Annotated in this window: 50 protein-coding genes, 1 tRNA gene, 1 pseudogene and 1 riboswitch; of the genes and pseudogenes, 19 read left to right on the forward strand and 33 right to left on the reverse strand. The window is 58.7% G+C overall.

Going from position 1 to position 41,122, the window contains the following annotated elements:
- Positions 1–84: 84 nt before the first annotated feature.
- The 3 genes and pseudogenes from ACVWVQ_RS10890 to glmU form a co-directional block, all read right to left on the reverse strand.
- Positions 85–546, reverse strand: a complete 462-nt coding sequence (locus ACVWVQ_RS10890) for an RNA-guided endonuclease InsQ/TnpB family protein (protein ID WP_457443865.1) — start codon at positions 544–546, stop codon at positions 85–87.
- 81 nt (positions 547–627) lie between these two features.
- The gene (locus tag ACVWVQ_RS10895) at positions 628–1,134 is read right to left on the reverse strand and encodes a PPC domain-containing DNA-binding protein (protein WP_414355965.1); all 507 of its coding nucleotides are present in this window, start codon (positions 1,132–1,134) and stop codon (positions 628–630) included.
- A 36-nt stretch (positions 1,135–1,170) separates the two neighbouring features.
- A pseudogene (glmU, locus tag ACVWVQ_RS10900) lies at positions 1,171–2,526 on the reverse strand (bifunctional UDP-N-acetylglucosamine diphosphorylase/glucosamine-1-phosphate N-acetyltransferase GlmU); the annotation flags it as partial.
- 162 nt (positions 2,527–2,688) lie between these two features.
- On the opposite strand from glmU, the gene ACVWVQ_RS10905 reads away from it, so the two are divergent.
- The 5 genes from ACVWVQ_RS10905 to ACVWVQ_RS10925 all read left to right on the forward strand — a co-directional run bounded on the left by ACVWVQ_RS10905 (position 2,689) and on the right by ACVWVQ_RS10925 (position 5,305).
- On the forward strand, positions 2,689–3,093 hold the full coding sequence (locus ACVWVQ_RS10905; protein WP_457508436.1) for an SHOCT domain-containing protein: 405 nt from the start codon (positions 2,689–2,691) through the stop codon (positions 3,091–3,093).
- 145 nt (positions 3,094–3,238) lie between these two features.
- Positions 3,239–3,697: an MAPEG family protein gene (locus tag ACVWVQ_RS10910; protein WP_457508438.1), complete on the forward strand. Its 459-nt coding sequence runs from the start codon at positions 3,239–3,241 to the stop codon at positions 3,695–3,697.
- Between the two features lie 151 nt (positions 3,698–3,848).
- Complete coding sequence (locus ACVWVQ_RS10915) at positions 3,849–4,118, forward strand: hypothetical protein (RefSeq protein ID WP_414332008.1); 270 nt, start codon at positions 3,849–3,851, stop codon at positions 4,116–4,118.
- 36 nt (positions 4,119–4,154) lie between these two features.
- Positions 4,155–4,835 (forward strand): energy-coupling factor ABC transporter ATP-binding protein, encoded by a 681-nt coding sequence (locus ACVWVQ_RS10920; RefSeq protein ID WP_457508440.1) that lies wholly within the window; start codon positions 4,155–4,157, stop codon positions 4,833–4,835.
- Between the two features lie 257 nt (positions 4,836–5,092).
- Positions 5,093–5,305 (forward strand): CP12 domain-containing protein, encoded by a 213-nt coding sequence (locus ACVWVQ_RS10925; protein ID WP_011434185.1) that lies wholly within the window; start codon positions 5,093–5,095, stop codon positions 5,303–5,305.
- Positions 5,306–5,709: 404 nt separating this feature from the next.
- Here the strand turns inward: ACVWVQ_RS10925 and ACVWVQ_RS10930 are convergent, their stop codons facing one another.
- Entirely contained in the window at positions 5,710–6,513 is an 804-nt protein-coding gene (locus ACVWVQ_RS10930) for an FTR1 family iron permease (RefSeq protein WP_457508442.1), read from the reverse strand.
- Between the two features lie 49 nt (positions 6,514–6,562).
- The gene (gene msrB / locus ACVWVQ_RS10935; RefSeq protein ID WP_457508444.1) at positions 6,563–7,054 is read right to left on the reverse strand and encodes a peptide-methionine (R)-S-oxide reductase MsrB; all 492 of its coding nucleotides are present in this window, start codon (positions 7,052–7,054) and stop codon (positions 6,563–6,565) included.
- A 291-nt stretch (positions 7,055–7,345) separates the two neighbouring features.
- Here msrB and ndhN point away from each other — a divergent pair, with 291 nt between their 5' ends.
- The 7 genes from ndhN to ACVWVQ_RS10970 all read left to right on the forward strand — a co-directional run bounded on the left by ndhN (position 7,346) and on the right by ACVWVQ_RS10970 (position 14,532).
- Positions 7,346–7,789, forward strand: a complete 444-nt coding sequence (gene ndhN / locus ACVWVQ_RS10940; RefSeq protein ID WP_414355931.1) for an NAD(P)H-quinone oxidoreductase subunit N — start codon at positions 7,346–7,348, stop codon at positions 7,787–7,789.
- Positions 7,790–7,877: 88 nt separating this feature from the next.
- A complete protein-coding gene (locus ACVWVQ_RS10945) occupies positions 7,878–8,918 on the forward strand; it encodes a Light dependent period protein LdpA domain-containing protein (RefSeq protein ID WP_414413168.1) in 1,041 nt (346 codons plus the stop codon).
- 54 nt (positions 8,919–8,972) lie between these two features.
- Positions 8,973–10,847: a R3H domain-containing nucleic acid-binding protein gene (locus ACVWVQ_RS10950; protein WP_457508446.1), complete on the forward strand. Its 1,875-nt coding sequence runs from the start codon at positions 8,973–8,975 to the stop codon at positions 10,845–10,847.
- Between the two features lie 237 nt (positions 10,848–11,084).
- Entirely contained in the window at positions 11,085–11,654 is a 570-nt protein-coding gene (locus ACVWVQ_RS10955) for a Uma2 family endonuclease (protein WP_457508448.1), read from the forward strand.
- A gap of 229 nt (positions 11,655–11,883) precedes the next feature.
- Positions 11,884–12,342: a QcrA and Rieske domain-containing protein gene (locus ACVWVQ_RS10960; RefSeq protein ID WP_457508450.1), complete on the forward strand. Its 459-nt coding sequence runs from the start codon at positions 11,884–11,886 to the stop codon at positions 12,340–12,342.
- 93 nt (positions 12,343–12,435) lie between these two features.
- The gene (locus tag ACVWVQ_RS10965) at positions 12,436–13,584 is read left to right on the forward strand and encodes a glycosyltransferase (protein ID WP_414384084.1); all 1,149 of its coding nucleotides are present in this window, start codon (positions 12,436–12,438) and stop codon (positions 13,582–13,584) included.
- A gap of 108 nt (positions 13,585–13,692) precedes the next feature.
- Entirely contained in the window at positions 13,693–14,532 is an 840-nt protein-coding gene (locus tag ACVWVQ_RS10970; protein WP_457396814.1) for a PRC-barrel domain-containing protein, read from the forward strand.
- 156 nt (positions 14,533–14,688) lie between these two features.
- Here ACVWVQ_RS10970 and ACVWVQ_RS10975 read toward each other — a convergent pair whose 3' ends face one another.
- The 24 genes from ACVWVQ_RS10975 to rplC all read right to left on the reverse strand — a co-directional run bounded on the left by ACVWVQ_RS10975 (position 14,689) and on the right by rplC (position 28,489).
- Positions 14,689–15,000: an alpha/beta fold hydrolase gene (locus ACVWVQ_RS10975; protein WP_457508452.1), complete on the reverse strand. Its 312-nt coding sequence runs from the start codon at positions 14,998–15,000 to the stop codon at positions 14,689–14,691.
- Between the two features lie 306 nt (positions 15,001–15,306).
- Positions 15,307–15,951 carry an alpha/beta fold hydrolase gene (locus ACVWVQ_RS10980; RefSeq protein WP_457508454.1) on the reverse strand — a complete coding sequence of 215 codons (645 nt, stop codon included), beginning with the start codon at positions 15,949–15,951 and terminating at the stop codon, positions 15,307–15,309.
- Between the two features lie 23 nt (positions 15,952–15,974).
- Positions 15,975–16,199: a translation initiation factor IF-1 gene (infA, locus tag ACVWVQ_RS10985; RefSeq protein WP_011434173.1), complete on the reverse strand. Its 225-nt coding sequence runs from the start codon at positions 16,197–16,199 to the stop codon at positions 15,975–15,977.
- Between the two features lie 130 nt (positions 16,200–16,329).
- Positions 16,330–17,103, reverse strand: a complete 774-nt coding sequence (gene map, locus ACVWVQ_RS10990) for a type I methionyl aminopeptidase (RefSeq protein WP_414344308.1) — start codon at positions 17,101–17,103, stop codon at positions 16,330–16,332.
- A 38-nt stretch (positions 17,104–17,141) separates the two neighbouring features.
- Positions 17,142–17,723, reverse strand: coding sequence for an adenylate kinase (locus tag ACVWVQ_RS10995; protein ID WP_011434171.1), 582 nt, complete (start codon positions 17,721–17,723; stop codon positions 17,142–17,144).
- Positions 17,723–19,021, reverse strand: a complete 1,299-nt coding sequence (secY, locus tag ACVWVQ_RS11000; RefSeq protein WP_414417376.1) for a preprotein translocase subunit SecY — start codon at positions 19,019–19,021, stop codon at positions 17,723–17,725. Before secY ends, ACVWVQ_RS10995 begins: the two co-directional genes overlap by 1 nt.
- 152 nt (positions 19,022–19,173) lie before the next feature.
- Positions 19,174–19,626 carry a 50S ribosomal protein L15 gene (rplO, locus tag ACVWVQ_RS11005; RefSeq protein WP_457508456.1) on the reverse strand — a complete coding sequence of 151 codons (453 nt, stop codon included), beginning with the start codon at positions 19,624–19,626 and terminating at the stop codon, positions 19,174–19,176.
- Positions 19,627–19,663: 37 nt separating this feature from the next.
- A complete protein-coding gene (rpsE, locus tag ACVWVQ_RS11010) occupies positions 19,664–20,200 on the reverse strand; it encodes a 30S ribosomal protein S5 (protein WP_011434168.1) in 537 nt (178 codons plus the stop codon).
- 18 nt (positions 20,201–20,218) lie between these two features.
- Complete coding sequence (gene rplR / locus ACVWVQ_RS11015) at positions 20,219–20,587, reverse strand: 50S ribosomal protein L18 (RefSeq protein WP_414349593.1); 369 nt, start codon at positions 20,585–20,587, stop codon at positions 20,219–20,221.
- Between the two features lie 31 nt (positions 20,588–20,618).
- Positions 20,619–21,164, reverse strand: coding sequence for a 50S ribosomal protein L6 (gene rplF / locus ACVWVQ_RS11020; RefSeq protein ID WP_011434166.1), 546 nt, complete (start codon positions 21,162–21,164; stop codon positions 20,619–20,621).
- 33 nt (positions 21,165–21,197) lie between these two features.
- Complete coding sequence (rpsH, locus tag ACVWVQ_RS11025) at positions 21,198–21,608, reverse strand: 30S ribosomal protein S8 (RefSeq protein ID WP_011434165.1); 411 nt, start codon at positions 21,606–21,608, stop codon at positions 21,198–21,200.
- A 46-nt stretch (positions 21,609–21,654) separates the two neighbouring features.
- Positions 21,655–22,197 carry a 50S ribosomal protein L5 gene (rplE, locus tag ACVWVQ_RS11030; RefSeq protein ID WP_414355946.1) on the reverse strand — a complete coding sequence of 181 codons (543 nt, stop codon included), beginning with the start codon at positions 22,195–22,197 and terminating at the stop codon, positions 21,655–21,657.
- 68 nt (positions 22,198–22,265) lie between these two features.
- A complete protein-coding gene (rplX, locus tag ACVWVQ_RS11035) occupies positions 22,266–22,664 on the reverse strand; it encodes a 50S ribosomal protein L24 (RefSeq protein ID WP_414389715.1) in 399 nt (132 codons plus the stop codon).
- Positions 22,664–23,032, reverse strand: a complete 369-nt coding sequence (rplN, locus tag ACVWVQ_RS11040) for a 50S ribosomal protein L14 (protein ID WP_011434162.1) — start codon at positions 23,030–23,032, stop codon at positions 22,664–22,666. Before rplN ends, rplX begins: the two co-directional genes overlap by 1 nt.
- On the reverse strand, positions 23,029–23,280 hold the full coding sequence (gene rpsQ / locus ACVWVQ_RS11045; protein WP_011434161.1) for a 30S ribosomal protein S17: 252 nt from the start codon (positions 23,278–23,280) through the stop codon (positions 23,029–23,031). Before rpsQ ends, rplN begins: the two co-directional genes overlap by 4 nt.
- On the reverse strand, positions 23,280–23,501 hold the full coding sequence (gene rpmC / locus ACVWVQ_RS11050; RefSeq protein WP_414389718.1) for a 50S ribosomal protein L29: 222 nt from the start codon (positions 23,499–23,501) through the stop codon (positions 23,280–23,282). The genes rpsQ and rpmC overlap by 1 nt, the downstream gene beginning before the upstream one ends.
- Before the next feature lie 13 nt (positions 23,502–23,514).
- The gene (gene rplP / locus ACVWVQ_RS11055) at positions 23,515–23,982 is read right to left on the reverse strand and encodes a 50S ribosomal protein L16 (RefSeq protein WP_011434159.1); all 468 of its coding nucleotides are present in this window, start codon (positions 23,980–23,982) and stop codon (positions 23,515–23,517) included.
- Positions 23,983–24,037: 55 nt separating this feature from the next.
- Positions 24,038–24,808, reverse strand: a complete 771-nt coding sequence (rpsC, locus tag ACVWVQ_RS11060) for a 30S ribosomal protein S3 (protein WP_457393083.1) — start codon at positions 24,806–24,808, stop codon at positions 24,038–24,040.
- A 42-nt stretch (positions 24,809–24,850) separates the two neighbouring features.
- Positions 24,851–25,225 carry a 50S ribosomal protein L22 gene (rplV, locus tag ACVWVQ_RS11065; protein ID WP_011434157.1) on the reverse strand — a complete coding sequence of 125 codons (375 nt, stop codon included), beginning with the start codon at positions 25,223–25,225 and terminating at the stop codon, positions 24,851–24,853.
- Between the two features lie 44 nt (positions 25,226–25,269).
- Positions 25,270–25,551 (reverse strand): 30S ribosomal protein S19, encoded by a 282-nt coding sequence (gene rpsS, locus ACVWVQ_RS11070; protein WP_414331934.1) that lies wholly within the window; start codon positions 25,549–25,551, stop codon positions 25,270–25,272.
- A gap of 66 nt (positions 25,552–25,617) precedes the next feature.
- Positions 25,618–26,502, reverse strand: coding sequence for a 50S ribosomal protein L2 (gene rplB, locus ACVWVQ_RS11075; protein ID WP_414374544.1), 885 nt, complete (start codon positions 26,500–26,502; stop codon positions 25,618–25,620).
- Between the two features lie 49 nt (positions 26,503–26,551).
- Entirely contained in the window at positions 26,552–26,851 is a 300-nt protein-coding gene (locus ACVWVQ_RS11080) for a 50S ribosomal protein L23 (protein WP_414330452.1), read from the reverse strand.
- Positions 26,844–27,794, reverse strand: a complete 951-nt coding sequence (gene rplD / locus ACVWVQ_RS11085) for a 50S ribosomal protein L4 (RefSeq protein WP_457387573.1) — start codon at positions 27,792–27,794, stop codon at positions 26,844–26,846. Before rplD ends, ACVWVQ_RS11080 begins: the two co-directional genes overlap by 8 nt.
- Positions 27,795–27,844: 50 nt before the next feature.
- Positions 27,845–28,489, reverse strand: coding sequence for a 50S ribosomal protein L3 (gene rplC, locus ACVWVQ_RS11090; RefSeq protein WP_414349597.1), 645 nt, complete (start codon positions 28,487–28,489; stop codon positions 27,845–27,847).
- A 466-nt stretch (positions 28,490–28,955) separates the two neighbouring features.
- Between rplC and ACVWVQ_RS11095 the strand changes: the two genes are divergently transcribed.
- The 4 genes from ACVWVQ_RS11095 (at position 28,956) to ACVWVQ_RS11110 (ending at position 33,660) form a co-directional block, all read left to right on the forward strand.
- Positions 28,956–30,986: a hypothetical protein gene (locus ACVWVQ_RS11095; protein WP_457508459.1), complete on the forward strand. Its 2,031-nt coding sequence runs from the start codon at positions 28,956–28,958 to the stop codon at positions 30,984–30,986.
- A gap of 68 nt (positions 30,987–31,054) precedes the next feature.
- Entirely contained in the window at positions 31,055–32,404 is a 1,350-nt protein-coding gene (locus ACVWVQ_RS11100; protein ID WP_414355954.1) for a methyltransferase domain-containing protein, read from the forward strand.
- A 169-nt stretch (positions 32,405–32,573) separates the two neighbouring features.
- Complete coding sequence (locus ACVWVQ_RS11105; RefSeq protein ID WP_414355955.1) at positions 32,574–33,110, forward strand: hypothetical protein; 537 nt, start codon at positions 32,574–32,576, stop codon at positions 33,108–33,110.
- 34 nt (positions 33,111–33,144) lie between these two features.
- Positions 33,145–33,660 (forward strand): MogA/MoaB family molybdenum cofactor biosynthesis protein, encoded by a 516-nt coding sequence (locus ACVWVQ_RS11110; protein ID WP_414374546.1) that lies wholly within the window; start codon positions 33,145–33,147, stop codon positions 33,658–33,660.
- A 28-nt stretch (positions 33,661–33,688) separates the two neighbouring features.
- Here ACVWVQ_RS11110 and metK read toward each other — a convergent pair whose 3' ends face one another.
- Together metK and ACVWVQ_RS11120 are read right to left on the reverse strand one after the other, a co-directional pair.
- Entirely contained in the window at positions 33,689–34,948 is a 1,260-nt protein-coding gene (gene metK / locus ACVWVQ_RS11115; RefSeq protein WP_414349600.1) for a methionine adenosyltransferase, read from the reverse strand.
- Positions 34,949–35,246: 298 nt separating this feature from the next.
- Positions 35,247–35,358, reverse strand: a riboswitch (SAM riboswitch).
- Between the two features lie 67 nt (positions 35,359–35,425).
- On the reverse strand, positions 35,426–35,755 hold the full coding sequence (locus tag ACVWVQ_RS11120) for a hypothetical protein (RefSeq protein ID WP_414380886.1): 330 nt from the start codon (positions 35,753–35,755) through the stop codon (positions 35,426–35,428).
- A 612-nt stretch (positions 35,756–36,367) separates the two neighbouring features.
- Here ACVWVQ_RS11120 and cobO point away from each other — a divergent pair.
- The gene (gene cobO / locus ACVWVQ_RS11125; RefSeq protein ID WP_049749600.1) at positions 36,368–36,961 is read left to right on the forward strand and encodes a cob(I)yrinic acid a,c-diamide adenosyltransferase; all 594 of its coding nucleotides are present in this window, start codon (positions 36,368–36,370) and stop codon (positions 36,959–36,961) included.
- A 16-nt stretch (positions 36,962–36,977) separates the two neighbouring features.
- Complete coding sequence (locus ACVWVQ_RS11130) at positions 36,978–38,390, forward strand: cobyrinate a,c-diamide synthase (RefSeq protein ID WP_457508462.1); 1,413 nt, start codon at positions 36,978–36,980, stop codon at positions 38,388–38,390.
- Here ACVWVQ_RS11130 and ACVWVQ_RS11135 read toward each other — a convergent pair.
- Positions 38,387–39,634 (reverse strand): URC4/urg3 family protein, encoded by a 1,248-nt coding sequence (locus ACVWVQ_RS11135; RefSeq protein WP_457508464.1) that lies wholly within the window; start codon positions 39,632–39,634, stop codon positions 38,387–38,389. The genes ACVWVQ_RS11130 and ACVWVQ_RS11135 overlap by 4 nt on opposite strands.
- A gap of 485 nt (positions 39,635–40,119) precedes the next feature.
- Between ACVWVQ_RS11135 and ACVWVQ_RS11140 the strand changes: the two genes are divergently transcribed.
- Positions 40,120–40,467: a DUF1815 family protein gene (locus tag ACVWVQ_RS11140; RefSeq protein ID WP_011434143.1), complete on the forward strand. Its 348-nt coding sequence runs from the start codon at positions 40,120–40,122 to the stop codon at positions 40,465–40,467.
- A 313-nt stretch (positions 40,468–40,780) separates the two neighbouring features.
- Here ACVWVQ_RS11140 and ACVWVQ_RS11145 read toward each other — a convergent pair.
- Positions 40,781–40,853 (reverse strand) — tRNA-Glu (locus tag ACVWVQ_RS11145).
- Positions 40,854–41,122: the final 269 nt, after the last annotated feature.

Here is a 41,122-nt window from a genome sequence, read left to right on the forward strand (position 1 = left end):
AAACAGAAAGATCAACTGGTAGTAATCCGTACTGAACATATTATACATTATTTTCAGTATAGTTGAGCTTATTATTGACTAGAGTCATGCTCTCAAGCTAACAACCACGTTCTTGGGTGTGGTCACCGGGAGCAGCTCTGCGCAGCGCAGCCAACCGAAGATAGGTACCTTGATGCGGTTGCCAGAAGTGCGAATACTCCCTTCCAGGTAAAAGCTGTCTCGCACTCCCTTGCGTTTGAAGCGGGGAAACTTCCCCAACCCACCCCGCCAGCGCTTAAGGGCTTGCTCCAAGTTGCGTAATGCCTGCTGAGGGGCGCATTTGGAGACCTGGTAGTACCAGCGATGTTCTTTCTTCACCTCGGCCACTAGGCGCTTGTGCAGGTCAATGGCGGTGGGAAGTTTTTGCTGGTTCTCCAGGGCTTGCCGACAGACTTCTAAGCCCCAGTTATAGGCGTGGCGGGCTACCCCAGCGTGTTGGGCGGCTAGAGTTGTTTGCTTGCGGTTAAGAATGAGTTGCGTCCGAAAACCCAGTAATATGCCCGCCACACCGCAAAGCGTCCATGAGTTCCGTGAAGCTTTCGGCTTGGCGCTCACAAGCCCCCTTTAGCTTTAGGTAACTCATGTTGACTACTGTAAGCTTTTCGGCCTGCTGTTGTCAGCCTCTGGTTTTGTCTGCTGGTTTTGCTGGGGTTGGGGGGGTGGGGACGGCCAGCAGGGATCCCCTGCCACGGGTTGGATGTGCAACTCCAGGTAGCCGGTGGCCGGATCCGGTTGACGGGAGAAGCGATACTCCGGGCTGTCGGCGAGGACAATTTCGGCGGTGGTGTAGATGAGGCAGCCGGGGCGCAGGTGTCCCCCCCAGGTTTGGCCTCGGGCATCGGCAACGGTGAGATGGAGATGGACTCCGTCAGGGCACAGGGATCCACTCAGGGCCAGGATCTCCAGGCGTTCCGACAGCAGGTGATCCCCCATTTGGTCGGCCAGGCGCAGGATGGCTTGGCTGAGGCTGCCGACAGCGCTGAGGACAAACCCCGCTTGCAAGGGCTGCTGCCGGGCCAATCGCTCCAGTTCCTGCTTGAGATCTTGGCCGGGGAAGAGGCGCAAGGGATAAATCTTGAGGGATCCCGGTGGCATGGGCTGGAGCTCTTGGCGGCGGGAGGAGCGGATCCCGGGTCGCCAGCCGGGCTTAACCACCGGGCGGGAGCGAGCGATCACCAAGCAGTCATCCGGCAGAGGGTAGCGGGCAGGGATGGTGGAGCCGGCAGCAATGGTGACATCGGATCCCACCTGCAAAGGAGCCACCAACACCGAGTTGGCGCCTGTTTTGCTGCGATCCCCAATTTCGGTGAAGTGCTTTTGCTGGCCGTCGTAGTTGGCGATGATGGTGCCCGCGCCGATGTTGACCTGGGATCCCAGCTTGGCATCTCCCAGGTAGGCCAAGTGGGCGGCATTGCTGTGGGATCCAATCTGGGTATTTTTGGTTTCCACAAAGTTGCCGATGCGGCAATGATCCCCAATCTGGCTGTGGGGGCGCACGTGGGCGTAGGGGCCTATCCAGACGTGGTTGCCGATGCGGCTGTGGCTGACCACCGAGTAGAGAATGTGACAGCCGGATCCAATCTCGCTGGACTCGATCCAACTGCCCGGCCCCAGGCGGGTTCCCGAGCCAATGCGGCACACCCCTCGCAGATGGGTTTGGGGCTCGATCACCACATCGGGGGCCAATTCCACCGTTTCCTCGAGGCTGCTGCTGTCGGGATCCACAAAGGTGACCCCGGCTTCCATCCAGGCTTCTTTGAGGCGATCCTGCAAAATCTGGTACGCCTGGGCCAGTTGGCGGCGGTCGTTGATGCCCACAATTTCTTGCGGATCGGCAACATCCAGAGCGATGGCTTTGCCCACCCGCTTGACGGCATCTGTTAGGTAGTACTCCTGCTGTGCGTTGTTGCGATTGAGATGGGGCAAAACCTGGGCCAGAGCCGGCCAGTGGAAACAATACACCCCACTGTTGATGCGGCGATTTTGCCGTTGGGCCGGGGTGCAGTCTCGCTCTTCCACCAGTTCCAGCACCCGCTGTTGGGCATCGCAAAATACCCGCCCATAGCCATAGGGATCCGCCACCTGAGCCGAGAGCAAGGTTACCTCTGGGTTCATCTGGCGGTGGCGCTCCACCAGAGCTTGCAGGGTTTCTGCCCGCAGCAGGGGCACATCCCCGTTGATCACCAGCAGATCCCCCTGAAAACCGCCCAGGACGGGCAACAGCTGTTGAACGGCGTGTCCGGTGCCCAATTGCTGGGCCTGCTCCACAAATTCAACCGGGTACTCCCGCAGGGCTTGGCGCACCTGCTCTTGTTCATAACCCACAATCACCAGACAGCGGTGGGGTTTCAAGGTTAGCACCGTGCGCAGCAGCCGCTCGATCAAAGACAGGGATCCCAGTTTGTGCAGCACCTTGGGCAGCCGTGATCGCATCCGGGTACCTTTGCCCGCTGCCAAGATCGCTACCGATAGCTCCCGCTCTGCCATGTTCCTTCCCCGAACTGCCCCCATCAAGTATAGGCGGCAGGATTCTGCTCAAAAATCTTCTGAGGTTGGATCCAAGTTCCTGAGCCCTGTGCGGCCAAAACTGAGCTAGCTTAATGGCACATCTAGCTAGTGCAGTCTATGGCCGAGAGCAGGGGCCCTGATATGCCCCCACAGGAACGTCGGCGGTTGGTCCGCGAGGTGGCCGGCTGGCTGGCGATGCTGGGGGTGCTGATCCCAGGGTTGCAGCGCTTCTATATGGGGCACCAACGCTGGGGCTGGGGCTACTTGGTGGCGGGGCTGATGGTGTTCGTTCCTTCCATCCCGCTGCAGATACTCAGCTACGGGGTACGCGCCCTTTGTTTGCTGGAAGGGCTGTGGATCCTGACCATGAGCAATGCCGATTTCGATTTTCGATTCAATCGAGGGTTGATCGAGCTGGAATGGACCAGTGTGGAAGGCCGAGAAGCTCGGGATCCCGAACAGCAGTTGGAAAGCCAGTTGAAACAGGGCTTGATCACCCGCGCTGAATATGAGGAGCGCCGCCGGCAAATCCGCAAGATCTCCTGACCCAAGCATCAATCACCAAATCAGGCTTCTGCCCGGCTGGCCAGCCCGGTAGATAATGGTTCTGGTGTTGGTTTTCCCGGCAATAGCTCCTGCCCGAGCTGGGCTCCTTCCTCTCCCCTGTTATCTTGCACCGTCCTTTTGCCTTATGTTGCCAAGCCTTCCTCTCGCAGCTATCCCCCTGTTCTCTATTGCGGCAGCCATGCTCTTGGTCTATCTGCCCATGGGGGTGGTGGGCTATGCCCGTGCCCGCGTTGGCTACGACCTGCATGCTCCTCGGGCTATGTTTGATAGGCTACCTCCCTACGGGCAACGGGCCACCTGGGCCCATGCCAACGGGTTTGAGACCTTTGGGATGTTTGCGGCAGCAGCGTTGATCGCCTACATCACCGGCCCTCACTCGGATCCCTGGTATTTTGGCCTCAGCGGAGATGAAGGGGTAGCTGTGCTGTGTGGGGTGTTTCTGCTGGCGCGGCTGCTCTACAACTTTTTCTACATTGCCGATATTCCCATTGGGCGATCCCTCTCCTTCTTGGCGGGATCCCTGGCCACGTTCGGCCTGTTGCTGATTAGCCTGCTGCCTTTTCTCGGCACCGGCCTGGCCTAATCTGGCGAGAGAAACTCCCCCGTCATTTGTTGAGCCTGCCGGTACCCTGGCCCAACCTGCGATACTGGAAAAGGACTTCGTCCTGCTGTCGCCAACGGCGTCCTCTGGGTGCCTCTCTTTTGTCCCACGGCCCACTACGCAACGGTCAGCCATGTACACTCTGGAACTGCTCCTGAAAGGGAACCCTGCCCCCATCGTTGTCCATCAAAAAGAGGAAGAAGCGGCCAACCGGGCCTACCAAAGCATCGTCAATGCTCTGCAGAGTGGATCCCCTCAGAGTTTGGAGCTGACCTGTGACCGCACCGGCAAAAAGGTGTTTCTGCTCACCGGTGAGCTATGTGGCGTGCAAATGACTTCCAAGTCGGGCGGCGCCAGCCCCATGGGAGCCCGTCCCGGTTTTTTGGCCCAGTTGCAAAGCTGAGGACAGCCCTTTTCTCTCTGCCGCTAAGGGATCCCCATGTCTGAGGTGGCCATTCGGGTGGAGAGTCTGACCTTTGCTTGGCCGGAGCGTCCGCCGGTTTTGCAGGCGTGCAGTTTTGTCATTCCCAAGGGCCAGTTGTGGATGCTGTTGGGGCCCAATGGCAGCGGTAAGTCCACCCTGTTGCAGTTGTTGTCGGGATCCCTGACCCATCCCCAGCCCCTTTCGGGCCACCTGGAGATTCGCGGTCGGCTGGGCTATGTGTTTCAAAACCCGGATCACCAACTGTTCATGCCCACGGTGGGAGCCGATGTGGCCTTTGGCTTGGGAGCAGAGGCTCTGACCTTGGCGGAAATTCACCAGCGGGTGGAAACGGCCTTGGAGCAGGTGGGATTGAAGCACCTGATCCGTCGGCCCATCCACGGCCTCAGCGGCGGACAGAAGCAACGGGTGGCGGTGGCAGGGGCTTTGGCCCGGTGCAGTGAGGTGCTGCTTTTGGACGAGCCGACAGCTCTGTTGGATCCCGACAGCCAGGCGGATTTGCTGCGGTGCATCCGGCAACTGGTGGATCAAGAAGGCATCACCGCCCTTTGGGTAACCCATCGGCTGGCAGAACTGGAGTGGGCAGACGGGGCGATTTTGCTCTCGGAAGGCCAAGTGCGTCAACAGGGATCCCCAGAGCAGGTGCGGCAACGGATTGAACAACTGTTTGGGGCCTGAGGGATCCCTGCGCATCCTGATCCCAAAGAGATCGCGAAAGCGTAGCTGCACCCCCCGGGTGTCCCTGTTTAGAATAGGTAATGTATCCGGTTGATCAATTCGGTTGGCACAAGGTCATTATCCTGAACTTATTCCCCGTCTGGATCGGCTGGTTTCTACTTGTTGATCCTCGGTTACACCGAATCCCTACAGGTTCTGCGTCAACCGGTTATATCAGCGGGCCACCGGCCCCATCTAGTCTAAAGGAGCTTGAGAACATGGGACTGTCTGAAGTGATCGCCAAAGAGCTGGAAAATGCTCGCAACGTCTGCTCTGAGTACGGCGAAGGGGATCCCCACTGCCGTGCGGCCTGGGATGCGGTTGAAGAAGTGCTGGCAGCTCGCAGCCACCAGCCGAGGACTCCCAGCAGCCTAGAGCAGCACTGCGCTGAAAACCCAGATGCTGTTGAATGCCGGGTCTACGATACCTGATTCTCGGGAACCCCACAGAGTGGATGTTCTCTGTCGATTCCGTAGCGATCGACAGGGTTCCCTACTGGGGATCTCCGACAAAATCCAGCGGCCTGCCGGATCCCTGCCGGTAGGCTTTGCTTTCTTGGACTGGAAGGCTTGACTGGGTGCGGTTTCAGGCGCGACGTACAGAGCGCTTTCTTTTTAAAGAAAGGGTCATTTTGATTCAAACCAGGACACTGCACCCGCACTTAAAACGTTAGATGCACAGGGCCAGAAGGCTTTTCCCAGTACCTCGGTCGCCTTGTCCCAACCTGAAACGACTATGAAATTGTGACCTGCATCATTGCCATCCATCAAAACCAGGACAGGGATTCATCAAACTTATGGCTTATGGGATCCCCAGTGCCGGTGGAGAGCGTTTTTCACGAAGAAAGCCTCTGAGCAGAATCAGCCCGCAGCCATTGCCTCACCCACAAGGCGAAAGCTATTCCCAGCAGCACCAGTTGGGGGAGCAGCGTCTGCCAAGTGGGATATATGCCCAGCCAGCGCAGCTTTGGGATCCCGACCAGGGGGGTGATGGGCAGCCAGTCCGCCACCTGCAGAGCGTGCAGGCCACTGCCCAAAAACTTAAAGCCCAAATAGAAAACCAGCAGACTCAGGCCCCGGAAAAAAACTCCCAGCGGCAATTTCAGCCCCACCTGCAGCAGCAAGATCGCCACCGCCACCAACACCAGGGATCCCAGGCCGATCCCCAGCCAAAAATCTTTTGCCGAGAGGGAAGGGGCCAACCCCACATAAAACAGCACCGTTTCCGCCCCCTCGCGAAACACCGCCACAAAGGCCAGAAAAGCCAAGGAAAAAACCTGACCCGTGGCCAGTGCCGCCTGCGCCTGTTCCCGCACAAAGGTTTGCCAAGAAGCCACTGCAGCCCGGCGGTGCAACCAAAGGCTGACCGAGAACAACAAACCTGCTGCCACCAGCCCGGTGATCCCTTCCAGCACCTCTTGTCGCGTGTGGGTGAGCATCTGCTGGAAAAACAGCTTCACCAGCAGGCCGAGCATCACCGCTGCCAGCAAGCCCGCGGATCCCCCTATCCACACCCAGCGCTTCTGAGCCGATTGCCTGCTCTTGCTCATAAGGGCCAGCAGTGCCACCAGCACCAAGAGAGCTTCCAGGCCCTCCCGCAGCAGAATCGAAGCAGCATCCAGGAACGTGTAGTCCGACATAGGCTCACCCAGACAGGCGGCTCAGTTTTAGCTGGAGCCAAGAGGATTTCTAGGCGGTGGCTGGGATGAACTTGAGGGCAGCAGAATTGATGCAGTAGCGCAAGCCCGTGGGCGGGGGGCCATCCCGAAACACGTGCCCCAAATGCCCGCCGCAGTTGGAGCAGTGGACTTCTGTGCGGGGCACAAACAATTTCCAGTCCGTCTTGGTACCGATCACATGGGGAGCAATCGGCTCCCAAAAGCTGGGCCAACCGGTGCCACTGTCGTACTTGGCCGCTGAGGAAAACAGCTCCTGCCCACAGCCGGCACAGACGTAGATGCCCGCAGCTTTGTTGTCGTAGTAAGCGTTGCGGAAGGGGGGCTCAGTGCCCTCTTGGCGCAGCACATAGTATTGCTCTTCGGTGAGCAGTTGCCGCCACTCGGCGTCGGTTTTGGTGAAGGGATAAGTCTGTTGGGCCATTGCTCTTTGCTCTCCTGCCAAGCTGAGGGGTGCTGTAATTAACCCGGCCACTGCCGAGGTCAATAGCTCGCGTCGTCGCATCGTGAGGTTCATCTGTCGTCGCTGTGTGATTGACAGGGAGGCGATCCCTGCTCAGAGGGATCCATCCGTCTTCGTCCGCCACCGCTGGGTTGAGACTTGCGAGTAGGTCATCTATATCTTAACTCTTCTTTACGTTCCCTCCTGCAAAACAGGGAAGTAGGCAAGTATTCTTCTATGGGTTTTCTATGGGTTCTATCGACAGCTTCTATCCCCGGCTTCGGGCCCGCTCCCGCTACAATGAGCTCACGTGGGCTGCTTGTCCAACCCTAGACGAGTCATGGAGTTTTTCCTATGCTGCTGGTCGGCTCAGGTGCAAAGTTTGTACAGCAACTGGAGCAAGCTGGAGCTTTGGCCATCTATGTAACCCCAGAAGGGGGGTCCGAAGGACATTACCTGCGGCGGCTGCGCGGAGCCGGGTATGAGGTGGTCACGCTCTCCAGCAAGGGAATCGGGGATCTGGCCAGCTATTTGACGTGCATTCATGGGGTACGGCCTGCCACATTGGGCAAGTCGGAGCGGCGCACCTATTTTTTCCCGGCGTTGATCGAGCAGTATCGGGCCACCTTGCCCCCAAAAGCTAAGGGGTTGGTGTTCTGGTTTTACGAAGGGCATGTGTTCAGCCAACAGGAACTCTCCTACCTGGTGAAGCTGAGTCGGGAAGACAAGGGAGTGAAGTTTGTGGTGGAACTGGGCCGAGAACGGTCAATTCGTTGGCAACCTCTGCAGAGCGCCTGAACCTCTCTTCAGGATCCTCGAAATTTCTTTGCTACCATCTCAAATAGATGGCCTGCGGCTCAGATTCCCATCCTGCTAGCGGCTTCTTGTGCCTGTGACCTTGCCAACCGCCTCGCTGCAACAGGGTACCTGGTTTAAGTTGATCTGCGGTGCAAGTTTCCACCACTTGCCCTCGGTTCGGGAGCTGGCTTTCCTTTACACGCTGGCCGGGGCAGATTGCATTGATGTCGCTGCCGATCCGGCCATAGTGCGGGCCGCTCAACAAGGGATCCAACGGGCACAAGCCGAAGATCCCCAGGCGGGATCCCCTTGGTTGATGGTCAGCGTCAATGACGGTGAAGACGTGCATTTCCGCAAGGCGGTGCTGACGGCTCCTGTTTGTCCTGCCGACTGTCCTCAGCCTTGTCTGGCAGTTTGTCCCCCTCATGCTTTGACCCAGGCAGCCCTTCCTGCTCAAGTCCACATCCAGACAGAGCTGTGCTACGGCTGTGGGCGCTGTGAGCCGGTTTGCCCCCACCGGCGCATTGCCACCTTCGGCTACCAGGTCGCTTTGTCAGAAGTTTTGCCGCCTTTGGTCGAGCTGGGCATTCAAGCGGTGGAGATTCACACCTGCATCGGTCGCCAGAGGCCATTCGAGGAATTGTGGGGATCCCTGAAGCCCTGGCTACCTCAGCTCCAGGCCATCTCGATTAGCTTTAACGATGGTCCGGGCCTAGAGGCTTATTTGAGGGATCTGCTGGCCCTCATGGATCCCTTGCCGGAGGTGTTGATCTGGCAGGTGGATGGCCGGCCTATGAGTGGGGATATTGGAGCTGGCACCGGCAAAGCTGCCCTAAAGTTGGCCGAGAAGGTACTGAATATGGGTCTGCCAGGCTATGTGCAATTGGCAGGAGGAACCAACGCCCAAACGGTGCCGCTGTTGGATCCCCGGTGGCCGGTGGCGGGGGTAGCCTTCGGCAGCTACGCGCGACAGTTGGTGTCAGCCTATCTGGAAGGGCCAGCCCACAGCTCATCGGAGTCAGGATGGAATCCCGGATTGGCGGCAGGGATCCCGTTGGCCAAGCAGTTGGTGCAGCAAGTAAAGCGGCGATCCGTTGCTTTTAGGCAAACCTGTTTTTCCTGCGTTTAACGACGTTGCTCAGCCATGAGTTTCCCCGTACAGCCCTCAGCCCCAAGTCCGTCGATGGATCCGGAACGCTTACGTGAACGTACCGGCTTTCCCGGCCAGGTTCAATACAGCGACGACCTGAGTAAGCTTTTGGATATCCTGCCTGCTCCGATTCGTGAGCGCCTAGAACAGCATCCCCACTTGGATCGGTTGGTGGAGGTGGTGCTGGATTTGGGTCGCCGCCCCGAAGCCCGCTTCCCCGGCTTTGCCGATTACCTTTCAGAAGACGTGATCACCCGGGCCGACTTGGATCAGGTGATCAGCCGGGTTGGAGAGTTCAGCAGTGACAACCGCGCAGGCATTGCCTCTACCCTGCACCGGATCAGTGCCATTCGCAACCGCCAAGGCACGATCATCGGCCTTACCTGTCGGGTGGGTCGCTGCGTTATCGGCGTGATCAGCATGATCCGCGACTTGGTGGAACAGGGGCGCTCCATGCTGTTGCTAGGCCGACCAGGGGTGGGCAAAACCACGGCCCTGCGGGAAATTGCCCGTGTGCTGGCGGATGAGCTGGGCAAACGAGTGGTTATTATCGACACTTCCAACGAGATTGCCGGCGATGGCGATGTGCCCCACCCGGGCATTGGCCGGGCCAGACGGATGCAGGTGGCCAGCCCAGAGCTGCAGCACAAGGTGATGATTGAGGCGGTGGAGAACCACATGCCCGAAGTGGTGGTCATCGACGAGATCGGCACCGAACTGGAAGCCTTGGCCTCTCGTACCATTGCCGAACGGGGGGTACAACTGGTGGCCACTGCCCATGGCAACCGCATCGACAACCTGATCAAAAATCCCACCCTCTCCGACTTGGTAGGCGGGATCCAATCGGTCACCCTGGGAGATGAAGAGGCGCGGCGACGGGGCTCTCAAAAGAGTGTGTTGGAGCGCAAAGCTCCCCCTACGTTTGAGATTGCCATAGAGATGCTGGAGCGATCCCGCTGGGTCATCCACGAAGATGTGGCCGCCACTGTGGATCGTCTCTTGCGCAACCGCGAGCCGCTGACCCAAACCCGCAGTTTAGACGAACACGGCCAGGTGGTGATAGTGCGGAGCACCGCTGGCGCAAACGGGCGCCCGGCTCTATCTGGCCCCCAATGGCCCCCCGCCGGCAGCACAATCTCCGCAGCACGGGAGCGGGGAGGATGGCAACGCTCTGGACGGATGGAAGCTCTGCCTTCAGAGCCGCTTGAAAGTCGCTCGCAGCAGCAAGGAGAATCGGGTTTGCTCCTGGAGAGGCGAGAGGACTCCGTCCCGTCAACGCCGGCGGGATCCCGTCCTGCCCCTCAGGTGGTGGCCGAATCCAGAGTAGAATCCGGCTCTGACGAAGAAGAAGATTTGGACTGGGAGGGATCCGCCCTAGCCCCGACAGGACGGCAGCAGAATCCGGATGGGCCGCTGATGATCTACCCCTACGGAGTGAGCCGCTTCTACCTGGAGCAGGTGATCCAAACCCTGAAACTGTCGGCGGATGTCACCAAAGATCTAGACGAGGCAGACATTGTCTTGGCCTTGCGATCCCAGGTGCGCAGCCGTTCCAAGATCCAGCAGATGGCCCACTCCCGCCAGATCCCGATTCACACCGTCAAGGCCAATACTCTGATTGCCCTGGCTCGCGCCCTGCGCCATATTCTCAACATTGAAAGCGAAGAGGGATCCGATTCCGACCTGGAGCTGTTCATTCGCGCCAGCTCAGGCGATGAAACCGAAGCTCTGGAAGAAGCCCGCCTGGCGGTGGAGCAAATTGTCATTCCCAAGTCTCAGCCGGTGGAACTTTTGCCCCGTTCGCCTCTGATCCGCAAGCTCCAACACCAGTTGGTGGAACATTACCACCTGCGGGCCCAAAGCTTTGGCGAAGAGCCCAACCGCCGCTTGCGCATCTATCCCAACTAGCCCCACACGATAGCTCAACCGATAGTTCAGCTCCGTAGAAGCTCTACCCATTGAGCCGTCGTGGCCAGAGAGGGAGGACTCCGTCCCGCTTCTGTGAACGGGATCCTGGGCTAAGATTTGGCTACGCCAAGTGTGGTTTCCGCCGTTGCGACAGCGTTGCAGTTGTCGGCGCAGTGCCGTAGGTATAGCCGCAGGGTGCCCTAGGCATAGCATCATCCATCGCTACAGGGACAGCTAATGACTGCCACAGAGGTACGCTGGACTACTCGAGACATCGAGGCTCTGCCAGAGAATGAATGGATCCGCTACGAGATCATCGACGGAGAACTGCTGGTAACTCGCTCTCCTCACCACAAGCATCAGCACCTGGCCGGGCGGATTTTCTCCCTGCTGGATCAATGGTCGCTCGAGACCGGGCTGGGTGAGCCTTCCATTATGCCAGGTCTCATTTTTTCTGACTCGGACAGTGTATCTCCCGATGTTGTTTGGGTTAGTTATGAGCGGCTATCACAGATTCAAGATGAAGCAGGACATTTTCGGGGTGCCCCTGAGCTGGTGGTTGAAGTCCTATCACCTGGAAAAGTTCATGAGGATCGAGACCGCTTGGCAAAACGGAAACTCTACTCTGTGTATGGGGTGCAAGAGTACTGGATCGTCGATCGGCTGGCTCAGAGAGTAGAGGTGTATCGCAGACAACAGGCCCAGTTGGTCTTGGTAGAAACGCTGTTGGCTCAGGATGCGTTGTCTTCTCCCCTGTTGCCCGGCTTTGTCTGCACGGTTGCTGAGCTGTTTACCTCCCGACCCTAGGCTCCAGGCGTACAACAGCCGAAAGGGATCCCATCCCATCGGCCAAATCAATGAAGCAACCAAGATGCCTGCTGCTGCGTACTCTAGCCGGAAAAAGTGCGGCTTGGCCCTGGCCGAAACTGTTCCGGTGTAACAAAATGTTAAGGGCAGCATTTGTACGGGGATCCCTTCTGAAGGGGCCGGGCTTTCGCTGGCCCATGACGCACATTTTGCACACCTCCAAGGACACATGGCCATGTACAACAATCGTCGTGGTTTTCTTCGCTGGCTGGCTCTCGGGTTTGGCTCATTGGTGGGTTGGTTACCTGGGTTTACCCAGCGCCGTTTTGCCCTGGCCCAGGGAACTGCTTCTGGCTCTAAGGCTTCTGAGCCGGAGTTTGTGAAAGTTGCCACCCTGGCCGATCTCAAAGATGGCCCCTTCAAGGTGGAAAACGCCTTTGGGAAAAACACCGTCACCCTCTGGTTGGTCGGGGATCCGCAAAAAGAAGATTCTCTGCTGGCCCTGGATGCCGCCTGTCCCCATGCCGGGTGTGATGTGAACTGGCGGGGCGAGAATTTTGTCTGCCCCTGTCATGGCTCGGCTTTTGCTGCCGATGGCAGCCGTACCCGTGGCCCGGCCAATGCAGACCTGGCCATCTACAAGGTCAAGGTGGAGAAGGGAGAAATTTTTGTAGCCAAAGCCTCATAAAGTTCTGGGCAGGCTGTGGGCTTTGAGGCCAGGCAAAAGGAGTCGGGTATCCGGATTGAGAAGACAATGGGCTGAGCTACCGAGGCTCTCCCTATGGCTCGTCCCTACCGCTATCTGTTCCTCTCCACCCCTGTTGGACCTCTGGGATCCGGGGCCGGTGGTGGTGTGGAGCTCAATCTTGCCAACCTGACGCGTGTCTTACTCCAGATGGGATCCCAAGTGCGGGTGTTGGCCCCTGTGGGATCCCGAATGGCGGAGTTGCCGGAGGAGGTGATCGAGCCGGTGGCGGGCCTTCCCCCGGCCTATGCGCAAACCCAGCGCCGCGATCAGCCGGTTCTGATCCACACCCCCTCTCTGCTGGCCAACCTGTGGCAGCGGGCTGCCCACCTGCAAGATCAGTTCGATCTAATCGTGAACTGGAGCTACGATTGGCTCTCGTTTTATTTGACGGATTTTTTCCGCACCCCGGTGGCCCACATTGTTAGCATGGGATCCCTCAGCGATGCCGTCGATCAGGCTCTAGAGCACATTGCCCATCGCTACCCTGGTCGGCTGGCGGTGCATTCGCGGGCGCAAGCCCAGACCTTTGCTTTTGCCCGAGCCGAGATGGCGGCAGGTCGGGATCCCTTTGTCTATCTGCCCTGCGGGGTGGATCTGCGCCTCTACGACTTTGTGCCCCAAGGGAATGGATCCCTGTGTTGGATTGGGCGCATTGCCTCCGAAAAGGGCCTGGAAGACTGTGCTGCCCTAGCCGAGAAGACGGGAAGGCCGGTGGTGATCCTAGGCCACCTGCAAGAGCCAGGCTACTGGCAGCAGATCCAAGAGCAGTACCCGCATGCCCAATTGGATTACCGAGGGTTTTTGCCCACCCCGCAAATGCAGCGGATCTTGGGGCAATGCTCAGCCTTGATCATGACCCCCAAGTGGGTGGAGGCCTTTGGCTTGGTGGCGGTGGAAGCTTTGGCCTGTGGCGTGCCGGTGATTACCTACCGCCGGGGTGGGCCCGCGGAAATTGTCAGCGATGGAGAAACCGGCTGGATCGTCGAGCCGGACAACGTGGCAGCTTTGGCAGAGGCTGTAGAGCGCCTAGATCACATCGACAGGAGCCGCTGTCGGCAACGGGCAGAAGAGCACTATTCCCTGGGCGCGATGGCAGAGCAGTTTCTGGCCTGGAGCAGGCAGATTGGCCGGGATCCCACCTGGGCAGCCCGCGAGGGAGGAGACAGGCAGTGGTACTATTAACTTACTTAATTCTGGCGAACTGTGTCAGACACGCAGCCCAACAACGGGAACGTTTTGACTTACGACGGGGAAACCATCATGACGACTGGGAAAGGATCTGTTGCGCTGGTGCGATCAGAGGTTCGTCGGCGGTCACAGGTTCTGGGAACGCAGGTGATCAGCCAGGGCAACGCAGCCCGGCTTGGGGTAGTCAGCGAAGTTTGGGCGGATCTGGAAGCCAAGCAGGTTCTGGTGCTGGGGGTGCTGGAAAAAGCCCTTGCCGGATCCCCCCGTTTGATGGAGCTGCGGCAAGTAACAGCGTTGGGTCAGGATGCAGTTCTTGTCCCCAGCGAAGAAGTTTTCGATAACTTGGATTTGGAGGGCCTGAGTCGCGTGGTTGGCAGCGAGGTGGTAACCGAAGAAGGGATCCGCCTCGGCAAAGTTAAGGATTTTGAGTTCAACTCCGTCTCCGGCATCATCACGGGCTTGGTGCTCTCCAACCTTGGCCTCACCTTTTTACCTGGCTTTATCCTCAGCACCTATCTGCTCTCCACTGACGAGATTGTCTCTGTGGGCGGGGATCGCCTCATTGTTGCCGATGGCGCTGAGACCCGCCTAACCCAACTGGCCAAGGGGATTTTGGAAACCCTGGGAATCGGCAAGCCCCCTTGGGAAGCCGGAGTTAGCCCTGCTCCTGCCCTGCCCAGTGCTGTCGAGAGTTCCGCCGTCGAGGAAGATTACGAAGAAGAATACGACGAGGAATACGAAGCCGAAGAAGAAGACGTTTACGCAGAAGAAGAGCCTGAACCTGAGCCGCAGCCTGTGCGTCCTCGTCCACCTGAGCCCGCACCCGCCCCCGAACAACCGGCTTGGGAACAGGAGTATGCCAAAGAAGAGACCCCTCCCCCTTCCAGCTCCACTCCTGTGGATAGTGATCCCTGGGAGGATAAGGCCGGGGAGCCCACTTAAGTTGCCGGGCTTGTATCAACTCCCCTTTCCCCTCAGGGAAGTGGCTGGGGGTGGTCGCGTCAGCCGAGAGTACGGTCGTTCCCCCTGATGTCAGGGCTGCTTCTTGCGTCAATCCCCAGCTGTTTTCTTCCAAGGGGTGAAGGGATCCCCTGTCCGTCATCCCGGTAGAGCAGGATCGGCTTCGGCCAAGAAGCGCAAAGCCACCGACAAAAAGGTCTGCGGCGCTTCAATGTGCGGAAAAGCAGCCCCCGGCAATCGGTAAATCGGCACCTCCGGGCGCAAGGTGCGATATCGCTCTGCCTGTTCTGGGCCGGTGAGGCGGTTCTGTTCTCCCCAGACCAGAACCATGGGCTTGGTCACCACGCGAAAGTCGTCTTCGATGGGCAAATTGAGCTTGCCGGTGAGAAAAGAACGGGGGGCAAATTGAGCCCCCGCCTGGTGGGCTGCCTGGTAATAGTAGTCCACCACCGCCTCATCCAGGGCGTAGCTGGGGGAGCATGACTCTAGTCAATAATAAGCTCAACTATACTGAAAATAATGTATTATAATATGTTCAGTACGGATTACTACCAGTTGATCTTTCTGTTTACTTTCGAGTCTGCCAACATGGTAGCCAAAGCAAAGCAGAAAATTGGTAGTAAGACGACACGGAAACTGCGCTTTGGGTATTCTACTCAAAGCTTTGCGGGATACCGCCATTCTGTTTGGAAACAAACAGAATGCTATCGCTGCATAGTTGAACAATGATGTTCAGCAGTGTTCAGCGTAAATGTATCAGAACAAGCTCTGCTCTGTAAACAAGCGTACACTCCAGGGGGCGGTGATGCCGTTGTAGAAGGCCAACCCCAGAACGGGCAGGCTGAGGAATCCATAGGCAATCTGGGCCAAAGGGATCCCGAGCGCATCGGGGATAAGGCTGTTGTCTCCCAGAGGGGCGATGAGCAACAGCTTCTGCCAATGGTGGGGTTGTAGACGGGCCGAGCGCAGCGCAAACCCTGCCGAGAGGGAATTGGCAATGACGTGACACGGTCGCCCGATCACCTGCTGGACAAAATCCCCGATCATCTCGGCATAGAGGCTGCCGGTGTACTTCAAATCTGGACGTTCTGAGTTGCCCCACCCCAACAAATCCAGAGCATAGACTTGATGGTGCTGCCCCAGCTCCGCCATAATTGCACGAAACTCATAGCTGGAGGAGCCTGCCCCAATGCCGTGCAACAACAACAACGGCTGGCCGGATCCCATGACCTTGTAAAACAGGCGATGACCCCGCCAGAAGTGGTGCCTTTCCTCTCCCGGCAGCAGGCTCTGCAGAGGCTGAGTTTGGGAGGAGATCCAAGCGTTGAGAACGGCTAGAGCACCCAAGCCGCCGACTGTAGCCCAGAGGCTGGTCTTGAGAACTTGGCTCAGCTCTTTCATCCTCAGCAGCCCAGCTAGGGAACCTACTTTTTCTTAAGGCGGTAGGTGATGCGCCCTTTGTTGAGGTCATAGGGGCTCAGCTCCACCTTAACCCGGTCGCCGGGCAAGATCTTGATGTAGTTGCGGCGAATTTTGCCGGAGATATGAGCGAGCACGTTGAAGCCGTTGTCCAGATCCACTCGGAACATGGCGTTGGGCAGGGATTCCGTAACAACCCCCTCCATTTCAATGGCATCTTCCTTAGACAATGAGCCCTCCCAAAAACGACATAACAAACAACAGAACAATCCACAGCCGCGACGACACGCGCTGTTAAGAAATGAAAATATGCTCCACCTCTTCTATCCTAACTGTTGCAGTCCTTCATCAGGGGATCCCTTAGGACTGAAAAGGCGTGCGATCGGTCAAAATTTCTGCTCCAGACTCGGTGACCAAGACCGTGTGCTCAAACTGAGCCGACCAAGAGCCATCTACTGTGACCACCGTCCATTGGTCTGGCAACACTCGGGTTGCCTCTCCCCCCGCATTCACCATCGGCTCAATGGCCACCGTCATGCCGGAGCGCAGCTTGGGATTGGGCAGATCGCGGGTGCGATAGTTGGGAAACTGCGGCTCCTCGTGCAGGTTGCGCCCCACCCCGTGACCGACATACTGCTTCACCACAGAATAGCCCCGCCCCTCGATGTAATCTTCAATGGCACCCGAGACATCCTGAAGCCAAACGCCGTGGCGCACACAGTCGATGCCCGTCTGCAGGGCTTTGGCCGCAGTATCGATCAGATCCCGAGCTGCGTCGCTCAGAGGTTCCAGGCCGATGGTGATACAGGAATCCGCATGCCAGCCCTCGACGATGGCACCAAAATCCACTTTGACCACATCTCCCGGCTGCACCACTTTACGGGGACTGGGGATCCCGTGCACCACCTCATGGTTGACACTGACACAAACGCAGGCGGGAAAGCCGTAGTAGCCCTTGAAACTGGGCAAAGCATTGAGTTGGGCCACCCGTCTCTCAGCATAGGTATCGATATCTGCCGTAGTCCAGCCCGGCTCTAGGCGCTCCGCGATCTCCTGCAATACTTGGGCCACCACCCGACCGGCCCGCCGCATTTTCTCCACTTCGCGGCGAGATTTGATCTCAATAAGCTGCATGCCCCGCCGCTGGGAGGGATTTCCAGCTCCTGCTCTGATCACGCCGTCCTCCTGAAGCCTTCCAAAAGAGCCTGCAGATGTTCCTGTACGGATTCCATCGGCTGGTTGCCGTTGACCCGCTGCAAGCGCCCCTTGGCCTCATAAAAATCAATTAGGGGAGCCGTCTGCTGCCGATAGACCTCCAGACGCTTGAGAATCACCGACCGATCCGCATCATCGCTGCGCCCCTGTTCCTTGCCCCGGGCCAGCAGCCGGGCCACCACCACCTCATCCGGCACCTCCAAGTTGAGGACGTAGTCGTAATCTTGGCCCAGCTCTTGCAGCAGCTCTTCCAAGGCCTCTGCCTGGGCTAAGGTGCGAGGAAATCCATCCAGGATCCAACCCTGCTCCGGAGACTGCTGCAACTGCCCCTTCACCATTCCGATCAGCACCTCGTCGGGCACCAGCTCTCCCGCATCCATGTAAACCTTGGCCTGGCACCCCAGGGGCGTTTGGGCTTTCACCTCGGCCCGCAACAGATCGCCTGTGGAAATTTTGGGCGTGTGGTAAATGGCCGCCAGCCGCTCCGCCTGTGTACCTTTGCCCGCCCCCGGCGGCCCCAGAAAGATCAACCTCGGCACTACTGTTTGACCATCCCTTCGTAGCGTTGTGAGATGACATAAGTCTGGATCTGCTTGGAGGTCTCGATCGCCACCCCCACCAAAATCAGTAGCGAGGTCGCCCCCAAACCTTGGAAAGTGGTGATGCCGGTTGCCCGTTCCACCGTCGTCGGGATGATGGCCACCGCGCACAGGAACAAAGCCCCCAGCAGCGTCAGGCGGTTGAGGATCCCTTCGACATACTCGGCAGTGGCCTTGCCCGGGCGTACCCCTGGAATGCTGGCCCCCATCTTCTTCAAGTTTTGAGCCAGATCCACCGGGTTGATGAGCAAAGAGGCGTAGAAGTAGCTGAAGAAGAGGATCAGCACGAAATAGAAGGGAATGTAGAACCAGGAGGTGGGGGATAGGAAGTTGGCCACCTGCACCAAGGTCAGGTTTTGGGTGTACTGGGCCAAGGCCAAAGGCAGAGACATCACCGAGTAGGCGAAGATGATCGGCATCACCCCCCCTTGGTTTAGCCTCAGGGGCAGATAGCTTTTCTGCTCGCGGAACAGCTTGTTGCCCACCTGGCGCTTGGCGTAGACGATAGGGATCTTGCGGCTGCCTTCTTGGACAAAGACAATGCCGACAATGGTGACCAAAAAGATTGCCAGCAACAGCAAGATGCCACCGATGGTGCTGCTATCGGCACGGGCCAGGCTAATAGTCTGTCCGAGGGCACGGGGCAGAGTGGCAACAATGTTGACGAAGATCAAGAGCGAAGGGCCACTTCCCACCCCTTTCTCCGTGATCATCTCTCCCAGCCACATCACAAACATGGATCCTGCCGCCAGAGCCAAGGTGGTGGATGCCATGAAGGCCAACTCATTGGTGGTACTGGCAAACTCCCGCACCCAAAAGGAAATGCCAATGCCCTGGATAATGGCCCAGCCCAAGGTGACATAGCGGGTGTATTGAGAAATCTGCCGCCGCCCCTGTTCTCCCTCGTTTTTCTGCAGGTTCTCCAAGGCTGGAATGGCCGAGACCAGCAACTGCATGATAATTGAGGCATTGATGAAGGGCAGGATCCCAAGGGCGAAAATTCCCAAAGCAGAAATCCCCCCGCCGGAGAAGACATCCAGCAAGCCAAACACAGGGCTGTTGGCAGCTTCGGCAGCAAAGCGGGCCCGATCGATACTGGGAATGGGGATGTAAATGCCCAGTCTGACCAACAGCAGCAAGCCCAAGGTGAGAAACAGACGGCTGCGCAGGCCAGAGGCCATAGCCATCTGCATAAAGGTCTCTTGGGCAGAGGGGGCGGAACCTCGTGTGTCAACCATAGGGAAGAGAATCTCGCGGGAGCAAAGGGCAAGGTTAGCTATCTACCACTCTACGCTGCTGGTGGAGCAGTCGGCAAAATCAAAGCAAAATCAAAAAAGTGCAACTCAGCGCCACCCGGCAGAAGCCGGCCAGAGCAACGGGAAGAAGGGGTTTAGGATCCCAAAATCTCCACCCGACCTCCGGCTGCCTCGACCTTGGCTTTGGCTGAAGCAGTAATGGCCGCCGCCCTGATCGTCAGGGGCACGCTGACTTCCCCATCCCCCAAGATCTTCAGCGGGCCATCGTTGGTGGTGACGAGCCCTCGTTCCATCAGGCTTTCCAGGCTGACCTCGCTGCCGGCAGGCAGATCCGCCAAGGCGCGCAGGTTGACCAGGGTGTATTCCAGACGCCGCGTGTAGCGGGGGAAATGCTTAAGCTTGGGCAAACGCCGGTAGAGGGGAGTCTGCCCCCCTTCAAAGCCGGGCCGTGTACTGCCCCCCTTGCGGGCCTTTTGCCCCCGCATCCCCTTGCCACAGGAGGCTCCCTGTCCAGCAGAGACGCCACGACCTAGGCGCCGCCGCCGCCGCGTCGAACCTGCTTGAGGCCGAATGTCTTCCAGTCGCATGGCTACCTCTGGCTCACTTGCTCGATATACCTGTCCATCACTTGCCAAGTAGGCGGCGCACATCGATGTCTCGGTCTTGGGCCACCTGCTTGAAGGTACGCATCCGCCGCAGCGCATCGATGGTAGCACGGGCATTGTTGAGGGGGTTGCTGGATCCCAGTTGCTTGGCCAAGCTGTTGCGTACACCCGCCAGCTCCAGAACGGTGCGGACTGCCCCCCCTGCAATGACTCCTGTGCCAGGAGCTGCTGGCATGACCAAGACAGTGGCACCGCCGCCTGCCCCCTGCATGGGATGGGGTACGGACAAACCTTTGGTGAGGGGCACCTCAATCAGGTGTTTTTTACCGTCCACAACTCCCTTGCGCACTGCTCCGATCACATCGTTGGCTTTGCCTACGCCAACCCCGACTTGGCCGCGCTCGTTGCCGACCACCACCACAGCGCGGAAGCTCAACTTCTTGCCGCCCTTGACCACCTTGGTGACGCGCCGAATCTGGATGACCCGCTCTTGCCACTCGGTGGGTTGCTCTTCGCGGTTTTTTTTGCTTCTGCGACGTTCCCTCTGCTCAGCCATGTGCTATGTCCTCAGTAGCTAGAACTGTAACCCTGCTTCTCGGGCAGCTTCTGCCAAAGCCTGAACGCGCCCGTGATAGAGCTTGCCCCCCCGATCGAAAACCACGCGGGAAATGCCCATCTGTAAGGCTCGTTCAGCAACTGAGCGGCCCACCAAGGCAGCCGCTTCTTGAGTGGCTGTCCCGGTTTCTTTGAATTTTTCGCGCAGCTCCGTGTCCAAGGTGGAGGCGGAGGTTAAGGTATGCTGGGCTACATCGTCGATCACCTGGGCGTAGATGTGTCGATGGGAGCGAAACACGGCCAGGCGAGGCCGCTCGGCAGTGCCAAAGACCTTGCGGCGAATGCGTCGATGACGACGTTGGGTGGTGATTTTGCGGCTGGTTTTCATAGGACTCCGTCCCGCTTTCGCAATGGGCTATTTACTTCTTCGCTTTCCCGGATTTACCCGCCTTGCGGCGAACTTGTTCCCCTAGATAACGGATCCCTTTCCCCTTGTAGGGCTCCGGAGGCCGGACCGCTCGGATGCGGGCGGCAGTATTGCCCACCAGTTCTTTATCTGTGCCTGAGACAACAATGATGTTGTTTCCCTCAACGGCAATTTGGATGCCGGGGGGAAAGGGGATCTCCACAGGGTGACTGTAGCCGACGTTCAAAACCAACTTGCTGCCTTGGATGGCAGCCCGGTAGCCCACGCCCACCAATTCCAGCCGCCGCTCAAATCCCTTGGACACTCCGTCTACCATGTTGGCGACCAAGGTGCGGCAGAGGCCGTGCAGTTGGCGGGCAGGCCGAGAATCGTTGAGACGGCTGACCGTGAGCATCTGAGCGTTTTGCTGGACTGTGATCAAGGGCGGCAAACTGCGGGACAGTTGACCTTTCGGGCCTTTCACTGCAATGTGTTGGCCGTCGATCTGGATCTCCACCTTGGCAGGAAGGGCGATGGGGCGTCTACCGATACGGGACATGGGAAAAACTCCTGACCAGAGAAAACTTAAGGTCTAGTAGACAAGACAGAGGACTTCACCACCAATGCCCTGCTTACGAGCCTCCCGGTCGGTCATGATGCCGTTGGAGGTGGAGATGATGGCGATCCCAATTCCTCCCAGCACTCGGGGCAGCTCTTTGTGGTTGCGGTAAACCCGCAGGCCGGGTCGGCTCACCCGCTTTAAGCCATTGATGATGGGCCTGCAGTTGCGGCCTTTGCCCTTGTACTTCAATCGCAACACCACCCGGGCTTGGATCCCTTCTCCCTCCTCCTTCCATTCGCTGACGAACCCTTCCTCATGAAGAACGCGAGCGATGCTGCGGGTCATGCGGGTGGCCGGAACTGCCACCGACTCGTGCCGAGCCATGGTGGCATTGCGAATGCGGGTGAGCATATCGGCGATCGTGTCGTTGGTGTGGGCCATCAGTGCTCCTCGGAAGATCAATCAAGGAAACTCAGGGTGGGCAAAGCTAAGAGGCAAAGGGCATGCCAAAGGCTTTGAGCAGGGCACGGCCCTCTTCATCGGTTTTAGCAGTGGTCACAATTGAAATATCCATACCTCGCAACTGATCTACAGAGTCATAGTTGATTTCGGGAAAAATCAGTTGTTCGCGGATGCCCAGGGTGTAGTTGCCTCGTCCATCAAAGGCTTTGGGGCTGACGCCGCGGAAGTCACGGATACGGGGCAGAGCAATGTTGATCAGGCGATCCAAAAACGCATACATGCGCTCCCGCCGTAGGGTTACCATCAGGCCAACCGGCATGCCCTTGCGAATCTTGAAGCTGGCAATTGCCTTTTTGGCGCGGGTGATCACCGGACGCTGACCGGTGATGGCGCTGATCTCGGCAATGGAAGATTCCAGAGCCTTGGCATTTTGGGAAGCTTCCCCCAAGCCGCGGTTGATCACGATCTTCTCCAGGCGGGGCACCTGGTGGATGTTGGTGTAGCCCAACTCCTTTTGCAGCTTGGGGACGATGACGGTGTTGTAGAGGATTTGCAGACGTTGGGGCATGGTGGCTTCTCCTTGCGGCTCTGGGCTGGGTCAGAGCCAAACCAATGATGGAAAAAAGAATGTAATGCCTAGTCGAGAATCTCACCCGTTTTCTTAAGGACGCGAACCTTGCGACCATCGGCGGTGATTTGATAGCCGATACGGCTGGCCACCTCCTGCTTCTTGGAATAGGCCATCACTTTGCAGACGGGAATGGGAGCTTCCTTGGTCTCAATTCGGCCACTTTCCCCTTCTCGCTGAGGTTTGCGGTGGTAGGTAACAATGTTAACCCCTTCCACCAAAACCATGTTGCGTTCGGGAAAAACGCGCAGCACCTCGCCGATTTTGCCTTTGTCATCGCCGGAGATCACCTGCACGGTATCCCCTTGCTTGATACGCATTTTGTAGCGCAGGCTGTTGCGGTGCTTGCGAATGCCGGGGCGCCGAACTAGGCGCTGAATTTGGCTGGGTTTGAGGGGGCGAACCATCAGAGTACCTCCGGGGCCAGGGAGATGATCTTGGTGAAGTTTTTCTCCCGCAGCTCGCGGGCTACAGGGCCGAAAACACGAGTTCCACGGGGATTGCCATCATTGTTGATGATCACGGCGGCGTTGTCGTCGAAGCGGATGCACATGCCGTCAGGGCGACGTACCGTATCGACGGTGCGGATAACAACGGCCTTGACAACATCGGATTTTTTGACGGGCATGTTGGGCAGGGCATCCTTGACGACGCCGATGATCACATCGCCCAAGCTGGCGTAGCGACGGCCACTGCTGCCCAGCACGCGAATACACATCATCTTGCGAGCACCGGTGTTGTCGGCCACCGTCAGCATAGTTTGCTGCTGAATCATAGTTTCTTCACCTCCCTCAGGATTTCGGCAACTTGCCAACGCTTGGTGCGGCTGAGGGGACGGGTTTCCGTGATGCGCACCAGATCCCCTTCTTGACAGCGGTTTTCCTCGTCGTGGGCCTTAAACTTCTTGGTCTTGACGACGATCTTGCCGTACTTCGGGTGAGCAACCCGATTTTCTACGGCGACAACCACCGTTTTTTGCATCTTGTTGCTGACAACAATGCCAATCTTCTCCCGAACAGCCATTACTCCTCCTGGGTTGGGCGTTTGCCCCGCTTACGCTCTCCCTCCACAGTTAGTAGTTGCGCCAGCTTGTGTTTGCGCAGCCGGATGAGATGGGGCTGGTTCAACTGCCGCGTGGCCTGCTGCAAACGCAGCTCAAACAGCTCTTTCTTGACGGCGTAGATTTCGTTGCTCAGCTCTTCGTCCGATAGGGCACGGGCATCGGCGATTTTGGGCATGGGCATGGCTGGACTCTCCTCATACGCTGCTGGTGGCCACCTCTGAAGCCGTTGCCTGGGCGGGCTCTGGCTTTTCAAAGTCGGCTTTGGTTACAAACTTGACCTTAATGGGCAGCTTCTGAGCGGCAAGGCGCATGGCCTCGCGGGCGATGGGCTCTGCCACTCCCCCCATTTCGAAGAGGATACGGCCTGGCTTGACGACGCAAACCCAGTACTCAGGGTTGCCTTTACCGGATCCCATGCGGGTTTCAGCAGCTCGCTGAGTAACGGGCTTGTCGGGAAAGATGCGGATCCAGATTTGGCCGCCCCGCCGGACGTAGCGGGTCATGGCCCGACGGCTGGCTTCGATCTGTCGAGCTGTAATCCAGGCGGGTTCTAGGGCCACAAGGCCGTATTCCCCAAAGTTGATGCGGTTGCCACGGGTCGCTTTGCCTTTCATGCGCCCGCGCTGCTGCTTGCGGTATTTGGTGCGTTTGGGGCTTAACATGGCCGTTCCTTAAGTCAACTGCGATAGGGATCCCTGGACGTTCCGGTGTTGGCCCTCAGGCCTCCTGAGCCGAGCGATCTTCAAAGGTGGGCCGCCGCCGCTGCTGCCGACGTTTGGGCTGTTGCAGGGGAAACTTCTGTTCGTGGCGTTCCTGCCCGGGCAGAACTTCCCCTTTGAAGACCCAGACCTTGACCCCGATGATGCCGAAAGTGGTGTGGGCGAGGTGCTCGGCGTAGTCGATGTCGGCCCGCAAAGTATGCAAAGGGATCCGCCCCTCCCGCGTCCATTCGGTGCGGGCAATCTCGGCCCCGTTCAGACGCCCGGCAATTTGGATTTTGATCCCTTGTACGCCTGCCCGCTGGGCCCGTTGGATCACCTGGCGCACGATGCGGCGAAAAGCAATCCGCCGTTCCAACTGTTGGGCGATATTTTCCGCCAGCAAGGTCGCTTCGGCGTCGGCACGGGTGACCTCTACTACATTGATGCGAATGGTTCGCTCGCCACCACCTCGTGAACCAGGGCTTTGTCCCGCTAGCGCGGACAGCTCTTTCTGTAGACCTTGGCGCAAAGTCTCTAGGCCGGATCCGCCCCGACCCACGACCACCCCAGGGCGAGCAGCGCGGATCTCTAGGTCAATTTGATCTGCTTTGCGTTCAATTTGGATATCGGCCAAGCCAGCACTGCTCAATTGCTGGGTCAGGTAGGTGCGAATCTGATCATCCTCCTGTAACAGGGCTGGATAGCGGGCCGGATCGGCAAACCAGCGGCTGCGATGCTCCTTAATCACGCCGAGGCGGAAACCGGTGGGGTGGATCTTCTGTCCCATGGTGGTGTCGGTTGAAGGGTAAAGGGCTAGAAATACGGGAGGTTAAGAGGCCGTCGCCGCTTCAGCTTCCTCTATGGGCCGGACGGCGATGGTGATGTGACAGGTGCGCTTGCGAATGGGGTAGGCCCGCCCTTGGGCGCGGGGGCGAAACCGTTTCAGGACGGGCCCCTGATCAGCATAGGCCTGGCTGATCACCAGATCCCGGGGATCCAGGCCGTTGTTGTGCTCTGCGTTGGCCACCGCTGAGCGCAGCACCTTACGAACCGGCTCACAGGCAGCGTAGGGCATGAACTCCAGCAGGATGAGGGCATCGGCATAGGTGCGCCCGCGGATCTGATCCAGCACCCGCCGCACTTTGAAGGGGGACATGCGGATGTAGCGGGCTACCGCTTTAACCTCAGGGGATGAATCAGCCATGGCGCTCTCCCTCCTGCTCAATACTGTCCTACTCGTTGTTTATCTCAACGGCGGGCGGCTTTTTTGTCGCTACCCGCGTGGCCACGGAAGGTACGGGTGGGGACAAATTCCCCCAGCTTGTGACCCACCATCTGGTCAGTGATGTAGATGGGCACATGTTGCTTGCCGTTGTGAACGGCGATGGTGTGACCGATCATGACCGGCAAGATGGTGCTGGCCCGCGACCAGGTCTTGATCATGTGCTTCTCGTTGCGCTCGTTCATCTTCTCCACCTTGAGAAGCAGCTTGGCATCCACAAAGGGGCCTTTTTTCAGCGAACGTCCCATAAGAACCTCAACCGTTTGATAAGCAATTCACTGTCGAAAAAGCTTCGGGGAGCGAATGGCCAGCGGCTACTGAGCAGCCCTTCCGCCCTTGTCCCGGCGGCCTCCGCGACGGCGACCGCGCACGATGAATTTGTTGCTGGGCTTGTTGCGTTTGCGGGTCTTGTACCCCAGGGTGGGCTTGCCCCAAGGGGTGACAGGGGTACTGCGGCCTATGGGGGCTCGCCCTTCCCCGCCGCCATGGGGATGATCCACAGGGTTCATCACCGAGCCACGCACCTTGGGACGGCGCCCCAACCAACGGCTACGACCCGCCTTGCCCAGGCTGATGTTGTTGTGGTCAACGTTGCCCAGTTGGCCGATGGTGGCGTAGCACTCGCCGCGGATCATGCGGACTTCGCCGGAGGGCAGCTTGAGGGAGACATATTTGCCTTCTCTGGCCACCACTTGAGCGCCAGCCCCGGCGGCGCGAACGATCTGCCCGCCGCGACCGGGATACAGCTCCACATTGTGAACCACCGTTCCCAAGGGGATCCGCTCCAGGGGCATGGCATTGCCGATCTCAAAGGGGGCCTCTGGCCCGGCCATGATGGTGGCTCCCACCTGTAGGTTGCGGGGAGCGAGGATGTAGCGTTTCTCGCCGTCTTCGTATTCCACCAGGCAGATGTGGGCGCTACGGTTGGGATCGTACTCCACAGTTTTGACGGTCGCCGGGATCCCCCGCTTGTCGCGACGGAAGTCGATGATGCGGTAAAGCCGCTTGTGGCCACCACCGCGGTGCCGGCAGGTGATGACGCCACGGTTGTTGCGCCCTTTCTTGCGGTGAATAAATTGCAGCAGCGACTTTTCCGGTCTGGGCCGCTTGCCGTTCTCGTCACGGGACAGCTCCTCGAAGTCAGAGACCGTCATGTGACGGGTGCTGGGGGTGTAGGGTCGGAGAGTACGAATGCCCATGGCTCAGGTAGGGGTGGGGGACGGGACAACAACAGCTCAAAAGGGGCGTTCAGGTGTCCGGGAAGAGGGTGATGGAATCTCCCTCCGCCAAGGTCACGATGGCTCGCTTGGGACGGGTGCGGTAGCCCACAAAGCGGCCCACCCGCCGTTGCTTGCGCGGGAGCTTCAGGGTGTTGACGGAAGTAACTCGCACGCGGAACATTTCTTCGACGGCAGCTCGGATGAGCGGCTTGGTGGCGGTGGGCAGCACTTCAAAGACATATTTGCGCTGCTCCATCAAGGCGGTTGCCTTTTCGGTGATGACGGGGCGCAACAGGACGTCGGCCAGGATCCGCTTGCTCTCAGTCATCGCTTTCCTCCTCTGCTGGGGCTGCTTCGGCCTCTTCTACCGTTGACGGCTCTGCTCCTTGAGCCAGTTCTTCTGCTGGATCTTGGGGCTCTTCGGTTTGCTCTTCTGGCCCCTGCGGATCTGCTGGACGTCCTTGGAGGGCAGCTTGGTTTTCCTGGGCCTCAGGTTGGGCTGGGGTTTGCTCTGCTTCCTCGTGTTCGCTTTCTGGAACGGCCTGATCTTCCGGCCCATCTCCGGGCAGGGCCTGATCTTCGGCTATGTCGGCCTGAGGTGCATCCTCAGAGGGAGTCTCCAGAACTGCCGGCGCAGCATCGGATCCCCAACGGGCCTTGAGCTGCTCTAGGGCAGAAACGGTGATCAGCACCCAATCGACGTTGAGCAGATCGAAAACGTTGATCTGATCCAGGCCGATCAGCTTAACGCGGGCGATGTTGCGCACGGCCCGCTCTACGGCTTCCGAGCGTTCGGCAACGATGAGCAGAGCCGATTGATCTTCCATCACCCCCCAGCGCAGCAAAGCCTGGGCCACAGCACGGGTTTTGGGCGGGTTGAGCTGCTCCTGGAAATCCTCCACGACGATCAGGTCTTCCACCCGACTTTGCAGAGCGGTGCGCAGGGCCAGTTGCCGTTCTTTGCGGTTCATGGCCAGGTTGTATTCCCGCTTGCGGGGGCCGAAGATCACCCCCCCTTTGCGCCAAAGTGGGGAGCGGATGGAGCCGGCACGGGCCCGACCGGTGCCTTTCTGCTTCCAAGGCTTGCGACCGCCGCCGCGCACCTCAGCTCGGGTCTTGGTGTGGGCGTTGCCCTGACGAGCATTGGTCATCTGCCGGCGCAGTGCCAGATAGAGGATGTGGGCGGCTGTTTCGGGACGAGCAACTTTAAGGCTCAGCTCCGCGCTGCCCACCGTTTCCCCTTGCCAATTTTTCACCACACAACTTGCCATGGTTCCCTCGTCTTTGCGGATGCGGGTCAGCCTTTGCCAGGGATCCCTCCTTAGCGCTTGTTGCCCACCTGCTTGGCAGGGGTGATCTCCAGCAGCCCTCCTTCTACCCCGGGCACGCAACCCTTGATCACCAGCAGATCCCGCTCTGGATCCACCTGCACCAACTGCAATTTGCGGGTGGTGACTCGGCCACCTCCCAACCGCCCCGCCATGCGCATCCCCGGAAACACGCGGCCTGGGGTTGTACCGGCGCCAATGGAGCCCGGTCGGCGGTGGTTTTTGGAGCCGTGGGACATGGGGCCACGACCAAAGTGGTGGCGCTTTTGATAGCCGGCAAACCCTCGCCCGATGGAGGTACCGGCCACATCCACCAATTGGCCAGGGGAGAACATCTCGACGGTAATTTTCTGCCCCAACTGGTAGGCTTCTGGCTGGTCAACCCGGAACTCCCGCAGGTGGCGCAGCAGCTCTGTCACCCCCGCTTTGGTGAGGTGGCCCCGCTGCGCCCGCGTGAGATGCTTTTCAGTGGTGGGCAAGTAGCCCAACTGAATGGCGTTGTAGCCGTCTGTGGCCTGGGTTTTGATCTGGGTCACGGTGCAAGGCCCCGCCTGTACGACGGTAACCGGAATGGCCAGCCCCTCTGGTGAGAAGATCTGGGTCATGCCGACTTTTCTTCCAAGGATGCCAAGTGCCACAAGAACCTCCAATCGAGCCTGCACGACTCGCTTTCATCAATTCAGAGCCGACTCACTCCGACAATCAGCCGACCTTTCGCGAAGCGGGCTGTAGGCCAATGGCTCAGTCAGCCGGATAGATAGGCATACAGCAATAGCGTGGCAGCAGAAAGCTCAGAACAAGGCTGAGTCTGCCAACTCAGGCGAAAAAGCGAGGCAGGGAGAATCAGGGATCCCTGTCCCCAGAGCCTAAGATCAGCATCGGCAACGCTGATCCTCTCGCCTAGTTCACCCCAAAGTTACACGCCAAACTGCTTTTGCTAAGAGCTGCTCAGACTTGCCTGCAAAGGGGCAGTATCTGGGGTAGCAGCGCACCAGGTCGCCAAAGCGGATGGGCTTAGCTGGCAACAGAAAACGATCATAATGAAGCGAAGGCCCGTTTGTCCAGACTTTTGCCGAGAAAATGGGTTGGTTGGGGAGGCCAGCAATGGCGAGAGCAGCTCAGGCGGAAGAAAAGAGCCATTGGCGGGGGAAGCCATCTCCCTTCAAAAGTGTGATGGGCTGGGCAGGCAGTGGGCTGACCCAGGCTTGTGTAGATCACTATCGGAGATTGTTGCAGGCGGGATCCGATCCGGGCCGGGTCTTGTTTTTGGTGCGGAGTCAACGGCAAGCGGATGAGGTGTTGCGGCGCTTGCAGCAGTCCAGTTCGGGCTTGGTGGGGCCGTGGCGGATCGAGACGTTCTTGCAGCGGGTTGGGCGCTCTCTGGCCGATCATTGGCCGCAGGTGTGTGCCCGCCTTCCTCAGTTGCCTCCTCAGTTTGAGCCGATCCCCTTGGCCAAAGATCTCACTCAATTTCTCTGCGAACGAGCCTGCGCTTTGTGCCCTCGGCATGGGGAAGCCTTTGCCGGGGTCGGGCTCAAGGAGTTCCAGATCTGGGATCAGATCAGCAGTGCTGCTTATATTGCGGGGGCTTCGGGTTTGCCGGCAGAGGTGGTGGGATCCCGGCTGGCCCGGGCTTGGCCCGAGGAGGCAGATCCACGGCGGGCAGAGGCTTTGCAGGCAATGGGCTGCTGTGTGGGGCGGCTGTGGGAGGCAGCGCTTCGGTTGGGATCCCTGGATTTTGGCCTGCAAATTCGGCTGTTTGGCGAGCACATCCTGCCGCTGGCGGAGTTTTGGCAAGAGTGGGATCACCTGATTGTGGATCAGGCGGAAGACAGTTGTGCCGTGGCGCTGGAGTTTTACCGGCAGGGGCAATCCCATCTGCAAAGTCAATTTTTCAGCTACACCCTTGGTGGTGGGGTTTCCTTGACCGGGATCCCAGAGGCATTAGCTGACTTCTTGATGGCAAAAACGCAGGTTCGGTTTCTGGAGGGGAGCCATCGCGCTTCAGCAGGCATGATCCGCTTAGGGGTGCAGATTGCGCGGGTGTTGGATCCCCAGTTTTCTCATCCGCTGCCCGAGCCGCAGGGGGGAGGACTGCCGCTGGTGCAAACGCTGGAGGAAGAGACCCAGTTTGCGGCAGTGGAGGTGATGGTTGCTCAAATTCGCCGGCTTTTGGGGGCCGGGATCCCGGCCCATCGCATTGCTGTTTTGCTGCCCCGTATGGATGTGGGGGTGAGCCTGAGCTTGCAGGAGCAGTTGTCGGAAGTGCCGGTTTTGCCGATTGCCCCCTTCCCGGCCTTGATCCGCTATCCTTTGGTGCGGGCGGTGCTGACGGCAGCAGAATTGGCTCACCCTGAGTGGGGCGCTTTTCCTACTTTGCCGGCTTGGCGGCTGATGTTGAGCTGGGTGCTGGGGCTGGATCCCATCCGGGCGGCTCTGTTGGCCGAAGATACCTGGGATCCGGTGGGGCGTTCTCTGCGTCCCCGAACAGCAGTACGGCAGCCGGAGCGGGTGGGGTTTGCCAACCTGGAGCGCTACCAGCGACTGTTCGATTGGCTGCGCGGCTATCGTCCCGGCCCTTCATTGGCCGCTTTCTTCCAGCAGTTTTTTGCCGATCACTTGGCCTCGGTGATTGCTTCCCCTCAGGATCAAGAGCTGCTGCGCGTATTGATGGAAGCGGCACAACGGTTTCGTCAGGCCTTCCCTGCCGAAGGGGATCCCGCCTTTTTGGCCATGATCCGCTCGGGACAAACCCCCAGCAGCAGCCGCTTCGAACCCGATTATTCCCGCTACTTGGTAGTTGCAACTCCGGTGGCCTATATCAATCGGGGTTTGGAGGCCGATTACCAATTTTGGTTTGATATCACCAGCCCCAGTTGGTCCCGCTCTTTGTGGCATGTGCTCTACAATAGCCGTGTGCTGACGCCGGAGTGGGACGGGGAGGTTTTCGATGCAGGGCGGGATTTACAGGCGCGTCAACGCATTTTGGCCCGCACGCTGTTGAACCTCTGTTGCCGCACTCAGAAGGGGCTGTGGTTGGTGCGCTCCAATTTTAACTACCGCGGCGAGGAGAACACCAGCATTTTGGACTACCTGATTTTGAAGGGCCTGAAAGCCATGGCAGCCGTCGGCTGAGAGAGGCCCTATCCTGAAAGGGTGCTGGCAACTCAGGCCCCCAAGAAATCGGGGGATGCACCGCAGGAATGGTCAAAGGCAAAGGTTTTGGAAAAGCGGCGCAGCCGTCCCTCTCAAAACAGATCCGTCAGGCGGCAGTCCATTTCCGGCAAGGTGACTGGGCCCGTTGTCGGCAAATTTGTGAGCAGCTCCTCTCGGGTGCCGGCTCAGCTCCTGTTGGGACTGCCCAGCGGGGATCCCATTCGAATGCCGCCGACCTGTCTGATCCCGAAGCAGCCATCGCCTGGGTTCAGGCCCACGCTCTGTTGGGACAAATCGAGGAAGGAGCCGGTCGCTACCCCGCCGCCATGCTGCACTACCAGCAGGCCATTGTGAGCTGTCCACCTGCTGCGCCGGCCAGCTTAGCCGCTGAGGTTCATGCGCTGCTGGGGAGGGTGTTGCGGCAGATGGGGGAGAAAAAGCAGGCGCAATTGTTGTTTGAGCAAGCCCTGAACCGGGATCCGCAACTGCTGATGGCACGGGTGGGGTTGGCCGATCTGCTGCAGATGCGGGGAGAATTCGTGGCGGCGGTGGCCCACTACTTGCAGGCTTGGCAGGGATCCCAGCAGGAAGCGGATATCCCCTATCAAATCGGCATGTGCTTCTGGAAGCAGGGACAACCAGAGGCGGCCAGTCCCTGGTTTCGGCGGGCGCTCTCCTTGCAGCCTGAACACAGCGATGCCCGCTACATGCTGGCCATTCTGGGGGAGCTGCCCCTGCCCGACAGAACGCCTCCGGCTTGGGTCAGCCGCCTGTTCGACGAATATGCACCTCGGTTCGAGCAGCATTTGTTGGAGAAGTTGAACTACCAGGGACCAGAGGCTTTGCGGCAAGGGATCCTGGCGGTGGCAGCAGCGCAGGGATCGCCTCCTCAGTTTGAGCGGGCGCTGGACTTGGGCTGTGGTACGGGCTTGGCAGGAGCCCAGGTGCGCCCCTATGTCAAGCAGTTGTGGGGCGTGGATCTCTCTGCCCGCATGCTGGAAATCGCCCAACACAAGGGCATTTACGACCACCTGGTTCAGGGGGACTTGCTGGAGCTGCTGCACCAGACCTCAGAACGCTACGACTTGATCCTGGCGGCAGATGTGTTCATCTACCTGGGGGATCTGGCCCAGGTCTTTCCTGCCTGCGCTCGGGTGTTGAATGCCGGCGGGCTTTTGGCCTTTACCGTCGAGGTGGGATCCGCCCCCGGCTACGAGCTGGGATCCACGACGGGGCGCTTTGCCCACTCCCCATCTTACGTGCTGCAGCAGGCAGAACAAGCAGGGTTGGATCCCGTCTACCACCAAAACTTCACCCTAAGACGAGAGGGGGAAGCCGACGTACCTGGAGCCGTGTGGTGTTTGCGCCGTTCGCGTCAGCGGTGCGGAGCCCATTGAGGGAGAACACGACCTTCCCAAGCTTTCCCTTCATAGGAGCTTCACAGAAAGCCAGTTGAGGTATTCTTGAGCCAGAGTTTCCTCAGGGATCCCGGAAAGAGGAGCCTGATTTCTCGTCAGTCCCTCTGGGTTAGCTTGGGGTTAAGTTTCATTGGGCCAGGGTGGTTTGATGGATCCTGCCACCTTTCTGGAGCACTATGGGTTTGAACTGGAAGGTCAACCCGGCCAGGTTTGGGTGGAGCGCTGGGATCAGTCGTTCCCGGCCCGTTGGATCCCGGTGGCTTTGCTGGAAGCCCTCTACCAGGGGCGGTACAAGGCCACCTCTGTGGAGCAGCTTCTCCGCCTTTGGCAGCGTCGCGGCTCTCCTCATCTTACCTTTCCCCCAGAAATCGGCCAGTTCCTTTGGCAGGAGCAGCAGGAGCTGATCCGCTCTTTGGCTTCGGCTGCCCTTGCCTGTTCTCCGTTGCCGCCGGTACCCCTCGCAGGATCCCTGTTTTCCCGAGAACCGGCCATATCTCTAAACTTGTTGTTGGAGCAGTTGCAGGAGCTTCCCCCCAAGCTGCGCCGCCTGCTCGCCCAGTCCCCTCGTGCCGGTGGGACAGAGTCCTCATCGTTCGCGACAGAGGTGCAGAGCACATTCCCGGAGATTCCGCAGATGGTCGTTGACCCGCCAACTCCTGCCGAGCCTCCTCAGGGACAGTCTTGATGGGTTTGCCACCTTTTCCTCAGGGATCCCCGCCATGACCTTTCCCCTTGATCGCGACAGCGGTGCAGAGCACATTGCCTCCTTGCCCTGTGGGGTGATCACCGTCAGCGACACGCGCACCCCTGAAACCGACCACAGCGGCCAGTTCATCTGCACAGCCCTCCAGGAATCCGGCCACCGGGTGGAGAGGTATTGCATTCTCCGAGATGAACCGCAGCTCATTCGAGAGCAGGTTCAGGATTGGGCCGGATCCCTGCCGGTGATCCTGTTGAATGGCGGCACAGGCATCGCCCCCCGCGACACCACCTATGACGCCATTGAGGCTCTCTTAGAGAAAACCTTGCCCGGTTTTGGCGAGATCTTCCGTCAGCTCAGCTACGCCCAGGTCGGCAGTCGGGCCATCGCCTCTCGGGCCATCGCCGGGATCCACGGAAAGTGCTTGATCTTTTCCATGCCTGGCTCCCCAGCAGCCGTGCAACTGGCTATGCGCAGCCTGATCCTGCCGGAGCTACCCCACCTGGTTAAGCAACTGCACCAGGGCAAGCATTGAGGCAGCAGGCCGTCTTAGTGATCCCCTCTTAGGCCAAGAGGGCAGTCGCCTTGGCAAGAGCCTCCTCCCGCAGCAGAGCGGCTTTATCGGTGCGCTCCCAGGGCAGATCCAGGTGAGTTTGCCCGAAGTGACCATAGACCGCTACATTTTGGTAGAAGCGTCCCCCCCGTTGGCGGGGCAGCTCCCGCAGTTGGAACTGGGCCAAAATGGCTGCCGGCCTCAGATCGAAGTGGCGCTGCACCAGCCGCAACAGCTCTTCGTCGGGGATGCGCCCTGTGCCAAAGGTTTCCACCAAAATGTTGATGGGGCGGGCTACCCCAATGGCGTAGCTCACCTGCACTTCACATTTTTGCGCCAAGCCAGCTGCCACGATGTTCTTGGCCACGTAACGAGCCGCATAGGCAGCGCTGCGATCCACCTTGGTGGGATCCTTGCCGGAGAAGGCCCCGCCCCCATGGCGAGAATAGCCGCCGTAGGTATCGACGATGATCTTGCGTCCGGTCAGGCCCGCATCTCCCTGAGGGCCGCCGATGACAAACTTGCCGGTGGGATTGGTGAGGAAGCGGGTGTGGCTATCCGGCTTGATGGGCAGCTCGGCAAACACCGGCGTGACCACTGCCTCCCAGAGATCGGCGCGGATCCGCTCTTGCACCGCCGCCTCTTCCGTAATGGCGCCAATCGTGGGTGTGTGCTGGGTGGAGATGAGCAGGGTGTGAATGCCCACCGGGCGACCTTCCTCATAGGCCACAGTCACCTGCGTTTTGCCATCCGGGCGCAGATAGGGCAGGGTGCCGTTTTTGCGAACTGTGGCCAACTGGCGGCTGAGGCGGTGGGCCAAGCTAATGGGCAAGGGCATTAACTCAGGAGTTTCATCGCAGGCAAAGCCAAACATCAACCCCTGATCCCCGGCCCCGACCAAGTCGAATTGATCTTCCTGGGAGCCGCGACTTTCCAGGGCCACATTCACCCCTTGGGCAATATCGGGAGATTGCTCATCGAAAGCCACCAACACCGCGCAGCTTTCTGCACAAAACCCATTCTTGGCATCGGTATAGCCAATTTCGGCCACTTTGTCCCGCACCAGACGGGTGAAGTTGACCTGCGCTTGTGAGGTAATCTCCCCGGTCAACAAAACCAGGCCCGTATTGACCACCACCTCGGCGGCCACCCGACTGAGGGGATCCGCCGTCAAGAGGGCATCCACGATGGCATCGGAGATCTGATCGCAGATTTTGTCGGGGTGCCCTTCTGTCACCGACTCCGAGGAAAACAAAAACGACTTGGACAACGAACCTTCTCCTTAAAAGCTAGAACTGAGAACCTGAACAAAAAACAAGGCTCACCCGCTCGTTCATTATCCGTCGGAGAAAGAGCCAACCAGGGATCCCCAGGTGCTCCGCACCAGCCCCAACTCAGCCAGAGGAAAGGCCCAGCAACCAGCAAGCGTTCTGCACCGCTGACGCACCAGCACTGCCGCGAAGGCCTTGCCCCGCTGCCGCGACCAGAGCTATGGGAGCTGCTAAAGGATAAAGTTGCCAGAAAAGTCCCCCGCCAAAGAGGGCTATCCTCTAGAGAAAACTTTATTGCCTTTATCTTTCGGTTACTGACTAACCGCAGGAATTGGCACCGTAGCGGAGGCTTCCGCCGGGTTGCCGCAGCTTCATTGGGCCTGGTCCCTCAGTCTGCTCTGGATAAAGAACGGAACTTGTCCCTATAGTACCCCCAACCTCCGCCCATTTGTCAAAAAAATAAGCTGTGGGCGGCTTCAGCCAAACAGACCCTGCCACCAGTCTGTCCCCTGAGCGGCTTTGAGAAAGAATGCGCCGGCCAAGCCCAGGGGGGAGAGAACGCCGAGAAAGCCAACTGTCCCCAATCCCCAAGCCAAGCGGTGCAGATGCTTTTTGTCGGCAGGATTTGGCGTCGTTTCGGCTGAGATGGCCAACAGGGATCCCAAGGCTGCCAATAGGGATCCCCCCAGACCTGCAAAGTAGCTGGGCGCTAGCCACGGTTGCAACTCGGCGGCAGATACGACTTGGATGCGGGGCAAGACTTGAAAACACCCTATTGCCAGCACTGCCCAGATGAAGCAGTACATTAGCAGGCTATCTCGGAAAGCAGCAGCCGGTTCTGATACATTTACGCTGAACACTGCTGAACATCACTGTTCAACTATGCAGCGATAGCATTCTGTTTGTTTCCATTCGCGTTAGCGGGACGGAGTCCAAACAGAATGGCGGTATCCCGCAAAGCTTTGAGTAGAATACCCAAAGCGCAGTTTCCGTGTCGTCTTACTACCAATTTTCTGCTTTGCTTTGGCTACCATGTTGGCAGACTCGAAAGTAAACAGAAAGATCAACTGGTAGTAATTCGTACTGAACATATTATACATTATTTTCAGTATAGTTGAGCTTATTATTGACTAGAGTCATGCTCTCATGATCCCAGCCAATGCAACCAGATGAGGGATTAGGATGGGGGCGGTCTGCTGTGGGGAACTTGGGTTTGCCCCGACGGTCGCGCCAGTGGTGCAGTTCCCCTCAGCCTGTGTGGCGAATCTCGATTCCTTTTGATTATGGCCCAACCCGCCCTGTCTGGCTTGCCTGCACCGGCTTCCGGATCCCAACCCCCCTCGACAACAGAACTTGAGGCTGCTTGCGATAGCTCACCGGGCACAGAGGCTGACCCAAACTGGCGGCATCGCCAAAGAATGCAAAAACGCCAGCAGATCCAGCGGCAGCGTCTGTCGGGCATGCGAGATGACAAGGGCTTGATCATCGTGCACACGGGGCAGGGCAAGGGCAAGACCACGGCTGCCTTTGGCATGATCTTCCGCGCCCTCGGCCAGGGATTGTCGGTGGGGGTGGTGCAATTTATCAAGGGGGCCTGGGATCCAGGAGAAGCCAAGCTATTGCGGAAATTGGCCGAGCATCCAGAGCTGGGCCTGGGGAAAATAGCTTTTTACGCCATGGGAGAGGGCTTTACCTGGGAAACCCAAGACCGGGAGCGAGACATCGCCCATGCACAGGCGGCCTGGGAAAAGGGGCGGGAGCTGTTCACCAGCGGGGAGTTTCAGTTGGTGCTTCTGGATGAGATCAATGTCGCCCTCAAGTTGGGATATCTCTCGCCGGACAGGGTGTTGGCCGGGCTAGCGGAGAAACCGGAGCGGGTTCACCTGATCTTGACGGGGCGGGGCGCGCCGGCAGCGTTGATCGACCGAGCCGATCTGGTGACGGAGATGACTTTGGTCAAGCATCCCTTCCGTGACCAGGGGATCAAGGCGCAAATCGGCATCGAGTTCTAACCCTTGGGCAGGAAAGATGGCCATTCTGCTGGCGGCGGCAGCAAGCGGCAGCGGCAAAACCACCATCACTCTGGCTCTGTTGGCCGCTCTGAGGCGACGGGGCCTGCGCATCCAACCTTTCAAGGTGGGGCCGGATTACATTGATCCTCTGTTTCACACGGCGGTGAGCGGGATCCCCTGTCGCACTTTGGATCCCTTCTTGACCGACGAGGACTTTGTGCAGCGCTGCTTTCGCCACCATTGCCAGGGCAAGGATGGAGCCATTGTGGAGGGGGTAATGGGCCTCTTCGATGGACGAGCGCCGGGATCCCTGCCCCTCCCCGAGGGCGGAACGGAGCCTTTTTTTGCCAGCAGCGCCCATGTGGCCCGCCTGCTCGGGATCCCTGTGGTGCTGGTGATCGATGGCAGCGGCATGGGAACGACGGTGGCCGCTTTGCTCTACGGCTTGAGCCGCTGGGATCCCCGCCTCTCCATTGCTGGGGTGATTTTCAACCGGGTGGCCTCGGAGCGGCATGGACAAATCTTGCAGCAGGCAGCGGCTGCAGCGGGGATCCCGGTCTTGGGCCAGTTTCCCCGGCGGGAGGATTTGCGGTTGCCCAGCCGACACCTGGGGTTGGTGCCTGTCTCAGAACTGGATCACTTCCCCCACTGGCAAGCTGCCTGGGCCGAGCTGGCCGAGCAACACGTCAATTGGGATAGCCTATTGCCCCTCATTCGGAGGCTTCCTCCAGCGGTAGGAGAGCTGTGGCCAGGGATCCCCCCTCTCACCGAAAGGACTCCGCCCCGCCGCTGCGAACAGGTACGGGTGGCGGTGGCCCAAGACCACGCCTTTAACTTCTACTACGCCGACAACTTGGATCTGTTGCGGGCCTGTGGAGCCGAGCTGCTGGAGTATTCCCCCCTCCAGGTGGGGCTATGGCCACCGGAGCCCTGCGACGGCGTGCTGCTGGGGGGAGGGTTCCCGGAATTGTTTGCAGCACCTCTATCTGAGAGAATTAACCAACAACCTCCCCCGCCCACCCACCCACCCCTCTACGCCGAGTGCGGCGGACTGATGGTGCTGGGCCAATCCCTTACCGATTTTCAGGGAAAGACCTACCCGATGGCCGGGCTGTTGCCCATCACAGTAGACATGGCCAACCGGCTATGTTTGGGCTACCGCGAAGCTGCGGTTTTGCGCCCAACCCTGCTGGCCCCAGCCGGGGATCGCCTGCGCGGGCATGAATTTCACCGCTCCCGCAGCACCCCCATCTCCCCCAGCCCAATCTACAGCTGGGGATCCCCCGCCCAGCCTCAACAGGAAGGATGGGCCACCGAGCGTCTTCACGCTTCGTACCTGCATCTGCACTGGGGATCCCGTCCCGACCTGGCCATGCGGCTGCTGCGAAGTTTCATAAGGATTACTCGGGGCCTGCCCATCCCCTCTTAGAACACCGTGCCATCGCTGAGCAGTTGGATGGGAGGAGAAGCATCTGGCCTAAGCTGGGCAGCGATTTGCCGCCCTGCCGTCCAGGTTCCCCCTTGCAGTATTTTCACCAGGGGCAACTCCTGGGCAGAGCAGCCAAGCCTTTCCCGGATTAAGGAGGCAACTTGATCCAGCAAAATCACCGTCAGGGCTCGCCACTCCACAATCACCGTCGAATCTGGGGGATGCGGTTGCTGCCCAATCTCCGGCTGCTTGAGCTGGATCACCCCCAAATCCACAAACAGCCCCCCGTTGCGATACTCCGCCAAACCCGTCAGCTCATCCAAACCCCCGATTGGGATCCCCTCCTGCTGCAACGGCTCCAGCAGGGAATAGGTCATCCATTGGGACAACTTGTGAAAAGGCACCCAATGGCTCCCCGGCTCCGTTTGGGGCAGGTGGGGATAGGGCCAGACATCCCCCAGAGGGATCCCGGCCAGCGAGACTCGCCCAGGCCAAATGGAGCTAAACCCCCTCTGAACTGCCTGGAAGACCTGTGCTGCTTTGATCCCACGGCTGGGATCCTCGGGTTGGATTGCTTCCCACAACCGGCCAGGACGGGGAAGATTGTGACCGGATCCAAAGTAATGAGGTTGAGCCCGCAAAGTTTGTGCCAACCTTTGCAGCAGTTGCCAGCGCCCCTCCAGTCCCAGTAAAGGATTTTCCGGCCCCACCTGGAAAGCTGCTGCCAAATCCGCCAAGGTGATCCGCTCCAGGCCCGCCGCATCCACCTGCAGAGGCTGCTGGGGATCGCTGGAAAACCCACCTTGCCAGAACCAGTCGAAACTGGCCAAGGCCAAACCTTCGGAACGACCCACCACCGTCTGACTTTCTGGATCCCGGTACTTCCAGGCAGAGCCTGCCCCTGCGTCCAGCAACACGCTGACGATGGCGAGATCCCACTTGCATCGCAGCCGCTCCAGCGGATCCATGTCTTTAAGTCGATTTTCCAGACGGGTTAGGCGCTCCCCGGATCCCACCTGAAAATGTTGCCAGCGGCTGTGGAAGGGAATTTCCCCGTTGGGATAATGGGCCCGCATTGTGGTGATCACATAGTCGGCTACGGATCCCATCCGATTCAGGTCGAGGCGAAAGTGCTCTGATTCATCGGCCAAAACCCTTTCAAATAGCAACTGACAGCGATCCCGAATGGCTTGGGGACTCTGCAAATAAGCCACTCGTTTTTCCAGATCAACAGGTGTCAGCATCGAGCCGTTCCTTCTCAATTGTCCATGCCGAGAATTTTCTCAGCATAATCGGGCGGGAACCCACCTTGATCTGCATTCGTCTGCAAGCCTTGGCCCACTTGACACTCCCGCCGGTCTCTTGTCAAAAGACCGCGTCTTACTTCGCGATCGGTGAGACCCTTGCAAGAGAAAGCTTTGAGGCAACTGTCCTGCTGACACGAGCAGCCCTGAGCCATTTTGAGAAAAGACTGGGCCAAGCACTGGGTGAGGATCCCGATAGATAAGAGCATTGACTCGAGGTAAATTTTGATGTCCCTGTTAAGAGAAGTGTTGAATACTACATTTCACTGAAGTAGACTTCGCCTACTCTGTGGCCTTAACCACTTCCTTGAGGGGTTGTCGATTGTTATGATAGATGTAATCCTAGCCCTAAGCATAAATTACTAGTTAGGTCATTTGCAGCTAGGCTAAGCCCCAAAAGTGCCAATCCGTTAGGGAGGAGTGTGATGTTCACACGGTTGGCGGAACAATACCGCAGCTATGTTCAAGATCTGGTGATGAGTTTGCAGGCTCTGGCCATCGTTTTGGAGAAGCGGGGCTACCCAGCCTCTTGCTACACCTGTGGTACGTCTTTCGAGAGTGCCTCGTTTATGGTCAGTTTACGAGAGGGGCACCTAATCCGCTTTTTGGTTTCCGAATGCTCCATTAGCTGGACAGAAATGCGGGATGACCGGGAGCTTATGAAATTGGAAGGGGCAGAGGCGATTCGCCAACTGCAGGAGCTGGCAGAGCTTATCAAAGATGAGCTGTTGGTCGCCGCCACGCCGGCTGAAGCTCTGGTGGCCAGCACCTGATCCTGGCAGGCCCTAGGTCTGCTCAAACCCAAGCCGTAGCCGATTGGACAACTAAGCCTAACCTTCTAGGCCGCTGCTTTGGAGATTTTTCCCCTGTTGAGGAGTAAGGGTGGAATAGGGATCCCCCTCGACGGAGTGGCAGTTGGCTGGCTGCCCATGCCGCTTGTATGGGGATCCCAGATGACCCGCTCTCCCAGCTTGTATCTGGAGTGGTTTGTGGCGGCAAAGCCTCTCTGAGTAAAGTCTGAGTAAGGTGTCGCCGCTGCCAGGGATCCCGTGTCGACGGGCTCAGTCTCTCATGGCTCTTACGCAATACCCCCAAGGGGATTCGAACCCCTGTCGCATCCGTGAAAGGGATGTGTCCTAGGCCTCTAGACGATGGGGGCGCTCTCCGACAAGGCGATCCTAATCTTAAAGAAAGATAAGTAAGCTTGTCAACCTTTTAATCTGCATCCCCAGACCCACGCCCTGCCAAGTTCAGAATCAAGATCCCCAGCAAAGCCAGGCTCAGCAGGCTGGCAATCACAATCGGTTCATCTGGGATCACGTCCATCTTGGCTTCACCAAATTTTCGGGCTGGAGGCCCGCACCATAGCCGCAGGCTTGGTGTCGGGAGGAAAGCCCTCCTCCATATAGGTTTGCTGGTCAAAAGTCT

It is taken from the genome of Thermostichus sp. MS-CIW-36 (assembly GCF_054059035.1).

What these genes read in the sequence shown, in the direction of transcription:
- ACVWVQ_RS10965 (WP_414384084.1), top strand. Translation starts at nt 12,436, where the DNA reads ATGGCTCGTCCCTACCGCTATCTGTTCCTCTCCACCCCTGTTGGACCT.
- ACVWVQ_RS11100 (WP_414355954.1), top strand. Translation starts at nt 31,055, where the DNA reads ATGGTCAAAGGCAAAGGTTTTGGAAAAGCGGCGCAGCCGTCCCTCTCA.
- ACVWVQ_RS10895 (WP_414355965.1), bottom strand. Translation starts at nt 1,134, where the DNA reads ATGCCACCGGGATCCCTCAAGATTTATCCCTTGCGCCTCTTCCCCGGC.
- ACVWVQ_RS11120 (WP_414380886.1), bottom strand. Translation starts at nt 35,755, where the DNA reads ATGTACTGCTTCATCTGGGCAGTGCTGGCAATAGGGTGTTTTCAAGTC.
- ACVWVQ_RS11135 (WP_457508464.1), bottom strand. Translation starts at nt 39,634, where the DNA reads ATGCTGACACCTGTTGATCTGGAAAAACGAGTGGCTTATTTGCAGAGT.
- ACVWVQ_RS11080 (WP_414330452.1), bottom strand. Translation starts at nt 26,851, where the DNA reads ATGACTGAGAGCAAGCGGATCCTGGCCGACGTCCTGTTGCGCCCCGTC.
- rplB (WP_414374544.1), bottom strand. Translation starts at nt 26,502, where the DNA reads ATGGGCATTCGTACTCTCCGACCCTACACCCCCAGCACCCGTCACATG.
- rplX (WP_414389715.1), bottom strand. Translation starts at nt 22,664, where the DNA reads ATGGTTCGCCCCCTCAAACCCAGCCAAATTCAGCGCCTAGTTCGGCGC.
- ACVWVQ_RS10955 (WP_457508448.1), top strand. Translation starts at nt 11,085, where the DNA reads ATGACTGCCACAGAGGTACGCTGGACTACTCGAGACATCGAGGCTCTG.
- rplD (WP_457387573.1), bottom strand. Translation starts at nt 27,794, where the DNA reads ATGGCAAGTTGTGTGGTGAAAAATTGGCAAGGGGAAACGGTGGGCAGC.
- ACVWVQ_RS11110 (WP_414374546.1), top strand. Translation starts at nt 33,145, where the DNA reads ATGACCTTTCCCCTTGATCGCGACAGCGGTGCAGAGCACATTGCCTCC.
- ACVWVQ_RS10905 (WP_457508436.1), top strand. Translation starts at nt 2,689, where the DNA reads ATGCCCCCACAGGAACGTCGGCGGTTGGTCCGCGAGGTGGCCGGCTGG.
- ACVWVQ_RS10960 (WP_457508450.1), top strand. Translation starts at nt 11,884, where the DNA reads ATGGCCATGTACAACAATCGTCGTGGTTTTCTTCGCTGGCTGGCTCTC.
- msrB (WP_457508444.1), bottom strand. Translation starts at nt 7,054, where the DNA reads ATGCGACGACGCGAGCTATTGACCTCGGCAGTGGCCGGGTTAATTACA.
- rpsS (WP_414331934.1), bottom strand. Translation starts at nt 25,551, where the DNA reads ATGGGACGTTCGCTGAAAAAAGGCCCCTTTGTGGATGCCAAGCTGCTT.
- ACVWVQ_RS11130 (WP_457508462.1), top strand. Translation starts at nt 36,978, where the DNA reads ATGGCCATTCTGCTGGCGGCGGCAGCAAGCGGCAGCGGCAAAACCACC.
- ACVWVQ_RS10925 (WP_011434185.1), top strand. Translation starts at nt 5,093, where the DNA reads ATGGGACTGTCTGAAGTGATCGCCAAAGAGCTGGAAAATGCTCGCAAC.
- rpsE (WP_011434168.1), bottom strand. Translation starts at nt 20,200, where the DNA reads ATGGCTGAGCAGAGGGAACGTCGCAGAAGCAAAAAAAACCGCGAAGAG.
- rplF (WP_011434166.1), bottom strand. Translation starts at nt 21,164, where the DNA reads ATGTCCCGTATCGGTAGACGCCCCATCGCCCTTCCTGCCAAGGTGGAG.
- rpsC (WP_457393083.1), bottom strand. Translation starts at nt 24,808, where the DNA reads ATGGGACAGAAGATCCACCCCACCGGTTTCCGCCTCGGCGTGATTAAG.
- ACVWVQ_RS10915 (WP_414332008.1), top strand. Translation starts at nt 3,849, where the DNA reads ATGTACACTCTGGAACTGCTCCTGAAAGGGAACCCTGCCCCCATCGTT.
- ACVWVQ_RS10910 (WP_457508438.1), top strand. Translation starts at nt 3,239, where the DNA reads ATGTTGCCAAGCCTTCCTCTCGCAGCTATCCCCCTGTTCTCTATTGCG.
- rplN (WP_011434162.1), bottom strand. Translation starts at nt 23,032, where the DNA reads ATGATTCAGCAGCAAACTATGCTGACGGTGGCCGACAACACCGGTGCT.
- ACVWVQ_RS10920 (WP_457508440.1), top strand. Translation starts at nt 4,155, where the DNA reads ATGTCTGAGGTGGCCATTCGGGTGGAGAGTCTGACCTTTGCTTGGCCG.
- ACVWVQ_RS11105 (WP_414355955.1), top strand. Translation starts at nt 32,574, where the DNA reads ATGGATCCTGCCACCTTTCTGGAGCACTATGGGTTTGAACTGGAAGGT.
- cobO (WP_049749600.1), top strand. Translation starts at nt 36,368, where the DNA reads ATGCAAAAACGCCAGCAGATCCAGCGGCAGCGTCTGTCGGGCATGCGA.
- map (WP_414344308.1), bottom strand. Translation starts at nt 17,103, where the DNA reads ATGCAGCTTATTGAGATCAAATCTCGCCGCGAAGTGGAGAAAATGCGG.
- ACVWVQ_RS10930 (WP_457508442.1), bottom strand. Translation starts at nt 6,513, where the DNA reads ATGTCGGACTACACGTTCCTGGATGCTGCTTCGATTCTGCTGCGGGAG.
- ACVWVQ_RS11140 (WP_011434143.1), top strand. Translation starts at nt 40,120, where the DNA reads ATGTTCACACGGTTGGCGGAACAATACCGCAGCTATGTTCAAGATCTG.
- rplV (WP_011434157.1), bottom strand. Translation starts at nt 25,225, where the DNA reads ATGGCTGATTCATCCCCTGAGGTTAAAGCGGTAGCCCGCTACATCCGC.
- rplP (WP_011434159.1), bottom strand. Translation starts at nt 23,982, where the DNA reads ATGTTAAGCCCCAAACGCACCAAATACCGCAAGCAGCAGCGCGGGCGC.
- rpsH (WP_011434165.1), bottom strand. Translation starts at nt 21,608, where the DNA reads ATGGCCCACACCAACGACACGATCGCCGATATGCTCACCCGCATTCGC.
- ACVWVQ_RS10980 (WP_457508454.1), bottom strand. Translation starts at nt 15,951, where the DNA reads ATGAAAGAGCTGAGCCAAGTTCTCAAGACCAGCCTCTGGGCTACAGTC.
- secY (WP_414417376.1), bottom strand. Translation starts at nt 19,021, where the DNA reads ATGGTTGACACACGAGGTTCCGCCCCCTCTGCCCAAGAGACCTTTATG.
- ACVWVQ_RS10950 (WP_457508446.1), top strand. Translation starts at nt 8,973, where the DNA reads ATGGATCCGGAACGCTTACGTGAACGTACCGGCTTTCCCGGCCAGGTT.
- rpsQ (WP_011434161.1), bottom strand. Translation starts at nt 23,280, where the DNA reads ATGGCTGTTCGGGAGAAGATTGGCATTGTTGTCAGCAACAAGATGCAA.
- rplE (WP_414355946.1), bottom strand. Translation starts at nt 22,197, where the DNA reads ATGCCCCAACGTCTGCAAATCCTCTACAACACCGTCATCGTCCCCAAG.
- rplR (WP_414349593.1), bottom strand. Translation starts at nt 20,587, where the DNA reads ATGAAAACCAGCCGCAAAATCACCACCCAACGTCGTCATCGACGCATT.
- rpmC (WP_414389718.1), bottom strand. Translation starts at nt 23,501, where the DNA reads ATGCCCATGCCCAAAATCGCCGATGCCCGTGCCCTATCGGACGAAGAG.
- ACVWVQ_RS11095 (WP_457508459.1), top strand. Translation starts at nt 28,956, where the DNA reads ATGGCGAGAGCAGCTCAGGCGGAAGAAAAGAGCCATTGGCGGGGGAAG.
- ndhN (WP_414355931.1), top strand. Translation starts at nt 7,346, where the DNA reads ATGCTGCTGGTCGGCTCAGGTGCAAAGTTTGTACAGCAACTGGAGCAA.
- rplO (WP_457508456.1), bottom strand. Translation starts at nt 19,626, where the DNA reads ATGCGACTGGAAGACATTCGGCCTCAAGCAGGTTCGACGCGGCGGCGG.